This is a genomic window from Pseudochelatococcus lubricantis, from assembly GCF_011762225.1.
GTDB lineage: Bacteria > Pseudomonadota > Alphaproteobacteria > Rhizobiales > Beijerinckiaceae > Pseudochelatococcus > Pseudochelatococcus lubricantis.
The window spans coordinates 55,598-112,645 of sequence record NZ_JAASQI010000011.1; the positions used below are offsets into that span (position 1 = coordinate 55,598).

Below are 57,048 nucleotides of genomic sequence, written 5' to 3' on the forward strand. Positions count from 1 at the left end.
GCCGGCGGCGGTTGAAATCTGTTCCGAATGCGTCATGGGAATTTCCGAAAGTCCTGTAGCGGGTCAAAATCACGGATAAGCGTCAGCAAAAGCGCTGACAACAACAGCGTTGATCCTGCTTGCACACAGTTCTCATCATCTCCCCCGACGCACTCGCGCCCAGCCGCCATCTCCGGCGCACCATCATATCCCTCAGGTCCCTTTCGACAAGCAATGCGATGCCTTGTGGACATCACACGCCGCGCATCGGCGGCTCACCCGTGCTCCCGTGGAGAACCGCCGCGACAGTCTGGAATCTCTTTTAGAGAAAAAAGAACGTGAACGCCACCACACCGGCGGCGAAACAGCGCGGATGGTGCATTTTGACTTTCCCGATCCGGCGCGGCGAACAAGGTACGGCCGCATTCTGTCCGTGGCCGCTATAGCATTTCGACATTTCATTGAAACGCCGAAATGCTATAAGTTTTTGATATTACGCGCTTTCTTCACGCAAACCGGTATCCACTTTGCTTGAAAACGCTTTAACAGTGTCCAGACCAATTCTACGTTTCATTGAAACGCAAAATGATCTATCTCTTTGTTTTTACGCAGTTTCGAACGCAGAAGCGGGGCCCGCTTTTGCTGAGATTGCTTTAGCCCGCCTGATAGGCGCCGAGCATCAGGACGATGCCCGTAACCGCGACGAGCGCGCTTGCCAGCACTTCCAGCGCTGCGACGGCGCCCGCGCCGCGGCGGTTGTTCGTCCCCGCGAGCCGCACGGCGAAGCGCTTGGCATAGACGGCGAGGCAGGCGAGCGTGCCGACGGTGATGAAAGTGCCGAGCGCCATGGCAAGCGTTGCCGCAATGCCCGCCGCAAACTGCCGCTGCGACAGCGCGAACACGAGGACGATGATCGCGCCGGTGCAGGGGCGCAGCCCGGCCGAGAAGGTGACCGCCGCCATCTCGCGGAACGAGTGCAGGCGCCCGACTTCCTCTGGCGTGAGCAGGTGCGTGTGATCGCAGCATCCGGCCGTCCGGCATGACGGATGGTCGCAGGCGGCAGGCGCGGCATCGGCGTCCTGCGCCAGAAAGCGGCCGGAGACGGCGGTCTCCGCAGGCTGGAACGGCAGGTTTCCGAAGGGATCGGGTGGCGCCGGCGGCCGGAAGAACGCCAGCAGTTTTCCGGATTTGCGCCAGAGGATCACGAAGCCCACAATTGCCACGAGCCCGAAACTCGCCTGCTCGATCAGCCGGGCGGAGGCATTGATGGCGCTCGCGGTGGCATCGAGGAAAACGGCAAGTACCCCCACGATGGCGATGGCCGACAGCGCCTGCAGCAGCGACGAGGCGAAGGCGAGCGCCAGCCCGCGCCGGAGAGAACGCCGGCCGTCCGCGACCAGATAGCCTGAGATCACAGCCTTGCCGTGCCCCGGCCCGGCGGCGTGAAAGATGCCGTAGGCGAACCCCAGCGCGGCCAATGTCCACAACGCCGTGATGCCGGCGGTGGCGGAAGAGGCGCTGGCAAAAGCCCGCAATGCACCCACCATCCGCGTGTAGAACACGGACTGTATGGCGATGATCGCCCCGCCGATACCGGTGGGCGCCGGTGCGGTTTCCTGCAGGCCCGCCCCGAACGGGTGACGTGGCGCCGGAATGTCGGCAGGCGACGGCCACAGCCGGGACAGCAGCGCATACGCGCCCACCACGACAACGAGGGAGATGACGACCACGGCCGTCCGAATCAGCAGCGCATGCCAGGCGGGACGGTCCCTGGAGGAGCCGGCGGTTGCGAAGATCGTATCGCTCATGAACCTCTGTATCCTGCCGGCAACAGCCGGGAGGGGCAGAAAACCCTTGGTTTCAGGGGCAGGCGATAACAGCCCGCGTGGCGAAATCCTGCCCGAAGGTGGAGGCGGTCGTCAAGGCTTCGAAAAACGCCTCCGACAGCGCCTGCTGCTCGTTGAAATCCGTCTGCTTGGGCCGTGTGACCGTTACGGCGCAGGTGCCGGCCGAACCGACGACCGTGGCGGCATCCTGCCCCGGCGCGAAGACGAACGAGACGAAATAGGTGGGATCGTAGACCTCGACCGACAGCGCCCGGCCCGCCGCGACCGGGGGATCGACGGGCAGGGTGAAATGCAGGATCAGCGAACCGTCCACGAACTCCAGCGAGGCGTCGGTGGCGGTCTTGAAGGTGACGGGCTTGCCGTTCGCCTTGGCCTTGGTGAAGAAATCGAACTCGTACAGCCCATCGATATTGATGCGCGCAAGTTCCTCCAGTTCGCTGGCGTCGAGCTTGCCGTCGCCGTTGGTATCGAGGCCCTGCGTGGCGTATTGCGAATAGGCGGGATCGAACGTCCAGCTATGGCGGATGGCTGTCAGCTTGTCCTGCGCGAACACGAATTGCGCCCGCGCTGTCACCCACACATGCGGATGAGCCAGCGCCGCAGGCGGCTGGAATGCCGCCGCGACGGCCAAAGCGGCCACGATCCACGCGGCAGCGATACGCAGGGTGCGGTCGGCGGCGCGCCGTCGTTGGAGGTTCTCGTGCATTGCTTCCCGCCAGTCTCCCATGGTTCGGCGCAACCTGCAGGACGATGCACAGGCTATGCGGCGCTCCTGTGGCAGCCGACTCGCCATGCAGCTTATACCGTCCCGCCGTGCCTTCCCGGAAGGCATCTCCGGTGCAGGGGCCGAAAAATTGCGGCGATCCGCATGGCGAGGCTGGATTTTATGACGAGGCTGGATTTTCATATGACACAAGTCCTGTAAACGCTTCTGCGCGATCCGCACGATGCCTGATGGGCCGCCTCTGCGGCCGGAGAAAACGCCATGCACGACAAGCTCTTGCTCCCGGTTGTCCCGACCTTGCCGGCGGAGGGGCGCGCGGCCTCCCATCGCCCGATTCGCCGCGCGGTCCTCTCGGCCATGGCGCTCGCGGTGCTGGCTTGGGCGGTGCTGGCCTGGGCGGCACCGACGCGGGTTTCAGCGGCGGACCTCAAGGCCATCGCCATCCTGACGCCGGAGGCGGCGTCCGATTTCGGCTGGAACCAGCAGGGCGTGCAGGCGGCGCGTGCGGCCGGCGGCGCTGCCGGTGTCGAAGTGCTGGTGGCTGAAAATCTCGGCTACGGCGACGTGCGTCCCGTGCTGCGGGAGCTGGCCGAGGACGGCGCGGGCCTGCTGATCGCCCATGCCAGCGGCTACAATACGGCGGCGCCGGAAATCGGCGCCGAGGCGGGCGTCCCGGTGGCGATCACCGACCGGCCGGACGCGCGCGTGCCCGGGAAGGTCGCCGATTACACGGCGAGCGGCCACGAGGGGGCCTATCTGGCCGGCCGTCTCGCCGCCAAGCTCACACGCACCGGCATTCTCGGCATCGTGACCTCCGGCGAGCCGCCAGGATGGAACAGCCAGTCCGCCGCCTTCATCGAAGGCGCACGCGCGGAAAAGCCCGACATCGTCATCCGCTATTCGGTGATCGGCCCGGCCGCCTACAGCGACGCAGCCGGCGCGCGCCGGGTGACGGAAACCGTGATCGCAGCGGGCGCCGACATCATTCTGGGGCAGGGCAACGGTTCGAGCTTCGGCATGCTCGCCGCTATCGAGGCGGCGAAGGCAGTCGATGGCGGCAAGGTCTTCTTCATCGACGTGATCGGCGACAAATCCGGCATCGACAAGGGGCACCTGCTGTCCTCCGTCGTCTGGAACCTTGAGCCGGTGTTTGCCGCCATGATCGCGGATGTGAAGGCGGACCGGTTCGGTGAGAAGAACTACGGCATCCGCCTCGCCGACGGCTCCGTGTCGCTGCTGAAGACACCACACATCCCCGATGGTGTCTGGCAGCAAATCGAGGCGATCCGGCAGGAGATCGTCGACGGTAGGATCGCGATCAAGCCGGCCTTCGACGCCGCAGCGGTGCATGCGCTGGTGAACGCCTCTCCGCGGACGCCCTGAGGGTCCGGGCGACATTGCGATACGCCGGTGAGACTCACTGCCGGAAGATGGCGTGAATCGGAAGATTTTTGGGCGACGAGCCATACCGGCACCGGCTTCGCCGGAGGGCGCGACATTTTCCGCAAACCCATGCAGAAAATGTCAGAATCGATATCTGGAACATATATATTGTATTTTTCTGCTTGACAGCCGCAGCATATTATTTCTTTGAGGCATGCACAGATGATGTGCAGCGTGTGCCGAAAATATGGTCTGTTGCACACGATTCACTCGACATCAGCAGAATCCTCAGGAGCTACGATGACTCAACCCGGCCTTCTCGATCTCGCCCTCGTCCGTCTTGACGAAGCCGCTACTCACCTGCAGGTTGACCCCGACGTGATCGAGAAGCTGAAATACCCGCGCGAGACGACGAAGGTTCGTCTGATGATTCGCATGGACGACGGCTCGCGCAAATCGTTTCTCGCGTGGCGTTGCCGCTATGACGATACGCGCGGCCCGACCAAGGGTGGCATCCGCTTCCACCCCGATTCCAACGAGGACGAGGTGGAAACTCTCGCCTTCTGGATGACGTTCAAGTGCGCCGTCATGAACCTGCCTTACGGCGGAGGCAAGGGGGCGGTCAGCGTCGACCCGCGCAAGCTCTCCAAGGCCGAACTCGAACGTCTGTCCCGTGCCTACATCCAGGCATTCGCGCGCATCGTCGGACCGGACCGGGACATCCCGGCACCCGACGTCTACACCAACTCGATGATCATGGGCTGGATGGCCGACGAGTATTCGCAGATCGTCGGACAGGCTTCGCCCGCCGTCATCACCGGCAAGCCGATCGCGCTCGGTGGTTCGGTCGGGCGCGGGGATGCGACCGCGCGCGGCGGCTATTATCTGGTGCGCGATCTTGCCAGCGAACTCGGCCTCGAAGGGCGCACCCGCGTGGCCGTGCAGGGCTTCGGCAATGCCGGCCAGTATATTGCCTCGCTGCTGGCGTCGGACGGAAACACCATCGTCGCGGTATCGGATTCCGCCGGTGCGGTCTATTCCGAGGACGGCCTTGACGTCGATCTGCTGATCAAGGCGAAGGCCGACGGAAAGTCGGTCGTCTCGACCGCCGGCGTGAGAGGCCACCGGGAGATCTCCGCCAACGAACTCATCGCGGTGGATGCCGACCTTCTCGTGCCGGCGGCGCTCGAAAGCATGATCCATGAGGGCAACGCTGCGAGCATCAAGGCGAAGGTCATCCTGGAACTGGCGAACGGGCCGATCACGCCGGAGGCGGACGCGATCCTCGCCGAGAAGAGGGTCACTGTGCTGCCGGATATCCTGGCCAACGCGGGCGGCGTGACCGTGTCCTATTTCGAATGGGTGCAGAACAAGCAGGGCTATTCCTGGACGCTCGACGAAGTGCACGACCGGCTGCGCACCATCATGGTTCGCGAAGGGCGCGCCATCTGGGAGATCGCGCAGGAGAAGCGCGTCACATGGCGCACGGCGGCCTACATCCACGCGCTGTCGCGCCTTGCGGCTGCCATCGAGGCGCACGGAACGCAGCCGTTCTTCGCGAGCTGACATACGGCCCGCCAAAATATGTAACGACAGCGTCATGGATGGCCGGGGTTCTCCCGGCCATTTCCGTTTTCGGGCCGCGAAACGGTGGCGGAAGCTGCCCTTTCCGTCACCCGGAACGTTCCGGCGCCGTTCGCGTTGACGTTTAACCGTAGATGACATACGGCGAACAAGAATCCGATGTAACTGTCGCGGCGTTATCGGCTCGGGACCGGCTCCGGCGACACGGGTGCCGGCGGCGCGTTGGGGGAGGTTGTTCCTATGCGTATCGTTTTGTTGGTTGTCGCGTTGGCGGTTCCGCTGGCGGCGTGCCAGAGCACGCAGGAATCGATGTACAGCGCCGAGCGCGTATGCCTGAGCGCCGGCCTGAAGCCCGGAACGAGAAGATTCGACGATTGCGCCAATGCGGCTTACGCCGAGAATCGCCGCCAGTCGGACCAGGCGGCGACGGCGGTCGCGGTCGGAACGGCCGCCGGCGTCGTCGGCGGCACCCTTGTGGGCGCGAGCGCCGCCCGGTCCGACCGTTACTACTACGGGCGGCCGGGCTACTACGGGCGGCCGGGCTATTGGGGACCGCGCTGCAACCGCTGGGGCTGCTGGTAACCGCCGACGCAACGGGGGCGTGTGCTCACCCGATGGCGTCGCCCCACGCCGCGCGGCGCGCGATGCGGTATGCGTCGCCGTCGCGACGGCTGAAGGTCTGCTCGCCAGCGGTTCCATCAGCCCGGCATAGTACGAGCACGACCCTGCCGCTGCCGCCCTTCGGCGGCGCGAGCACGCGCGCGGCCGGCGCCGCCGACGCGAGCACGCGGGAGGCGGCCACGAAGGCGTATTTCTCGTCCTCCCATGGCACCTCCGCGCCTTTCGTCAGGCGGTGGATGCGCGAGCGCGCCACGCGGCGGGAGAAATGGCACCAGTCCGGTGCCACCACGGGGCAGGGCAGGGCATGCGGGCAGGGCGCGAGGATATGCGCGCCCGCGGCAGCGAGTTGCTCGCGCGCCGCCAGCACGCGCGCATACCCGGCCGGCGTGCCGGGTTCGACGATGACGAGCATGCCCGCCGTCAGCGCCCACAAACGTGCGATCAGCGCGGACCGTCGCGCGGGAGAGATCTCGTCGAGCACGTAACCGATGGTGACGAGGTCGCGCGGGACTGTATCCAGCGGATTGTCCGGCGCGGCGTCGGCGAGGATGTCGCCCGCGCGCCATGTCACGTCGAGCGTCAGCTCCTGCGACAGCCGTTCACCCCACTGGCGGATGGACGCGCTGCCCTCGATCAGCAGGGCATCCGCACAGGAGGGCCACAGATCGGCCGCCGCCCACAGCGCGGTGCCGGGACCGGCGCCAACGTCGAGCAGCGTTTCCGGGGCGAATTCGGGCAGCGCCAGTGCCGCCATTTCCAGCGCGGAGTGGATGGCCGCGTAGGTCGCCGGCAGGCGCGTGGCCAGGTAGGCAAGTGCCGCCCGGTCGTCACCGAGATGATAGTGGCCGTCGCGGACTTCCGCCCGGTAGCGGGCCGACAGCGCGGCCGCCGATCGGGCAAGCTCGGCGACCGGCTGGCGTTCGAGAGCGGCATCGACGGCGCGCCGCAGGGGAGGGGGCAATTCCATGGCAGGCCCTGAAGCGCCTTCGAGCAGAACAGGCGCCTTGCGCCGGGATCGTCCGGCCGGAGCCGGGCCCTTCGTTTGCCCTATTCCGCCGCATGATGCAACGGCATGACCAGCCCGGGCGCCGCCCGCAGCAGCGCCGCCGAAACGGTGGCAAGGTCCTGTGCCAGCCGGATGAAGCCGTCGTCAGGTTCAAGCGTTGTCTCGTTCATGTAAAGCGCCCTGTTGATTTCCACCTGCAGCGCGTGGCGACCGATGGCGGGTTCCCCGTAGTGCTCGGTGATGAAACCGCCGGCGTAGGGCTTGTTGCGGGCCACCCGGTACCCGTGAATCCGGAGGCATGATTCGATGAAGCCGACGAGCGCCGGGGTGCAACTCATGCCGAACCGGTCGCCCAGTACGACATCCGGCGGCGGCCCGTGTCTCGCCACGTTCGCTGGCGAGGGCATCGAGTGGCAATCGACCAGCACCACGGCGCCGAACTGCGCCACCGTGCGGTCGAGAAGGGCGCGCAGGGCGCGATGGTAGGGCTTGTAGAGTGTTTCCACGCGGCTGAGGCCCGCCTCAAGGGGTATCCGGCCGGGATAGATGTCCTGCCCGTCGCCCACGATGCGCGGAATCGTCCCAAGTCCGCCGGCTACCCGCATGGAGCGCGCGTTGGCGTGCGCCGGCAGGCTTTCCGCGAACAGGCGGGGGTCGAGCTCGTAGGGCTCGCGGTTGAGGTCGAGAAACGCGCGCGGAAAATGCGCCACCATCAGCGGCGCGCCGAGTTGCGTCACGTGGGCGAAGAGCCTGTCGACCCAGGCGTCCTCCGAACGGCGCAGGGCGAGCGGCCCGAGCCGGGAGCTTGCGAGGAAGGCTTGCGGATAGATCCGGCCCGCGTGAGGCACATTGAAAACCACCGGCGACAGGTGCCTGACAGGCTCGTAAATGGTGAAGGGCGGGCTGAAATCACTTATGCTCTGTTGCATGGCCGTCCAGTGCTCTTTTGCCACATAGTGACGTTTTTGCGCTCCTGTGTCCATCGCCGAGGCGGAATGAGGCGGTTTGGGCGTTCGCCTTCACACCAAATTTACGATCGTCGCTGCTTGATGGGACCAGCACCAGGCGGGTCATCACCCGTTCCGGGCGACTGCCAGAGCACCATCCGCCGCAACCCAGATCGCCGCAACAGGGGCGAAGAGTCTCAAGACCTGCCATGAACAAGATCCTTCTTGCAGAAGACGACAACGACATGCGCCGCTTCCTCGTCAAAGCCCTGCAGAATGCGGGCTATGACGTGGCCTCCTACGACAACGGCCTTTCCGCCTACAACAGGCTGCGGGAAGAGCCGTTCGAACTGCTGCTGACGGATATCGTGATGCCGGAAATGGACGGCATCGAACTGGCGCGGCGCGCCACGGAACTCGATCCGGACATCAAGGTGATGTTCATCACCGGCTTCGCCGCCGTGGCGCTCAATCCCGATTCCCAGGCGCCGCGGGATGCCAAGGTGCTCTCCAAGCCCTTCCATCTGCGCGAACTCGTCGGCGAGGTCGAGAAGCTCCTCGTGGCGTAAAGCCCGCGCCAGCGGCTCTCCGGCGAGCTTTCCACAGCTTTGCCGGCGAATCGTATTTCGCAGCTTGCATGGTCGTGGCAGCCGGGCTATAGCCCATGTCCATGGACGTGGCGCACCGGTTCCGCCGCCACCGCAGCGCATTCACTAGATGCGTTGTTCGTTTCATACCTTTTCGACGGATACGCTTTTTTGCTTGATCCGCTTCTGAAAATCAGTATGAAGCCATACACCTTTTCTCCGAAGCAGGTTTCTGCAAGGGGCATGGGCGCGTAGCTCAGCGGGAGAGCACTACGTTGACATCGTAGGGGTCACAGGTTCGATCCCTGTCGCGCCCACCATTCTGAATGGGAATCAACTGGTCAGGCCGGTTGGTTCCCATTTTTGCATAGTACGCCAGGTGCCATTATTCAGAATTGATATTAAATATTCTGCATGCGACGCTTATGGAACAAGCAGGCCGGGTGCGGCAGGCTGCTATCCGTATTTCGGAAGCATCGTGAAAAAGCCCGTTTCTACATCTGAAGTGCGGTAATATATCCGTACGATGCATGGCTGCTGCAACTTTTATGTGGCTATTTGAGGACGTTGGGGACTTGGCGGCCCCTGCCGGGTCCGTTATCGTCCCGTCATGCGCGCGGGCCCTGAGTCGGGCCAATTTTTGCACCGCCCTGTTTGGGCTCCCCTTGTTGGGCTCCATTTGGGCCACCCGCGCGGGAGCGAGGACCTATGCAAGCGACAACGAATAACAAGATCAACCCCGACGCCGATCTGAAGCTGCCGACATTGAAGGTTTCCGTCCGGGAAGTGTTAGGCATTGATACCGATCTCGAAGTTCCTGCTTTCGCGGAAGCGGACGAGCACGTGCCGGACCTCGATCCGGACTACCTGTTCGACCGCGAGACGACGCTCGCTATCCTCGCCGGCTTCGCGCGCAACCGCCGCGTCATGATTACCGGGTACCACGGCACCGGCAAGTCCACCCATATCGAGCAGGTTGCCGCCCGGCTCAAGTGGCCGTGCGTGCGCGTCAACCTCGACAGCCACATCAGCCGCGTCGATCTCGTGGGCAAGGACGCCATCGTGGTCAAGGACGGCCATCAGGTGACCGAGTTCCGCGACGGCATCCTGCCGTGGGCCTTGCAGAACAACGTCGCGCTGGTGTTCGACGAATATGACGCGGGTCGCCCGGACGTGATGTTCGTCATCCAGCGCGTGCTGGAAGTGTCCGGCCGGCTGACGCTGCTCGACCAGAACCGTGTGATTCGCCCCCATCCCGCATTCCGTCTGTTCGCCACGGCGAACACGATCGGCCTTGGCGACACCTCCGGCCTGTATCACGGCACGCAGCAGATCAACCAGGGCCAGATGGACCGCTGGTCGATCGTCGCCACGCTTAACTACCTGCCGCACGACAAGGAAGTCGAGATCGTTGTCGCCAAGGTGCACCATTACCGCAACACCCAGGGGCGCGACACTGTCAACCGCATGGTGCGACTCGCCGGGTTGACGCGCAACGCCTTCATCAACGGCGACCTGTCCACTGTGATGAGCCCCCGCACAGTGATCACCTGGGCGGAAAACGCGGATATCTTCGGCGACCTCGCATTCGCTTTCCGCCTCACCTTCCTCAACAAGTGCGACGAGACGGAGCGCCCGCTCGTGGCGGAGTTCTACCAGCGCTGCTTCGGCAAGGAACTGCCGGAATCCGCCGCCAACGTCGCCTTGTCGTGAGGTACCACGGATCGCGATGACCACCACCAACCGCAGGCCGGGCAACAACGTCCCGTCCAAAACGACGGAACCGATCAAGCAGGCGGTCGCTGGCGCCCTGCGCGGCATCGCGGGGGTGCGCGACCTTGAGGTGACCTTCTCCGTCGACAGGCCGGCGCTGACGGAAGAGCGCGCGCGCCTGCCGGAGCCGCCACGCAATCCGACGGAGAGCGACATCGCCGTGATGCGCGGCCATGCCGATGCAATGGCGTTGCGCCTCGCGGTGCACGACAAGAAGGTGCACCAGAAGCTCGCTCCCGAAGGGGCGGCCGCACGGGCCGTCTACGACGCCGTCGAGCAGGCGCGCGTGGAGGCGATCGGCTCCCGGCGCATGAGCGGCGTCGGCGACAACCTCTCCGCGATGCTGGAAGACCGCTATCACCGGGGTAGCTACGAGGAGATTACCGACCGCGCCGACGCCCCCGTCGAAGACGCCATCTCGCTCATGGTGCGGGAGCGGCTGACCGGGCTTCCGCCGCCGAAGGCGGCCGAAAAGATCGTTTCACTCTGGCGGGATTCGATCGAGGCCAAGGCCGGCAAGAACCTCGACCGCTTCCTGACCAATATCGGCGACCAACCCGCCTTCGCGCGCAACATCCGCGAGCTGCTCGCCGCGCTCGATATGGCGGACGACGCCAATCTCGACCCTGACGAGAGCGATGAGGGCAGCGAGGACCAGGCAGAGGGCGAGGAAGAGAACAGCGACGGCGAGGCCGAGCAACGCGCCGACACCGAACAGGCGCGCATCGACGCCATGGAGGCCGCTTCCGACGACATGGAGGAGGGCTCCACGGAGGTCGAGGACGCGCCCTCCGGCGATTTGCCCGAGGAAAGCGAATCGTCGGACGCGGAGGAGGCGGGCGCCGCGCGCAATCCGCCCCAGTCGGCGATCGATGAGGCGCGCACCATCGCCTACAAGGCCTATACGACCCGCTTCGATGAAATCGTCGCGGCGGAGGAGCTGTGCGATTCCGACGAGCTGACGCGCCTGCGCGCCTATCTCGACAAGCAGATAGCGAATGTGCAGGGTGTCGTCGCGCGCCTCGCCAACCGGCTGCAGCGGCGGCTGCTGGCGCAACAGAACCGCGCCTGGGAGTTTGATCTCGAAGAGGGCATTCTCGACCCGGCGCGCCTGCCGCGCGTCATCATCGACCCGTTTCAGCCGCTGTCGTTCAAGTTCGAGAAGGATACGGACTTCCGCGACACGGTCGTCACGCTGCTCATCGACAATTCTGGCTCGATGCGCGGGCGGCCGATCACGGTTGCGGCGACGTGCGCCGACATTCTGGCGCGCACGCTGGAGCGCTGCGCGGTGAAGGTCGAGATTCTGGGGTTCACCACCCGCGCATGGAAGGGCGGGCAGTCGCGCGAGGCGTGGCTGCAGGCGGGTAAACCGCCCGGACCTGGCCGACTCAACGACCTGCGCCATATCATCTACAAGTCGGCGGACGCACCGTGGCGGCGCGCGCGGCGCAATCTCGGCCTGATGATGCGCGAGGGGCTGCTGAAGGAGAATATCGATGGCGAGGCGCTTGATTGGGCGCACAAGCGGCTTCTCGGCCGGCCGGAGCAGCGCCGCATCCTCATGGTGATCTCGGATGGTGCGCCGGTGGATGATTCGACGCTGTCGGTCAACCCGGGCAATTATCTGGAGCGGCATCTGCGCGCCGTCATCGAGGAGATCGAGACCCGGTCTCCGGTAGAACTGATCGCCATCGGCATCGGCCATGACGTGACGCGCTATTATCGCCGCGCTGTCACCATCGTGGATGCCGAGGAGCTGGGCGGGGTGATGACAGACAAGCTGGCTGAACTCTTCGAGGAAAGCCACGGCCAGCCTCAGCGCCGCACCGGCCAACGCAGGCGCGCGGGCTGATCGGCCCGCGCACGCGGCACAGATCGTTAGAATCAAAAAGTCCGGCCGTGAAGGCCGGACTTTTCTGTTTGCGGAACTGCATGCAAATTTTCACAAGGGAGGACTATTGGCTACCCTGCCGCCCGCCCGCCGGTCACGCTTTGCGCGGCTGCTCCACCGGCAGCACGATGCGCAGCAGGGCACCGTAAGGCACCAGCATCAGCAGTGCCATGGCGACCTTGACCATGAAATCGCTCACCCCCCAAGCCACCCAGACCGGCGCGTATAGGCTGAAGCCCAAGATGCTATAGGAAGCAACGTCCGTCACGACGCCGGCAAAGGCGAGCGAGAAGAACAGCGCCGTATCGATGGCCGATCCGATAAGACCGGAGGCGAGGGGGGCCCGCCACCATGCCAACCGCCGCAGCCGGTTGAATACCGAAACATCGAGCAACTGGCCAACCAGAAAGGCGATGCCGGAAGCAGCGGCGATTCGCGGCTCCGCCAGGAACGCGGACATCACGACGGCAATGCAGAAGCCGACGGCGACGAGCCGGCGCGCAGCAGCAACGCCGAACCGGCGATTCGTCAGATCCGTGACGAGGAAGGCAACCGGATAGGTGAAGGCGCCCCAGGTCAGATAATCCTGCAGGCCCCACGGCGTGAACGGGTGCTGGACGGCGATGTTGGAGACGACGACGACAGCGGCCATGGCAGCCACTGGCCACCACAACCGCTTCATCTCCGCGCGCAGGCCGTTCATCGCCGCGCGATCAGTTGACCGGGACTTCCGCGTGCTTCTTCGCGATCTCGCGCTTCAGAGCGCGGGCATTCAGCGAAAGCTCGTCGTCGCCGGCCTTGATCAGGAACGCATCGAGGCCACCGCGGTGCTCGACAGAGCGCAGCGCCGCAGCGCTGATGCGCAGGCGCACGCTGCGTTCCAGCGTGTCGGACTGCAGCGTCACCTTCACGAGGTTGGGAAGGAACCGACGCTTGGTCTTGTGGTTCGAGTGGCTAACGAGATGGCCGACCAATACGGCCTTGCCCGTCAGTTCGCAGCGGCGTGCCATGACGCATTATCCTTGTTAAACGCTATCGAGGCACCGAGCTATCGCTGAAACAGCAAAAACCCGACGTTACCGCCGGGGACGCGGACACCTCATGTCCCATGAAAGATTTGGGGTGTATAGTGTACGAGGCAGGGCATCGTCAAGGCAGTGCGATCATTTTGTCATCGACATGACACGGAAGCGCTGCCCGTGCCCATCCGGGAGGTGGATTTTGGCGGGCTGTGTTTACACATCATTATCCATGGAAGACGATCCTGTGGTGACATTTGGGCGGATGATTCTCCCCGGCGGGGAGTGCGGCGCCGATTCGGCGGCCCAGGAGCGGCCCCATTAACAAGCGGATTCAGGCATGACGCGGCGATTCTTGAGAATGACGGCCTTGGCCGCGCGGCTTGCGGCGGCGGGCATTCTGGCTTCCCCCTGCGCGGCGTTGCCGGCGTGGGCTGCGGAGGCCGACTCCGGCGGCGCTTTCGAGAGCCGCTACGACATTACGCTGATGGGCATGCAGGTCGGCGTCGCGCAGCTCAAGGCGAGCGTGGCGGGTGATCGGTACAAGGTCGAGCTGTGGACCCGCCTGACGGGGCTTGCCGGCGTCATGACCGGCGGCAAGGGGGCGGCGAGTTCCTCCGGCACCGTCGCGGGCGCCATGGTTCGCCCGGCGAAGTTCGCGGTAACGACCGCGTCGGGCGACAGATCCGTCAGCGTGCGCATGGCGCTCGCCGACGGTGCCGTCCGCGCGCTCAAGGTGAGCCCGCCGATTCCCGAACGTAAGCAGCGCATCCCGCTGCGCGAAGGCGACATGCGCGATATCGTCGATCCCGTCAGCGCGCTGCTCATGCCCGTCGCAGGCAGTGTGGCCGCTGGCGATCCGGCTGCCTGCAACCGCACGCTGCCGCTTTTCGACGGCTCGGCCCGTTTCGACGTGCCGCTCTCCTTCGTCCGGGCGCAGAAGATCAACGGACGGGCCTATGCCGGCACCATCGCGATTTGCTCGGGCCGCTACAAGCCGATTTCGGGACACGTACCCGGCCGTCCCGATACGGATTTCATGGAAAACAACCGTGACATCGAAGTGTGGCTCGCGCCTGCGGTGGAGGGGCGGCTGTTCCTGCCTTACCGCATCTCGGTGCGCTCGCCGCTCGGCCTTGTCGTGATCGAGGCGACGCGCTTCCCCGGCGGCCTGCCCGACACGGCGCCGCAAAGAACGCCGGGCCCCGCGCTCCGCGCCAGCAACTAAAGCGCCCGGCGTTCCGACGGAATCACAGTGTGCGTTCTGAATTCTATATTTTACCGCAACTTGCATTCGATTCGATGGATCGACTTGAATGCAAGTTGCGTTGGGCGGCGCCCGATACCATTGTTGGGGCATGAAGGCGAACAAAAGTCGATTCTGTCGTTGTCTGCGATTCGAGCGCATTTCGTTCCGTTCGCGTTCAGCCGCGGCGCCATCCGCCCGGTCGGGCCGTGCTGACAGGCGAAAAGGCGACTCGGATGGAAAATCCGATGCAAGGCGAGAGGGATAACGCCGCAGACGCGATTGCGCGCGGGCGTTTGCCGTGCGAAAGTACAACTGGGGCACGGTCGCTTCGCTTGACAAGCGCTCAAGCTTGCCATGTGGTGCACGGGGTGGGCCAGCAATCGCGATCAGCGGGAAATGGCCTGCGGGCGGCTCCGTTCAGGAAGGTGGTCGTCATGCGTTGACAAGGCGCTTCGTTTTTTCCGCCCACCGGTTCAATCTCGCCGTTCAGTCGTTATGGCCCTGTCTCCCTTACCCCGCTCCCTGCCTCCGCGTGTCCGCGCCCGTGGCGTGACCGCCGTGCTTGGGCCCACGAACACCGGCAAGACCCATCTCGCCATCGAACGCCTGCTGGGGCACGAGAGCGGCATGATCGGCCTGCCGCTGAGGCTGCTCGCGCGCGAGGTCTACAACCGTGTCGTGGAACGGGCGGGGGCCGACGCCGTGGCGCTGATCACCGGCGAGGAGAAGATCAAACCCGCGAACGCCCGCTACTGGATCGCCACCATCGAGGCGATGCCGCGCGATCTGGATGTTGCCTTCGTCGCGATTGACGAAATCCAACTTGCGAGCCATTTCGACCGTGGACACGTGTTCACGGACCGGCTGCTGAACCAGCGCGGGCGGGCGGAAACGCTGGTGATCGGCGCCGCCACCATGCGCCCGCTGGTGGAGCTGCTGCTGCCCGGCGCCAACATCGTCTCCCGCCCGCGCTTGTCGAAGCTGTCCTACGCCGGGGAGAAGAAGATCACGCGCCTGCCGCGCCGCTCGGCCATCGTCGCTTTTTCAGCGGAGGAGGTCTATGCGATCGCGGAGCTGATTCGCCGCCAGCACGGCGGGGCGGCCGTGGTGCTGGGTGCGCTCTCGCCGCGCACACGCAATGCGCAGGTTGAGCTTTATCAATCCGGCGATGTGGATTACATCGTGGCGACGGATGCCATCGGCATGGGGCTTAACCTCGATGTCGATCATGTGGCCTTCGCGGCGAATCGCAAGTTCGACGGCTTCGGGTTCCGCGAACTCAACCCGGCGGAAATCGGCCAGATCGCGGGGCGTGCCGGGCGGCATCTCAAGGATGGCACCTTCGGCACCACGGGCCGCGCGGATGCATTTGACGCCGAGGTCGTGGAAGCAGTAGAGGATCACGTGTTCGATCCGGTACGCATCATCCAGTGGCGCAACCCCGATCTCGATTTTCGCTCCATTTCGCATCTGCGTTCCAGCCTTGCGGAAATTCCCGCCGAGTCCGGGCTGACGCGGGCGCCCATCGCCGAGGACGAGGCCGCTCTCGACATTCTGGCGCGCGATTTCGCGGTGCGAGACATCACGCAGGGAAAAAGCGCGGTTGAAAGACTCTGGGAGGTCTGTCAGGTTCCCGACTATCGAAAGGTCGCGCCGGCCGCGCATGCAGAACTTGTGGGCACCATCTACCAATCGCTGATGCTATCAGGCACCATCGCTGACGACTGGTTCGCCCGCCAGATCCGCCATGTCGACCGGACCGACGGGGAAATCGACACGCTGTCCGGACGCATCGCGCAGGTGCGCACCTGGACCTTCGTGGCGAACAGGCCTGACTGGCTGCGCGATCCTGCCCATTGGCAGGGCGTCACCCGTCAGGTAGAGGACAGACTATCTGACGCGTTACACGACCGGCTCGCCAGCCGTTTCGTGGACCGCCGCACCAGCGTCCTGATGCGACGCCTGAGAGAGAATACGATGCTCGAAGCCGAAGTCACCACAGCGGGCGATGTCCTGGTCGAAGGCCAACATATCGGCCGCTTGCAGGGGTTCCAGTTCGCGCCGGACGCGGAAGCCGAGGGGCAGGATGTGCGCGCCTTGCGCGCCGCCGCCCAAAAGGCGCTCGCGGGCGAGATCGAGGCACGCGCCGAGCGGCTTTCAGCGAGCCCGGACGAGACCTTCGTGCTTTCCAATGACGGCATCGTCCGCTGGAACGGCGATGCGATCGCCAGGCTGATGGAAGGCGAGAAGCTGCTGGCGCCCGGCCTGCGGCTCATCGCCGACGATTCGCTCGCCGGCGGCGCGCGCGAGAAGGTCGAGACGCGGCTCTCAACCTGGATCAAGGCGTATGTGACGAAGCTTCTCGGCGCTCTTGACCTTCTGGAAGCGGCGGAGGACATCACCGGCCTCGCGCGGGGCGTCGCCTTCCAGATTGCGGAGGCGCTTGGCGTGCTGGAGCGCGCGCGCGTCGCGCAGGACGTCAAGAGCCTCGATCAGGAAAGCCGTGCCACCCTGCGCCGCCACGGCGTGCGCTTCGGCGCCTACCATTTGTACATGCCGCAGTTGCTGAAGCCCGCGCCGCGTGCGCTCGCCGCGCAACTGTGGGCTCTGAAGAACGGTGGCCTCGACCAGCCGGGTCTCGACGATATCGCGCATCTCGCGGCCTCGGGCCGGACGTCGTTCAAGCTGTCGACGGAGGTGGCGAAGGGCCTCTATCGCGCAGCAGGCTTTCGTGTCTGCGGCGAGCGGGTGCTGCGCGTCGACATCCTCGAACGTCTTGCCGATCTCATCCGTCCCGCCATCGCCTACAAGCCGGGCGTGACGCCCGGAGAGCCGCCGGCGGGTGCCGCCGACGGCGACGGCTTCGTCGTGACGGTTGCGATGACATCGCTTGCCGGATGCGCGGGCGAGGACTTCGCGTCCATCCTGCGCTCGCTCGGCTATGTCCCCGAGAAGCGGACGGGTCCCGCCATCACGGCGGAGCTGGTGCCCGCGCCCCGTCTCATTGCCGCGCCCGCAACGGACTCGTCGGCTCCTGCCGGGCAGGACGCCGCCGAGGAGCTGGCCGCGGAAGCGCCGGTCGCAGGCGATGCCGTCCCGGATGGAACGGCTGAAGCCGCCGCCACGGACACGCCGGCAGAAGCGGCGCCCGACGTTGCAGAAACAACGGAGCTTGCTCCGGCTGAGGCCGCACCGGCGGCGGAGCCGCTGCCAGCCGCTGACGCCGAACCGGCCTTTGCTGAAACCCTTGTGACGGAGGATGCCTCCACGGCACCCGTCGCCGAGGCGCACGACGCGGAGCCGGAACAGGCGGGCGCGCCCGCAGAGGCGGAGGCATCCGCCGAGGAGGCTGCACAGGAGGCCGCAGTACCGGCCGAGATTGATATCTGGCGGCCGCACCGTCATCAGCATGGTCCGCGCCAGCAGCGTCAGCGGGAAGGGCAGGGCGAGCGGCGCGGGCGTGGTGGTGCAGGCCATCCGCGCGGCCAGCAGCGACCTCCCCAGCACGCTCCGGCGGATGCCGCGGCCGGCGAGGTCGCCGCACAGGCGCCGCAGGGCGAGGGGGATGCAGCAGCCCCGGCGCGCGAGCATGAGCGCCAGCGCCGGCTCGAACGCTTTGGTGATGCTGCCCGTGCGCGCAACAACGGCGGCCAGCCCGGCGGCACGCGCGATGACGAGAACCGGCGTTTCGGCCGCAACCGGGACGCCGCTGGCGGCCACGGCAAGGGACACGGCGCGGAGCGGCACGGGGGGGACAGGCCCGGCGGCGGCGCAGGGCAGGCCAAGTCCTGGCAGGACAGGAAGAGTTCCGGCCGCGCCGAGCGCGCCCCGGATCCCGATTCGCCCTTCGCCAAGCTCGCGGCCCTCAAGCAGGCGCTCGAAGGTCGCACCAAGGAAAAGGGTTGATCGCTCTTGCCCGATCCTGAAGCCATCAGCCGGCAGCGCCTAGACAAATGGTTGTGGCATGCACGCATGGCGCGAACGCGCACGTTGGCGGCGCGGCTTGTCGACGAGGGACATGTGCGCATCAACGGCCGGCGTGTGACGGATCCGGCCAAGGGCGTGCGTGCGGGCGATGTGCTGACATTGGCTCTCGCCCACGCGACGCTCGTCGTCAGCGTGTGCGCCTTCGCCGAACGGCGCGGCGGAGCGCCGGAAGCGCGGCAATTGTACGAGCTGCTGAGCGGTCCTGAAGCCGCTGGCCCGGATGAGCATATGCAAAATTCAGAGACCTCCGGCGACAATACGTCGCTTGCACCGGAGGACGATTGCCGCTAGAGCAGTGCTCTCACATTGGAAAGAATCCAGATATAGCGGCCGGTGGGGATGCATGCCCATCATGTCCGTTATTTCGGGTTCTTGAAAACGCGATTTGCCCGATAGACGTTATACGATAATCTGTCGGGATGCCGGGAAGGCCGCCAGCGCAGAGTGCCCGGCCGCAGGAGAGGTGGATGCCATACGTCGTCACCGATAATTGCATTCGGTGCAAGTATACGGATTGTGTCGAGGTTTGCCCGGTGGATTGCTTCTACGAGGGCGAGAACATGCTTGTCATCCATCCGGACGAGTGTATCGACTGCGGGGTGTGCGAACCGGAGTGTCCTGCCGAGGCCATCAGTCCCGATACCGAGCCCGGCCTTGAGAAGTGGCTGAAAATCAACGCCGACTACGCCAAGATGTGGCCGAACATCACTCAGAAGCGCGATGCGCTGCCGGAGGCGACGGAGTTCGACGGCGTGGCCGGCAAGTTCGAGCAATATTTCTCGCCGGAGCCGGGCGAAGGCGATTGACGGACATCAGGCATGTCCTGCCCGCCCGTCGGGACAGCTACAGGTGGAAATCGCATCCGCCACTCTGCCGCGATTTGCATTCAGCTCGATGGATCGAAGGTGAATGCCAACTGCCGCAGGCTGAAAAACGGGTCTCATTTTCCAGTTGAGGTTTCTACGGCCTCAGGCCATCAGATTATCATATTTCTGCCATGCCTTTGGTGCATGGGGATATCGTGTTTGCCCGAGTTCAAGTCCGATTCAGTCTGGCGGCGCATTGTCGCCGCGCTTTCTGATGGCCGATTGCGGCCCGCACCCCCGGCATTGGCCGGCGGGTGGGTTAACTCTTTTGATTTTTGCCGATTTTTGTGTTAGGTTAGCCTTTATTGGTCGATCTGGTGCAGAGATACGCTGCCCGTACCCGGCAGAGGTTCAGCATTCAACGTACTGATGTGACGACGCACAACAGCTCGTCGCCGCTATGTCATGGCGTGACCATGCGGCTACGGCGGTTTGGGCTCGGCTGTTATCCGATGGCGCGTTGCCGCCGATGGGATTTTTTTGTCCGGGTGGCCCCCGGAGCGTCAGTATATCGCCTCCCTTGCGGAGGCGAGAAGGAGGCAATCACAATTATGAACAACGCCAAAAAGACTGCCCATCGCCTGGGCTTCAGGACCGGTGAGTCGATTGTCTATCCTGCCCACGGTGTCGGAGAGATCATCGCCATCGAGGAGCAGGTCGTTGCGGGTTGTACGCTCGAACTGTTTGTCATCTCGTTCGAGAAGGACAAAATGACCCTGCGCGTCCCCACCGCGAAGGCGGCGAGCGTCGGCATGCGCAAGATTGCCGAAAATACGCTTGTGGACAAGGCGTTGGAAACTCTTACCGGCCGCGCCCGGGTGAAGCGCACCATGTGGTCGCGTCGCGCGCAGGAATACGAGGCGAAGATCAACTCCGGCGATCTGATTGCGATTGCGGAGGTCGTTCGTGATCTGCACCGTTCCGATTCGCAGCCTGAGCAGTCTTACAGCGAGCGCCAGCTCTATGAAGCCGCCATCGACCGGATGGTGCGCGAGATCGCTGCCGTGAACGGCGGCACCGACACCGAGGCCATGCGCATCGTGGAGAACGCGCTGGCGCAAGCGCCCCGCCGCCCTGCCAAGAAAGCCGCCAACGAGGCACAAGCCGCGGCCGACGAACTGGAAGACGAGGCCGCCTGAACCGGCCCCAGCACGGCGCATTCTTCCTCCATCCAAACGACAAGACGACGGGCCGCCATACCCCCTCATACCGTAAGGCTAAGTGCCTTTCCGGCATGTGGTGCGTGGCGGCCCGTCGTCTTGTGGTCTATGGGTACTGCTGCATAAAACTGGGAAATGCGCGCCGTTCTCCTGATAAATTCCGTGCACGAACAAAGAGACGCGGCACGACAGCGTTTCCCGTTTAACGAATTTTGCCTTACTCCGAGATCACCTTGTAGCGTTCGCCCGGAACCAGGGCCTCATCCGGCCGCAGTCCGTTCAGCACACGGAAGCGTTCGAGCGGCTGGCTGACGCCGATCATGCGCTGGGCCAACGTTTCCGGAGTATCGCCGGCGGCGGCCGCGACAATGCGGATACGCAACGGTTTGATGGCACGTATCTCCGCTGGCGTCATCCGGCGCAGGCTGCCCAGTGCGGTCTGGAAATCCTGCTCGACGGCGGTGTCGCGCTGGCGCGTCGCCACAACGAGGCGGAAAACCGTGTTGTCGATACGGATCGCGCCGAGATAGAACACCCATTCCTTCCCCCGCGCGACGCCGGTTGCGGCCGGAAGGCCATTGATCGTCGTCAGTGTCGTGCTTTCGGTCGAAACGCCGTCGATCCAGCCGGACGACAGGAAAGCGTCAAGCTGCTCGGAAGGCGGCAGTTCCACCGCATCGAGGCGCAGGGCGAGTTCGCCGTTGCGCGCTACGCCCATCAGTGCCTGGAAAGAATTGTCGAGCGCGAAGCCCTCCGGGGCGGTGAAGGTGATGCCGAGGCGCGGGTGGCGGAAGACACGGCCGCGCACATCGCCGTTCTGCGGGTCTTCGCCCCACCTTATGCCATCGATGGCTTCGAGGTAGGCCCGCCGGCCCTTGTCCCCCATGCCGGGTGCCGAAACCTCGCGGGCGCTGCGCAAGGCAAGCGCGATACGTTGCGGCGTGCTCGGGTGCGTTGCCATGAAGCTGGCGGTCGCGGACGACTGCGCACTGCCGCTTCTGCCGAGGCGGACGTTGCGGTCCAGCGCCTCAAGGAAGCGGGCGGAGCCGTAGGGATCGTAACCCGCGCGCGCGCTGGTGCGGATACCGATTCGGTCGGCCTCCAGCTCCTGCTCGCGCGAGAAGCCGGCGATGGTGCCCTGCGCGCTGGCGCGAAACGCCTCGTCGCGGGTAGGATCTTTCAGGACCTGCACGTTGACGCGGCTGATGAGGTCCGTCTGCTTCTCAAGTTCGTCGCGTGCCGTGGCGTGGCTGGCCGTCACATGGGCCATCTCGTGGGCCATCACGCCCGCAAGTTCCGAGGCATCGTTGGCGAGCGCCAGAAGGCCGCGCGTGACGTAGATATTGCCGGTCGGCAGGGCGAAGGCATTGACCATCGGCGAGTCGAGGATTGTGACGCGGTAATGCTGGTCCGGCCGTTCGGTGGCTGGCACGAGGCGGGAGGCGAGTTCATCAAGCATGCGCTGCGCCGCCGGCGCCTGATAGGCGCCGCCGAATGCAGCGAGCAGCCGCTGGTGCTCGCGCTCTGCCCGCTGGTTTACGCCGGTGATGCGCGGCGCCGCCGGCGGCACGGCGGCGACTGCCGGCGGCTCGACCACAGGCGAGACTGCGCAGGATGCCAGAGCCATGCCGGTGAGCATGATGGCCGCAAGCTGCGGCAAGGAGCGTTGTAACGAAATTCCCTGCACGACGATCAGTCCGTATCCGAATAGGCGAGGCTTCGCGTCACTGATACCCTGATCGTGGGCGCCCGGCCAGCCGGCGATTCGACGCCTTCCCGTAGCAGGATTTCACCCCTCACCGCAACGCGCCTGCCGTCGAGGGCGGCGGCGGTCAGCCCCTGCTTCGCGAAGTCCTCCCAGTCCTTTCGGGCGATAGAGACCGAAAAGTCCCTCCGCCAGTTCGACCCGAAGTTCAGGAATGTCATGGTGCTGCGCTCTCCGACCGAAACGACCCGTCCCTCGACAATAACGTACTGGCCGGCAAATCGTTGCAACAGAGGAATGTTGCGGGCGTCGAGCGGCAGCGCAGCAGTTCCGCCCCATGCGCCGATTCCCGCGCGGCGCGCTTCCTTTTCCAGCGAAAGCAGCCGGTCCGCACAGGCCGCGGTGACGACGATATTCCGCTTGTCGCCCGCCTTCGCAGCGATTTCTTGCGGATAGAGCAACGCCGCACCCTGCGCGACGAGGTGCTCCACGAGCGTCGTGACATCTCCGCCAGCCCGAATCGCAAGATGGCCGCGATACCGACCCCAGCGGTCGGCATGTCGACTGATGGCGGCAAGCCGGATTTCCCCCCGGCCGAGAACCTTTCGGATAGCGGCAACGGCAGCGGCTTCGTCGACAAGGGCGATGCCGGAGGGGAGGACGATCCGCCCGTCGGAAAGCACAGGCTCCCCCCGCTCCGTCACCCCCTGAACGCGCAGGGCATCGTCCGGCGGTGCAACCTCCAGGCAAGCCGGAAACGCCCCGGTCGCCCCCGTCGCGGCCAGCATAAAAACGATCCCTGCAACGAACGCACGTCTCCGGCGGGCGGGGTGTCCTGAAAGGCGGGTTTCTGTGAACAGGTAGGAAAAAGGCCAAAAGAACCGCTGCAAAATCATCACGCCTATGATAGGAGAAACAACCCATTGTTGTGAAGTGCCACTTTGGTGCATTCCTGGCAAGACGAACGCCACCATCCAGATAACAGAAGGAAGGTGCGCAACGAGGCTCCCGCATGGCACAAAATGTGATGCGTGGGGCAGGGGAGATAGTGTATCGCGTATGATGGGTCCCGGTAGCTCAGCAGGATAGAGCAACGGTTTCCTAAACCGTAGGTCAGGGGTTCGAATCCCTTCCGGGACACCAATAAGCGCGTTGAAGCCCGAATAATTCGGGTACATTTATACCCGATTTCGGCGGTTCGGCGCGGAAAGTCCCAACGAGATCCTGAGGGATCGTTCGATGGCTGTTCTAATTTCTTGCGTAAGTCCTCACGCTCAACATCCTTGATGGCATCCTTGGACCGGGTCGGGGCCAGCACATGCTTGACATAGGCCGGGAATGCGGCGCCGTCGTAGACGAAGGGCGCGGTCATGCCCGTCTATTGGCGGAGCATGTCTGCCAGGGCATCACGCATCGGCATGCTGGATATCCCGAAGACGCCGCGATACGGAAAATGCAGGTCGATGATAACGAACATCGCGGTTGAAACGCAGAGGACGCCAATCGCAAGAACCGTCAGGCTCAGTGCGCGCTGTTGCACCTGAAGCCCGAAGCTGAGGAAAACCAGCGCGAGCCAGAAACTGATAACGACGGTGAATAGCCTTCCTGACGGGGCATACGTGTCGTCGATGACGGACCAGCGCCCCGCCAGAACCGTTCCATATTCCGCCCGGCATCTTGCAACGATGTTCTGCGCAGCGCCGTCTGTGGGAACGAAAGAATCGATTGCCAGACCAATGTGAGTCATCAGTTTCGTCAGCGTCGCGTCCTCTCCACGTAACATCATGTGCTGTGGATCGAGGCCGGTTTCGATCCCTGGTCCCTCCTCATCGGGCCAGGTGCTGACAATGACGGCGGCGGTGTATTGGCGCAGCTGCAGCCGCGTCGCGTCCATTTGCGGAGAGAAATTTCGCAGACATTCATCAAGGCTTGCCAGTTGCGTAGCGTAAGCCGCTCTATTGCGGTTGGCGGCGTCAAATGCGGCTTTAGACGTGGAAAGGTGAAGGCTCAGGATGAGTGCGGCAAAAGACACGATCAGACCGGTCACCAAGCGCACAGCATCCATGTTATCTTTCGAAAAGTGGCCCTCGTTGAGATGGCGCCGTAGCGCCAGCCCGCCATAGGCGCTCAAGCTGAAAAGCAGCAGAAAGCTCAACCCGTAGACGAATTCCATTTGAGAAAACCGCGATTTGGCCGCTGCCTATACTGACGCACGACAGATTGCCTGAGGCGTAGGCAAAGGGCAATGACACATGAGGGGAGCTGATTTCCTCCGGGATGAGAGCGTTCTGAACAATGTCTCTGAGCGATAGCGCCGCTACCTGCTCATCCGCATCGTCGAGGCCGTGAAAGCAGGGAAACCATCGTCCTCCAGCGTCTCGGCCGGAGGTGTGGTCATGATATGCAAGCGCGGGGAGATACTTGCGCCGCAGTGGTGATTGACTCTCGTCTAACAGCCTGTTCAATCATTGATACAAATAATGGAGGGGGCTGAAATGGCGCAACTCAGTGGGGTACAGGTCCTGTTCGAGGATCAATTCTCAATCGACGGCACGCTCAACTTTGCAGACTGGAAAATCAATAGGTGGTCTCAAACCAACAATTCGTCCTGGCTGGGCCAAACGCAGATCCGCCAGAGCTTGCCTGTCGCCGAAGGTGGCGTGGCACGAATCCGCCTGGACACCTGGCTCGACGGAAGCGGGTTCAGCGGCTCTGAGGCAATCACGAATAAGGCATGGGACTTGAGTGGTGGCGGCGTCGCTTTTGAGGGCCGGTTCAGGTTCGAAAGCTCCCAGGCGGGCATGATCGCGGGGTTCTTCGCTTACCAGGCCTTTGAGTATGCCCAAGGTAAAGAGGATCATGACGAGCTGGATTTCGAGATCCTGACCTCTCAGCTTGCCAAGATCTCTACCAACGTTTTTCTGGAGAGAACTGGTCATGATTACCCTCAATCCATCCCAATAACTGGCAGCTTCGCCGATTGGCACGTCTACCGCATAGAGTGGCTCCCCGACCGGGTCCGCTGGCTCGTGGATGGCCAAGAAATTCGCGTCGACATGGAACATGTCCCAACGCAGCCGCAGAATCTCCACATGAACCTATGGGGAGTGCCCGCCGACTGGGGGCCCGGCAGGGGTGACCCTAATGGGCCGAGTATTGGAAATGCAGGTTTTGTGCCCGCAGGAAGTGCGGCCGAGAACAAAACCTACTACTTCGATGTCGATTATGTGAAGGTGGAGCAGCTATCGACATATTTTGCCAACGAAGCCGGTGGCCCTGTGCTTGGCGCGGATAGCAACGACGTCATCTATGGCGGCATAGGAAACGATATTATATCCGGATTCGCCGGGGCCGACATCATTCAGCTTGGCGGAGGCGCCGATATTGTGTGCGATTCTTTAGCCAGTCTGCACGGCGATTCTATCTCCGGTTTTGGCATCGACGATTTACTGGACATTGATCAGGCCATCGATCGGAAGGCTGTCTCTGTCGACACGACGGAGATCGGGGTGGAAGTTTCAGTCGCCGACACGCGCTTCCGGCTCGTTGGCGACTTCTCTCAAGGCAACTTCATGACCGTGGCCCGCAATGATGGAACAGGCGCAAAAACACTGTTGAGCTTCGTACATTTTCTGCCTGACCTTCAGGAAGCGCAGGCGGTCGACCCCATCGCGATCAATGGCATCGCCAACGAGCCCTATCTCGTGGGCGACGGAGCGACGTCCTTCGCGGCGGAAATCAAGTCTGCCACTTCGAGCTTTCACAATACCCTGGGTGTCTATACGGTTGACGCAGACGGAACGATCGGGAGCGTCCGCATTCTGTTTGCCGATACGCTGAACGTCGGCAGCGAGGCGCGGACCGTCGATCTCGATACGCCGGCAGACGGTGCGCGGTTGGCCTTCTTCCTGGTTCAGGACGGCTTCGGCGTGTATGGACAACTACCTGACGATCTCTCCCTCATTACGTCAGCGGACGCCGTCGACGGCGGGGCACTCGTGCTGCGCAGCGCGACGCTGGGTAACCTTGTGACGGCGCCAGTCTTCCACTCCATCGCGGCGTTTAACCCGAATGGGGCGCCCCAGGTGCTGTCGGGCGTTGACGATGACGGCCTGCAACTATTGATTGGATTTGAGGACCTGCCGACTGATACGGGCGACAACGACTTTCAAGATGTCATCCTGGCTATCTCGGTTTCTCCGCGAGACGACTGGTGGGCGGCTTGACGAAACTGAAGACGAGTTTGCTCAAGTCCGTGCCGCCCGTGTCGGGGCCTGGATGACAAACGGGGCGGGTGCATGGCGCATCTGCCCTTTTTGCCAAATGGAATAACGATATGTTTTTCAGGAGGATAGGGGATGTAGTTGCGCGGGCTCTCCGGACGGGGATTTGGCGTCAACACGTCGCAGGGTCTCCGATCATCCCTTGCCGGGGTTCCACGATACAGTCTCATCAGCAAAATGTTCGCTCAATCGCAGGCATCGTCGTCGAGCTACGGCGGGTCGGTTGAACTATATACGAGGCTTGCGAGCGCTACGAGGGAGCGCGGCAAGAGCCAGGAAGACGGGCTCGGTCTTACCAGCCGTGTGTTGTTCGTTCGGCGGCTGGGCGGCATGAAAACTGGGCGGGGCACGGGGGAGCCTTCCCGCTCTCCGCCGGCCAGCACCCATGAGCGGGACTGAACACACGGCGCTTTCTTCATCATGCGGCTATTATCCGGATTACACGACAGGTGATGTCAGATTGGCCATCTTTATCGGATAGTCGCGGATCGTATCTTGTCCCGCCAGGCTGCTGCATGTTGCGGCAGCCTGATATCGGGTGACGGGCCGCTGGGCGATGAGCGCTGGCGTCTGTCGCCGTTTCAGCGGAATGGATGGGACAATGGCGGCGGGCGTCGAACAGGGCATCAATCCGCCATCCACGGGTGATGGCGGCGCGTACGGACTGCCAGCCGCCGCCCGGCAGATGATGGATGGACTTCAGGACGGCATCGCCCTCGGGATTCGCGGCATTGCCGACTTCGGCGGTCTGTTCGCTCCTTGGGCCGAAAAAATCGGCGCGGAAGGATATGGCTGGCTGCAGATTGCGGGGCTTGCGCTCGCGATTGGTCTTGTCGGGGCAATCGCCGGTTTCGCTGTTTACCGGTTCGCGGCTTTTCTCCTGCAGCCGCAGCGGCGCCGGTTTGCCGATTCCTTGCCCGGCAGGTTCAGGCGCGCCGGCGTCCAGCTTGCAATCGACCTTTCGGGGTTCGTCGCCTTCGCGGTGGTCACGGGTGTCCTGGCTGGCAGCGTGATACCGCAGGGTACGCTGGCGCACGATAGCGTGCAAGCGCTTCTCAATGTTGCGATAACGGCTTTGGCCTACGCGATATTCGCGCGGCTGCTGTTCGCGCCGGGCGATGCCGCCGCCCGCCTCATTCCGATCCCCAACGCAGGCTGGCATTGGAGGATGGTTGCGGCCTACGGCGCCATCGGCGGTGTGGTAGGGCAGATGGTTCGCCTCGCGCATGTGAGCGGTGCGGACGCCATCGCCATCGAAGGCTGGTTCCTTGCAGGCGCAACTGTCCTGACGCTGCTGAAGCTATGGTGGTTCATCGCTGGTGCCCGCGACATCGAGGCGGCATTCGCCGGCAGCGAACCCGGCCTGTTCAGGCGTGCGGCTGCGGCCCTTCTGCCTTATTTCTATGTCGTGACCGCGCTGGTCATCTGGGCTGTCGGCTGCCTTGCGGCCGGGAAGCCGCAAAGCACGAGCTGGAACTTCGCCGCCGGCACGACCCAGGTCACCCTGCTGCTGCTTCCCATACTGGCGCTCGGCGCGCACGCTCTTATGTCGGCAGCCGCGGCGGCACGGTTCCGGCGCCGGCAGCCCGGTGCGCTGGAGCAGGCGGCGACGGCCGCCGGCCATACCCTCGTGACGGGGGGTATCTGGCTCATCGGCGTTTATCTGATCGTCGAACTCTGGAAGCCGATCATGGCCGATGGCGCTGCCTTCGCCGCGCTGCGGCTGGTCTCGGGCGCCATGCGGCTGCTCGCGGCCGTCGTCTTCTGCTGGACGGCGTGGAGTTTTCTGAAAACCTGGTTCGAGGCTATTGCGCCCGCGCAGCGCGCGAACCTGCCCGGTGCGGATCAGGATGAAGGCCCCGGCGCCCCGGCCAGCCGCCTGCATACGGTGTTGCCGCTGGTGCGCAATGTTGTCTTCATCGCGGTTCTCGCCATATCAATTCTTGTCGTTCTCTCGTCCCTTGGTGTGAATACAGCGCCGCTACTGGCGGGGTTCGGCGTCTTCGGACTGGCTGTTTCATTCGGATCGCAAACCCTGATCAGGGATATCGTCTCCGGCATGTTCTTCCTTGCTGACGACGCCTTTCGCGTTGGTGAATACGTCGACACCGGAAAGCTGAAGGGAACCGTCGAGAAGATATCGCTGCGCTCCGTCCAGCTGCGGCACCAGAACGGCCCCCTGCACACCATTCCTTTCGGGCAGATGCAGGCGATCACCAACTACAGCCGCGACTGGAGCACCATCAAGTTCGAACTGCACTTCGACCGCGACGCGGATCCGGAGCAGATCCGCAAGACCGTCAAGAAGGTGGGCCTTGCGATGCTGGAAGACGAGGAAATCGGCAAGGAATTCCTCGTGCCGCTGAAGATGCAGGGCATCCGCGACGTGACGGACAACTCGCTCGTCGTGCGCCTGAAATTCACCGCGAAGCCCGGCAATCCAAGCTTCATCCAGCGTGAGGCGATGAAGCGCCTGTTGGCGGCGTTCCGCGAGACCGGTATCGCGCTTGCCTCCAATGCCGTCACCGTTCGCGGCGGCGAGGCCACTGCCGCTGCGGCCGCAGCTGTCCGGTTCCCATCCGGAAGAAGCAGCCCATCCGAAGCCCCCGCCGCCCACGCGAACGGATAACAGTTTCCTTGGATAGGGGGCTCGCACAGCATTTAAACTTCATCGAAAGTACTGATCTACAGTACCCTGATACTCTTTATAAAAGCATAGTCTTGAAATCGTTTGTGCGTGCGGAGGCCGAAAAGTAGTTCCGCAACTTTGCATCTGTTGATATCGGGCGATGTGCTGCTCAGCTTGCGTCGTCTGTCATGGTTGTGTCGAACCATTTCCCTCCCAGAACTGCATCCTCGGCCGTGAGGGCGTGGCCACCCTCGATACTGTGGGAATCGAGGTCGGCGCCGTTACGCCGGAACCACTCTTCCAGTGGCGATGCGAGCTGATCGTAAGGATCGTTGCCGCCGCGTATCATCAGCACCTTCGCTTCCGTCAGGTCCGCGTCCGGCAGGGGCGCGAGGACCGGCATCGCGCGCAGGAGGATGGCGCGCCGGATAACACCTGGATGCAGGGCCATGACCGCCGCGGCGAAATTCGCGCCGTTGGAAAGCCCGAGAAAGACCATACGCGCCGGATCGAGGCCGTAGCCGGCGATCGCTCCGTCGACAAAGGCAGCGAAGGCTTTAGCTTCCGAGCGGATGTCGGCCTGGTCGAACGTGGTTGCGGTGGTGCGGCGGAACCAGCGCGCGATGCCTTCCTCGTGGGAGCGCCCGCGTACGCCGAGCAGCGTAGCACGTGGCGCGATGCGGTGCGCCAGCGGCATCAGGTCCGCCTCGTTGCCGCCGGAGCCGTGCAGCAGCACGACGGTGTTGCCGTCGGGATCGTCGGGGGTATGAAAGCGGTGCACGAAGGGCAGGTCGCGGCGGGGAGGGCGGGGTTCTCCCGGCAGGGCGAACTGCGGCAGGATCACTTTCAGGGCGTCCGCACGATGTTGGTCTGATTCCGGGATGAACAGGATTCCGCCGAGCCTGTCGGCTGCCTCGTCGATGGCAAAGCCGGGCCCGTCGGTCGCCAGTTCGAAGAGCGTGCCGCCGGGTTCCCGCACGTAGAGCGAGATGAAATATTTGCGGTCGTGGAAGGTTGTCGGCGATGAGTTGAGACCGGCCAATTCACTCTCGGCCTTTCGTACCGCCTCGACGGTTTCGGCGCGGAAGGCGACGTGATCGGCCGTGCCGGTTCCGGGTGCGCCCGGCACATAGCCGGAGGCGTCTCTGATATCGACGGCGTCGGTATCGGATCGCAGTCGGGTGATCGCTCCCGCTCGCGCCTCCTGCCGGTAGCCGAAGCGGCTGACGAAAGCCGCTGTCTCCTCCGGCGTATCAGTCAGGATCGTGACCGCGCGCAGCCGGGTGATGGCGGCGGGATCGCCGTTTTCGTGGTTTGCGGGGGAAACGTCTGCGCCGACGAGCTTGACGATGATACCGTCGGGGTCTCTCAGCCGCAGGACAGGCTCGCCGAATTCGCGTGACGGCCCCTCGACGGGGACGCCTCGCGCCAGTGCCCGCGTCAACCATTCCCCGATGCCGGATGGCGGCACGGCAAAGGCGATCTCGGAAACCTGACCGTTGCCGACACGGCCCTGCGCGCCGTCCTCCCAGACGAGGAAGGTGACCAGCGAGCCGGGTGACCCCGTCCGGTCGCCGTAGAAGAGATGGAGTTGCTCGCTATCCTCGAAGCCGCCCGTGCGCTTGACGAGGTGCAGGCCCAGAAAGCCGGCGTAGAAATCGACGTTGGCCTGCACACGCCGGGTGATCAGCGTCACGTGGTGAATGCCGGTGGAAAACGTGTCGGTCATGCGCTGGCCATCCTCTTTCGTCCCTTCTCCCATATGCCGCTACGAATTGTGCTTCAATCCCCGATCCGGCCGCGCAGGTACGCGGATTATGGCGTATCCCCGTCATGCATCTGAAGCAAGCCAGGGACAGGCTGCACGTCACGTATGCGTGTGCGCTCCGTCTCCCTCACGGCCAGTCCGCGAAGGAGGCGCCGCCGATGTGTGCCGTGCCGCCCGCGTCGCGAACCCTTGCGCGGAAGGTCGAGGGCGCCATCCGGCTTTTTCTCTTGAAGAAATGGCTGAACTCGGTTGCGTCGCCGAAACCGAGCGAATGGGCGATCTCCTGAATCGTCTCGCCCGACCTTTCCAGCCGGATCGCCGCCTCGCGCATCATCCGCTGATGGACGAGCTGCAGCGGCGAACGTTGCAGGCTGCGCCGGCAGATGCTGTGCAGGCGGTCATATGTGACCCCCAGAAGAGCCGCATAGTCGGCCACGGACATCCGTGAGCGGAAATGCAGTTCCACCAGCCGCCTGAAGCCCTGAAGCAGGTGCAGTTCGCTGCTGCGTCCGAGCGTGGCGGGATCGAAGCTGCCTTCCCGCCAGAAGGAAATCAGCAACAGCCGCAGACAGGCCACGACGGCCATCTGCGATCCGCGCGTTTCACGGTGCATCTCGCGATGGATCTGTTCGGCGAGATGCACGAGATCGGGAATGAAGCGGCCGTCCTCTCCCTGTGCCACGACAAGGCGCGCGCTCACCGTTTGCAGGAGACCGGATTCCGCCTTTGCCCCGACTGCCTCTGTCAGCACCGGGGGGGCGGCACCCAGCAGCCAGCCGCCCGCACCCGCGCCAAGCCTGACGGCCATGGCGGGCGCCGGGGGCAGAATCATCGCGACGGGGCCTTCGAGACGATGTCCGCTGTCGTCGGCTTCGATCGTGACGTCGCCGGTTTCCACCAGCAGGAAATGGGTGAACTCCTCATACATCCCGCGTGACGGGCGCAGGATGACGCTGCGCAGGGCGGGGCGAAGCGGCTCGGCCCGAACCAGACTTGCGAGCGTCTGGACATCGCGGGGCAGGGTTTCGTTGGGCATGAAAAGAACCAGAAAAGCACAAGACATGCCCATAAAATGACATTTCAATCGCCGCTGCAAGGCTTAACCTTTTAAGTGTTCCGAAGAGGGACCGGAACGGACGCCAAATGAAGACAAGCGCCGGTGAACGGTCCGCCGCCCTGTGCGGCGCGATCACACGCCGGCCGCGGATCCCGGAAAGGGATCCTGGGGAGGTAAACCATGGCCGCAGTCGCGCCGGAGGGCGTGCGCCGCGCTTCCGCGATCGCCCCTGTTCGCGGGCCGGCGGGCGAGTTCGAAAGAATCGATCCCGCATCGGGAACCGTTGCCTCGCGCGCGCCGTCCTGCCGCGCGCGGGAGGCGGTAGCTGCCGCCAATGCCGCGGCGAGGGCTTTCGCGAGCTGGTCCGCGACGCCTCCGCAGGAAAGGCGCCGCATCCTGATGCGCGCGGCGGCGCTGATCGAGACCCGCGCGGCCGAGATCGGGGAGACGATGCGGGCCGAGATCGGCGCGACCGACCTGTGGCTGCGCTTCAATATCGAAGTGGGGCGGCAGCATCTGGAAGAGGCGGCCGCCATGGTGACGTCGGTAACGGGCACCGCCACACAAGGGCCGGACGGGCTGTCCTTCGCCTTCCGGGAGCCGGTGGGCGTGTGTCTCGCCATGGCGCCGTGGAATGCGCCCTTCGTGCTCGGATTGCGGTCCGTCGCCACGGCATTGGCCTGCGGCAACACGGTCGTGCTGAAGGCGTCCGAAATATGCCCCGCGACACATCTGCTGATCGGAGCCGTCTTCGCGGGGGCGGGTCTGCCCGACGGCGTCCTGAACGTCGTCACGCACGCGCCGGAGCACGCTGCCGAGGTCGTGGGCGCGCTGATTTCGCATGACGCCGTGCGCCGGGTGAACTTCACGGGATCGACGCGGGTCGGCCGCATCGTGGCGGAGACGGCGTCCCGGCATCTGAAGCGGTGCCTGCTTGAGCTTGGCGGGAAAACACCTTTCGTGGTGCTGGAGGACGCCGATCTCGATGCTGCTGCGGACGCCGCGGCTTTCGGAGCGTTTTTCAATCAGGGGCAGCTCTGCATATCCACCGACCGGGTGGTCGTGCTGGAGCCGGTGGCCGATGCCTTCGTGGAGAAGCTGGCCGCGCGCGCGGCGCGGCTCAGGGCGGGGGACCCACGCACGGGCGCCTGGCCGTTGGGGCCTGTCGTCAGCACCGCTGTCGCGCGCAGGCTCGCGGAGCTGGTGCAGGACGCCGTGGCGAAGGGCGCGCGGCTGCGCGCCGGTGGTCCCGCCGACAACACCTTCATGGATGCGACGGTGGTCGATCATCTCGCGCCCGGCATGGCGCTCTACACGGAAGAATGTTTCGGGCCCGTGGCTGGCATCTGCCGTGTCGCGACCGAAGACGAGGCCGTCAGCATCGCCAACGATACCCAATATGGGCTTTCGGCGGCCGTCTTCAGCCGGGATGTCGGCCGGGCGCTCGCCGTTTCGCGACGGATCGAGAGCGGCATCTGCCACATCAATGCGCCCAGCGTTTCCGACCGACCGGACGTGCCCTTCGGCGGGTTAAAGGACAGCGGCTATGGCCGCTTCGGCGGGCCGGCGGCGCTCGATGAATTTACCGAACTGCGCTGGGTGACCGTCGCGGCGGGCGGGCGGGAATACCCGTTCCTGCAGCAGGACCCGTGAGGCGGCGGTCCCGTCCTCACCTCCCGGCCGGCGCCGGACCAACTGCTTCTTGAAGGAGAATGTCATGTCAACTGAATTGCTGATCAATGGCCAGGCCGTCGCCGCCACCGGAAATCGCACCTTCAGCCGGCTCGATCCGGTGACCGGCGAGGTGGCGACTGTGGCCGCCGCCGCCAGCGTCGCCGATGCGCTTGCCGCTGTCGCCGCCGCGCAGGCCGCCTTCCCGGCATGGTCGCGCACGAGCCCGCAGGACCGGCGCGCGCTGCTGAACAGGGCGGCCGACATCATGGACGCCAGGGCGTCCGATTTCATCGCCGCCGCCGTGGCCGAGACCGGCGCGACCGCGCCGTGGATCGGCTTCAATGTGGCGCTGGCCGCCAACATCCTGCGTGAGGCCGCGAGCATCGTGACGCAGGTCGGGGGTGAGATCATCCCCTCGAACAAGCCCGGCACCCTTGCCACGGCTGTGGCGAGGCCCAAGGGCGTCTGCCTCGGCATCGCGCCGTGGAACGCGCCGGTAATCCTTGCCACACGCGCCGTCGCCACGCCCGTGGCGGTCGGCAATACGGTCGTGCTCAAGTCGTCCGAACTCTGCCCGGAAACCCAACGCCTGATCGGGCAGTGTTTCCTCGACGCGGGCTTCCCGCCGGGCGTGCTCAACGTCGTCTCGAACGCGCCCGAGGATGCCGCCGAAGTGGTGGAAGCACTGATCGGCGCGCCGGAAGTCAGGCATGTGAACTTCACCGGGTCTACCCGCGTGGGCCGCATCGTCGGCCGTCTCGCCGGCGAAAACCTGAAGCCGGCGCTGCTGGAACTGGGCGGCAAGGCGCCGCTGGTCGTGCTGGCCGATGCCGATATCGATGGCGCCGTGAACGCGGCGGTCTTCGGCTGCTTCATGAATCAGGGCCAGATCTGCATGTCGACCGAGCGGGTCATCGTGGACGAGAGCATCGCCGACGCCTTCGCCGAAAAGTTCGCCGCCCGTGCGGCCGCGCTGCCGGCGGGCAACCCGCGCGGGCACGTGGTTCTGGGCGGCCTTGCAACGCCCGGCGCCGGTGAGAAGATGGATGCCCTGATCGCCGACGCGGTGGCGAAGGGCGGCAAGGTGCTGGCCGGCGGCACGCGGGATGGCGCGGTGGTGGCCGCGACGGTGATCGATCACGTCACCCCCGGGATGCGGATTTATGCCGAGGAGAGTTTCGGCCCGGTCAAGCCCATCATCCGCGTAAAGGGCGACGACGAGGCCGTGCGTGTGGCCAACGACACCGAATACGGCCTCTCGGCCGCCGTGTTCAGCCGCGATATCGGGCGCGCGCTCGCGGTGGCGGACCGCATCGAAAGCGGCATCCTCCACATCAACGGTCCCACGGTCGCGGACGAACCGCAGATGCCCTTCGGCGGCGTGAAGGCCTCGGGCTACGGGCGCTTCGGCGGCAAGGCTGGAATCGCCGAATTCACGGACCTGCGCTGGCTCACGATCGAGGATCCGAACCAGCATTACCCGTTCTGACGGGCTTCTCGCATAAATCATAAGGGAGGGATAACCCATGCTTTCGAGGCGCATCTTTCTGCAGGGTGCCGCCGGCGCCCTGACTGTGCTCTCGACCGGCGCGGTCGCGGGGATCGCGCGGGCCGCGACCGTCGATGTCGTGACGATCGACAGCGTCGAGACGCCGCTTGCCACCGCCGCAGAGGCTTCTCTGGCCGGGCATCGTCACGTCCGTCTCTCGGGCACGCAGCTCGAACGCTACAATACGTTGAAAGCGCTGTTCGGCTCCGCGTCCGGATTGCATGTGCGCGCCCATCTCGACCATGCGGCGCAGGTGCTGCTCGACACCGCGCTGAACGAAACCGGCCGGGCGATCATCGCGCCCGTCCGGCGCGGTGCGTCCATCGGCTTCGTCGTGAAGGCTGCGTAAGGGGAGGGGAACTGTGTCGCTTCTCGATAAATCACTCAGGATCGCCGCTGTCGCGGCCCTCGCGCTCATGGCGTCCGGCCTGGCCGCCACGGCGCGGGACACCGTCACCGAGCGTCTCGACGACAGGCGCATGTTCGGCTCGGGGCGGGAGGCTTTCACCAAGACCTGCGCGCGCTGCCACACCGGCCTCGACAGCGCGGTGGGGCCCAACCTTTTCCAGAAGGAATACGACCCCGAAGTCTTGAAGTACTTCGCGCGCCACGGTTTCGGGCCGATGCCCGCCTTTACCGAATCCATGATCGACAACGCCACGCTCGACGAACTGGCAGCCTATGTCGCCAGGCAGGGCAAAGGAGAATCCCGATGACCACCGCACGCGAAGTGGCGCACATTCCCGATGGCGTGACGAAGGAGGCCTTTCTGGCAGCGCTCGCCAGATTTGAGGCAATCGTCGGCGCGCACAACGTCCTGACCGGGGAGGAGCGGCTCACTCCTTACTACAAGACGATGATGCCGGCGGATGACACGGACTATGCGACGTCGGCCGTGCTGCAGCCGACCAGCACCGAGCAGGTTCAGGCAATCGTCAAGGTCTGCAACGAATTCGGCGTGCCCGTCTGGCCGACGTCGACCGGCCGCAACTTCGGCTACGGCACCTATGCCCAGGGCACCGCGAAGGGGCATCGGCACCAGGTCGTCATCGATTTCCGGCATATGAACAGGATTCTGGAAGTCGACGCGGAACTCGGCACGGCCCTGCTGGAGCCGGGCGTCACCTATCAGCAACTCGTCGACTATCTCGAAGCGAACGACATCCCGCTGTGGGTCTCCTGTCCTGCGCCGTCGGCAATTGCATCGCCGGTCGGGAACACGCTCGACCGCGGTGTGGGCTACACGCCGTACGGCGAGCATTTCATGATGCAATGCGGCATGGAGGTCGTTCTGGCGAATGGCGACGTCCTGCGCACGGCCATGGGCGGCGTCGAGGGCAGTAATTCGTGGCAGGTGTTCAAATGGGGCTTCGGCCCGTATCTCGATGGCATCTTCACCCAGTCGAACTTCGGGATCGTGACGAAGATGGGCCTCTGGCTCATGCCGAAACCGCCAGCGTACAAGCCGTTCTACATCCGGTTTCCCGACGACGAGGACATAACGGCGATCGTGGACATGATGCGCCCGCTGCGCATGGCGAACATCATCCCCAACGCGGTCGTGTTCGCCCACGCCCTCTGGGAGGCGCCGGCCGTCATTCCGCGCTCCAAGTACTATGACGGCAAGGGCGCCATGCCCAAGGACGCCATCGAGCGGATGAAGACGGAGGAAGGCTTCGGCGCCTGGAACGTTTACGCGGCCCTCTACGGCACCCCGGAGCAGGTCGAGGTGAACTGGAAGATCGTGACGGACGCGGTGAAGCGGCTCGGCAAGGGCGAGATCTTCACCGAGGCGGAGCTGGGCGGCAAGGAGCCCTTCAACTACCGCGCGGCGCTCATGCGCGGCGGCATGAACCTGCAGGAGTTCGGCCTCTACCGCTGGCGCGGCGGCGGCGGGTCGATGTGGTTCGCACCGGTGACTGTCGCCAAAGGCTCGGAAACCCTCACGCAGACGAAGCTGGCCACGGAAATCCTGAACAAGTGGGGCTTCGACTACTGCGGCGAATACATCGTCGGCATGCGCGACATGCATCATGTCATCGATCTCCTTTTCGACAAGACCGACGAGGAGGACACGAAGAACGCGCACGCCTGCATGTCCGAACTCATCGAGGAGTTCCGCAAGCGCGGCTATGCCGTCTACCGGACCAACAATGCGTTCATGGATCAGGTGGCCGACTGCTACGGCCCGGTGCAGCGCCGCATCAACCAGACGCTCAAGCGCGCGCTCGACCCGAACGGCATCATCGCCCCCGGCAAGTCCGGCATCGGCGCCTGACAGCCCCGGACGGCCAGCGGCGGAACGGGCCAGCCCCTTCCGCCGCGTCATGCTCCTCATGAATGAGAATCCGAAAGCAGTCGTCATGAAAAGATACGTCGCCGCGCTGGCAGCGCTTGCCGGGATGTCGGCCACGCCGGCATGCCGGCGTCAGGAAGCCGGATGAGGTCGCCAACCTCATCGAATATCTCAAGAATCCCGCGGCGGCGGAATAGGCGGAGACAGGGCTGGCGCTATCTCCGGCGATGACGCGGCCGATGCCTCGACAAGCCTGGCGCGTTCCTCCAGCCTGAAGCGGCGCGGCGTCACGCCCACCTCTCGCTGGAACATGCGCGAGAAGTAGGCGGGGTCGGTGAAGCCAAGGCCATAGGCGATGTTCTGCACGGAAGTGGGGGTGACGACGAGGTCGCGCCTTGCGGTATCGATGAGCTTGCGGATCAGCAATTGCTGCGTCGTCAGCCCCGCCGCCGCCTGTGCGATCCGGTTGAGGTGGGTCGGCGATATATTGAGTGCGTCTGCGTAGAAGGAGACGGGCCGGTGTTCGCGGAAATGCCGGTCGATCAGTTCCAGCAGTTGCTCCAGCCGCGCATCCCGCTGTGCGGCGGCCCGCCCGTCCGCATCGTCCGCCCCGGCGGCGCGCGCCACGAGCATCAATGCCGAGACGAAATAGGCTTCCAGAAGCCGCGTCTTGTTGGGTTTGCGGCCTGAGAACTCGTCCATGATGCGCGCCACCGTGGCGCCGATGTAGGCGAGGTTGGAAGGGTCGGCCCCGCGCAGGGCGACGAGCTGCGGCTGGCGCAGCCAGCGCGAAAGCGGCCCGTTCCGGGAGCTGGCGAGCAACGGCACTTCCGGAACGAGCACCGTGACGATGTGGCCGACGATGTCGTTCGAAAAGGCGAAGCCGTGGCTGAAGCCGGGCGGTACGACGATGGCGGCGGGTGTCTCGAAGGCGTGCTGGACGCCGTCGAAATTCGCGCTGCCCGTACCGCTCTCGATGTGCAGAAGCTGGAAGAAGCTGTCGTGCCGGTGCAGGCCGATCTCGAACCGATGCAGGCTGCTGCGGGAAAACAGCGTCTCGCAATGCAGCCAGAAATCCGGCCTGTCGTCCGGTCTCTCTCCATAGAGTTCATAGGTCGGGACTTCCCTGCGCATCGGAAACGTACCTCCGGCATGTTCCGTAAATGCAATTTCTTGCACGGAAAATCCATTGAAAGAAGCAAAGTTGACCACAGAATAAGGCGAATTTTCACAAGACAGGATTCATAGGGAGGTACGATGCGTACTCAGGTCGTCATCATCGGTTCGGGTCCCTCGGGCCTGCTGCTCGGCCAGCTTCTGACCAAGGCTGGCATCGACAACATCATTCTGGACCGGGTCAGCCCGGACTATATTCTGGGGCGCGTGCGCGCCGGCGTGCTCGAAGAGGGCATGGTGCGCCTGCTGGACGAGGCGGGCGCGTCGGAGCGGCTGCACCGCGAGGGCCTGCCCCATGAAGGCATTTCGCTGGCGTTCGACGGCCGGGACCACCGCATCGATCTGACGAAGCTCACGGGCGGCAAGCGCGTCGTGGTCTACGGCCAGACGGAAGTGACCCAGGATTTGCTCGACGAGCGCCGGAAAAGCGGCGCTGGAGGTTTTTACGAGGCGGCCAACGTCACGCCGCATGCTTTCGACACCGACAGCCCCTACGTGACCTTCGAGAAGGACGGCGTCACCCATCGCATCGACTGCGACTTCATCGCCGGTTGCGACGGCTATCACGGCGTCAGCCGCAAGTCCGTGCCGGAAAACGCGATCCGGACATTCGAGAAGGTCTATCCGTTCGGCTGGCTCGGTGTGCTCATCGACCGGCCGCCGGTCGACCACGAACTGATCTACGCCAACCACGAACGCGGCTTCGCGCTCTGTTCCATGCGTTCGCTCACGCGCAGCCGCTACTACATTCAGTGCGCGCTCGACGAGAAGATCGAGGACTGGAGCGACGCGCGCTTCTTCGACGAGCTTCGCCTCCGCCTGCCTGCCCCCCACGCCGAGGCGCTGGTCACGGGCGAATCCTTCGAGAAGTCCATCGCGCCGCTGCGCTCCTTCGTGGCCGAGCCGATGCGCTTCGGCCGCCTGTTCCTGGTGGGCGACGCCGCGCACATCGTGCCGCCGACGGGGGCGAAGGGTCTCAATCTCGCGGCCAGCGACGTCCACTACCTCCACGAGGGCCTGCGGGAATTCTACGCCGAGCGGTCGTTGGCGGGCATCGACGCCTATTCCGCGCGGGCGCTGGCGCGGGTGTGGAAGGCGGAGCGCTTCTCGTGGTCCATGACCACGCTGCTGCATCGCTTCCCCGACACAGGGTCCTTCGACCGGAAGATGCAGGAGGCCGATCTGGACTATCTCGTCCATTCGCTGGCGGCTTCCACTGCGCTGGCCGAAAACTACGTCGGGCTGCCGTTCTGAACTGCGGATCAGGCGCCCGCCGCGGTCTCGCGGATGGTCTGCATCAGGATCTGCAGGCCCGCCGAGGGAACCGTGTCGGTGCGCATGGTCAGCCCCACGGGTCCGGTGGTTTCGCCGGTATCGATGGGCAGCGGCACCAGCCGGCCTTCCGCGATATCGCGCGCGACGACGCCTTCCGATATGATCCATACCGCGTCGCTCTCCTGCACGAAGGCGCGGCCGAACGCATCGGATACCGTCTCGATCTGCACGGGCGGCGGGGCGATCCCGTTGACGATCAGCAGGCGCTCGACAAAGGGCCGGATGATCGAGTTGCCCGTCGGCATCAGCACGGGATAGTCGCCGAGGCTGGCGTAGAGCGAGGGGCCGTGGTTCAGCAGCGGATGGCCGGCCCGCACCAGCAGCACCACCTTTTCCGAGTAGAGATGCTCGAAGGAAAAGCCGGTCATCTTCTCCGGCGCCGCGAGGCGGCCGACCACCAGGTCGAGATCGCCGACGCGAAGCTGCTCCAGCAGCACGGCGTTTTCGCCGGTGACGATCTTGACGCGGCTGCGGGTTTCCTCGGCCAGAAACAGGCTCATGGCGCGCGGCATGACGCGGCTCGACACCGTGGGCAGGGCGCCGATGCGGATGGGCGTGCCGGTGCCCTGCCGTTCCTGCGAGACGGAATCGAGGCCCTGCCGCAACGCCGTCAAAGCCGAACCCGCATGTCGCAGGAAAACCTCGCCATAGCGCGTGATGCCGATGCCGCGCCCCTCGCGCTCAAGCACCGGCACGCCCAGAATCTCTTCCAGCTCGCGGATGGTCTTGGTCACGGCAGGCTGGCTGACATGCAGCAGCTCCGCCGCCTTTACCACGCTTTTCTGTCGCGCCACTTCCACAAACGTGTGCAGATGACGAAACTTGATACGATTGCCGATCACGCTTTTCATAACCCATGAATTATATGATGGCGAATAAATATCATTTTACTTAACTATATGAAAGCGCCAACTTTGGAGCGGGAGGAAAGTCCGGTGCAATTCGCTCTGATCGACGACATCGCCGTCCATTACGATTTCCGCCCTGCCGGGGCGGGCGCCTCGGACGCGGGTCCGGTGATCGTATTCATCAACTCGCTCGGAACCGATCTGCGGATCTGGGACGAGGTCAAGACTCGCCTGGGCAGCGACCGCGCCGTGCTGACCTACGACAAGCGCGGCCACGGTCTTTCCGGTATCGGGGCGACACCCTACACGATCGAGCGGCTGGCGCACGATCTGATCGGGCTGCTGGAGAAACTGTCGATCGCGCGTGCGGTCCTGTGCGGCCTGTCGGTCGGCGGGCTCGTGGCGCAGGGCGTCCATGCCCTGCGGCCCGATCTGGTGGCGGGGCTCGTGCTGTCCAACACGGCCCACAAGATCGGCACGGCGGAGATGTGGAACGCGCGCATGGAGGCCATCGGGAAGGACGGCCTCGCCAGCATTCTGGACACGACCATGCCGCGCTGGTTCACGCCCGCCTTCCGCGTGCCGGACAACGCCGCTTACGCCGGCTACCGGGCCATGTTCGCGCGCCAGCCGCTCGATGGCTACATCGCGACTTGCGCGGCGCTGCGCGAGGCCGACTACACCGCCGCGGCGCGGGCGATCACCGTGCCGACGCTCTGCATCGTCGGCGATCAGGACGGCTCGACGCCGCCCGATCTGGTGCGGGAACTGGCGGGGCTCATTCACGGCGCCCGTTTCGAGGTGATCGCCGGTGCCGGTCATATTCCCAACGTGGAGCAGCCCGCGGCCTATACGGACCTGCTCCGCCAGTTCTTGCAGCAAATTCCGCCTCACATTCCGCAGGGAGACTGAACCCATGGCTCAATCCGCCGGGCGATCCGACCGCTACAGTCTGGGCATGGAAGTGCGACGCTCCGTTCTGGGCGATGCGCATGTGGATCGGGCATCCTCGGCCGCGAACGATTTCGACGCGCCGTTTCAGGAACTGATCACCGAGACCGCATGGGGCACGCTGTGGGCGCGCCCGAACCTGACCCGGCGCGAGCGCTCCATCGTCACCATCGCGCTGCTGGCCGCGCTCGGCCAGGACGAGGAGCTGGCGATGCACATCCGCGCCACGGTCAACACCGGCGCGACGCGAGACGACATCCGCGAAGCGCTGCTGCACGTGGCCATCTATGCCGGCGTGCCGGCATCCAACCATGCCTTCAAGATCGCCAAGAAGACTTATGAAGAAATGACGACTTGCGAAGAGATCAAGGCAACCGGAACAGGGGAGGGAGCCTGAACCATGAGGAATACGATACCGGAAGCGGGTCCGTTGTTCGTCCGCGATCGTGCCATGCAGCCGCCGGCCTATACGCCGTGGTACAAGACGTCGGTCCTGCGCGCGCCCACGCGCGCGCTGCTCTCGCTTGAGGGAACGCGGAGCGAGATCACCGGGCCTGTCTTCGGCCACAACATGCTGCATGAACTCGACAACGACCTGATCCACAACTACGCCAAGCCCGGCGAGTCGGCCATCGGCCCGCGCATCCTGGTGCACGGGCGGGTGCTCGACGAGAGCAACCGCCCGTTGCCGGGCGTGCTCGTCGAGTTCTGGCAGGCGAACGCCGGCGGCCGCTACCGCCACAAGAAGGATACCTATCTCGCCGCGATCGACCCGAATTTCGGCGGCGTCGGCCGCGCGATCACCGACGACGACGGCTATTACTGGTTCAAGACCGTCCAGCCCGGCCCCTATCCGTGGCCGAACGGCGTCAACGACTGGCGGCCGGCGCACATCCATTTCTCGATTTTTGGCAAGTCCTTCGCCCAGCGCCTCATCACGCAGATGTATTTCGAGGGCGATCCGCTGATCTGGCGCTGCCCGATCGTGCAGACCATCCCGGACAAGGCGGCCATAGAGCGTCTCGTCGCGCCGCTGGACATGAACGCCACCTTGCCGATGGACATGCGCGCCTACAAGTTCGACATCGTGCTGCGCGGCCGCCGCTCCACCATGTTCGAGAATCGTCGGGAGGGAAATTGAATGGTCCAGCCGCTCGGTTATCTGAAGGAAAGCCCGTCGCAGACGGCGGGTCCCTATGTCCACATCGGCCTCACGCCGAACTTCGTCGGCATCCATGGCATCTACGCGGAAGACCTGGGCGTGGGCGCGCTGGTCAACGAGAAGACGCGCGGCGAGCGCATCGTCATCCGTGGCCGCGTCATCGATGGCAGCGGCACGCCGCTGAAGGACGCGCTCGTCGAGATATGGCAGGCCGACGCCGCCGGCCTCTACAACAGCCCGCTGGAGACGCGCGGCAAGGCGGACGAGAATTTTTCCGGTTGGGGACGCTCGCCCGCGCATTTCGAGACGGGCGAGTTCGTCTTCGAGACCGTCAAGCCGGGCCGGGTGCCGTTCCAGGACGGTCGCCTGATGGCGCCGCACGTGACCTTGTGGATCGTTGCGCGCGGCATCAACATCGGCCTGCACACGCGCATGTATTTCTCCGACGAGGCCGACGCCAACGCGGAGGACCCGGTGCTGGCGCGCATCGAACACAAGGTGCGCATCCCCACCCTGATCGGCCAGCGCGACGGCGATGCCTATCAGTTCGACATTCACCTGCAGGGTGAAAGAGAAACCGTCTTTTTCGATATGTGAGCCGATGCCGGGCATTTTTGACCATCCCTTCCTGTCGGGCCTGTTCGGTGACAGGGAAGCCGCAACGCTTTTCGAAGCTTCCGCCGACATTCGCGCCATGCTGCGTTTCGAGGCGGCGCTTGCCGTCGCGCAGGCAAAGCTCGGCCTCATTCCCGCCGTGGCGGCAAGCCACATCGCGACCGTTGCGGAGACGTTCGCGCCCGACATCGCGGCGCTGGCGGCGGGCACGGCCCGCGACGGCGTCGTCATCCCGGAGCTGGTGCGCCAGTTGCGGGAGGCCGTCGGCAACGAACATGCGCGGGAGGTGCATCTCGGCGCGACGAGCCAGGATGTCATCGACACCAGCCTCGTGCTCCGGCTGAAAGAGTTCTGCCGGCTGCTCGACACGCGCCTCGCGGGGCTGATCGCTGCCTACGAGGGGCTCGACCGCGCCTTTGGCGCCCGGCCCCTCACGGGCTACACGCGGATGCAGGCCGCCATCCCCATCAGCGTGTCGGACCGCATCCGGGCGTGGCGCGAACCGCTGACGCGCCATCGCGGGCGGTTGGCCAGTCTGAGCTTTCCCGTGCAATTCGGCGGTGCCGCGGGCACGCTCGACAGGTTCGCGGAGCAGGGGCCGCCGCTGCGCGCCGCGCTGGCGGGGGCGCTCGGCCTCGACGACGCGCCGCAGTGGCAGAGCCAGCGCGACTACGTGGCCGAGTACGGCCATGTCTTCGCGCTCGTCTCGGGCAGCTTGGGCAAATTCGGGCAGGATGTCGCGCTCATGGCGCAGGTGGGCGGCGAGATCGCGCTCGCCGGCGGCGGCGGCTCCTCGGCCATGCCGCACAAGCAGAACCCCGTCGGCGCGGAGGTGCTGGTGTCCCTTGCCCGTTTCAACGCGGTTCAGGCGTCGGCCCTGCAGCATGCGATGGTGCACGAGCAGGAGCGCTCCGGTGCCGCCTGGACGCTCGAATGGATGATCCTGCCGCAGATGGCGATGGCGGCGGCAGCGTCGCTGAACAGGGCGCAGGACCTCGCAGGCGCGATCCGGCGGCTGGGAGAGGCGGCCGCTCCATAACCGGTTGATTATCGGTCCGCACGATCAATTCATTTTACATTACGGAGCGGACTGGCAAGGTGGTACAGAACAGAAGACGCGGCGGGGTGCCGTCGGGCGGCAAAGGCCGTCCGGCTGCGTCCGGAACCGGGTTTCGCTTCGGGAGGAAAACATGAGGAAATTCGCAATCGCTGCGGCGGCTGCAATCGCGTTCGGCGCCACCGCTGCCGAGGCCGACGTCGTCAAGGTCGGGGTGATCGGTCCGTTCTCCGGCCCCTTCGCCATTCAGGGCAAGAACTTCAAGGCCGGCATAGACGCCTATATCGCGGAGCACGGCAACAAGATCGGCGACAACACGGTCGAGATCGTTTACCGCGACGTGCCGCAGGCCGATCCGGCCCAATCCAAGGCGCTGGCGCAGGAACTCGTCGTCAAGGAAAAGGTGCAATATCTGGCGGGCTTCTATTTCACGCCGGACGCCATGGCCGTGACGCCGCTGCTGAAGCAGGCCAATGTGCCCATGGTGGTGATGAACGCGGCCACTTCTTCCATCGTCGCCAAGAGCCCTTATGTCGTGCGTGTGTCCTTCACGACGTGGCAGACCTCGACTCCGATCGCGCAGGTCGCCCTCGATCTCGGGGTGAAGAAGGTCATTACCGTGGTGAGCGACTACGGCCCGGGTGTCGACGCGGAAAATGCCTTCAAGGCTGCGTTCACCAAGGCGGGCGGTGAGGTGGTGCAGGCCATCCGCATGCCGCTCAGCACCAACGATTTCAGCCCGATCATGCAGCGCGTGAAGGATTCCGGTGCCCAGGGCGTGTTCGCCTTCCTGCCTTCCGGCCCCACCACGCTTGGCTTCATGAAGGCTTACGCGGACAACGGCCTCGGCAAGGCCGGCGTGCGGCTCTTCGCGCCGGGCGACCTGACGCAGGAATCCGACCTGCCGGCGCTGGGAGAGGCGGCGGCGGGCGCGCTCACCACGTTCCACTATGCGCTGTCGCACGACTCCGACGAGAACCGCCGGTTCGTGGAAAACGCGAGGAAGGCCATCGGCAACCCGGCCGAGCTTTCCTTCCCCTCCGTCGGCGCCTATGACGGCATGCACGTCATCTACAGGATGATCGAGGCCACGGGCGGCCGGCAGGATGCGGAAAAGGCTGTCGAAGCCGTGAAGGGCCTCTCCTGGGAAAGCCCGCGCGGACCCGTTTCCATCGATCCCGAAAGCCGCCACATCACGCAGAACATCTACCTGCGCGAGGTGGCCCGGGCCGAGGACGGCAGCTACTACAACAAGGAGATCCGGACGTTCGAGAAGCAGGGCGATCCCGGCCTCGCGGCGCAATGAGGAAGGGGCGCGCGGCGCTCCCTCATGACTGGACCTGACTGATGCAGACCGTGCTGAGTATCGCCGTCGACGCCCTTGCCTACGGCATGGTGCTGTTCGTCATTTCCATCGGCCTGTCCGTGACGATGGGGCTGATGCGCGTCATCAACCTCGCGCACGGCGCCTTCGCCATGGTGGGCGGCTATTGCGCCTCCTATGTCGCGCATGCGGGCTTCGGCTACGGCATCGCCATCGTGGCGGCAATGGTGGCGACCGCCATTATCGCCCTGCCGCTGGAACGGCTGCTCTACCGCCGCATCTACGGCGCATCCGAGTTGACGCAGGTGCTGATGACCATCGGCATCACCTTCTGCGTCATCGGGCTGGTCAACTACATTTTCGGGCCGACGCTGAAGACGGTGCCGCTGCCGGAGGCGCTGCGCGGCTCCGTCGATCTCGGCTTCCGCTCGGTGGCGAAGTATCGCCTGTTCGCCATCCTGTGCGGCCTCATCGTCGCGGGCGGGCTGTGGTACCTGATCGAGCGCACGGCCTTCGGCGTCCGCCTGCGCGCCACCGTGGACAATGCCAACATGGCGGCTTCACTCGGCGTGCGCACGCAGATCGTCTATGCGGCGAGCTTCGCCCTTGCCGTCGCGCTCGCCGCCTTCGGCGGGGTGGTGGGGTCGGAGCTGCTGCCGCTCGAACCCTATTACGCGCTGCGCTATATGGTGACATTTCTGGTCGTGGTATCGGTCGGCGGTCCCGGCTCCATTCCCGGCGCGCTGCTCGCCTGCCTGCTGCTCGGCGCGATCGATACCATCGGGCGCTACCTCGCGCCCGAATACGGCGAGTTCTTCTTCTATCTCGCCGTCATCGTCATCGTGACCCTGTTTCCCCGCGGCCTTGCGGGAAGGTTGAAGAAACAATGACCGCGATTTCGCAGCCCGCCGGGCAATCCTTCAACCGGACGCTTTCCGGGCTCGTCGGCCTCGCCGCGATCGTCGGCTGCGGCGTTGCCGGCTACTTCCTGTTCCCCGACAATCTGGCGCTGCTGACGCGCATCGTCGCCGTCGCGCTGCTGGTGTTGTCGCTCGATCTGGTGACGGGCTACTGCGGCATCGCGACACTCGGCCATGCCGCCCTGTTCGGTGCGGGCGCCTACGGCGCCGGCATCGCCGCCGCGCATTTCGGCGTCGTGAGCCCGCTGGCGATGACGGGGATCGGGCTTGCGGCGGGTGCCGTCGCCGGCCTCATTTCCGGCGTCGTGCTGCTGCGCGCGCACGGCCTCGCGCAGCTCGTGCTGTCCATCGCCGTCGTGCATCTCTTCCACGAGGCGGCGAACAAGGCCTCCGGATGGACGGGCGGCAGCGACGGCCTCAGCGGCATTTCCCCCGATCCGCTGCTCGGCCTCTTCGAGTTCGACCTGTGGGGCCGCACGGTCTATGTCTATGCCGTCGTCCTCCTCGTGATCGTCTTCGTCCTGCTGCGCTTCGTCGTCCATTCCCCCTTCGGCATGCTGTGCCGCGGCATCCGGGAGGACAAGGTCCGTGTCCACGCCATGGGCGCGTCGGTGCACGGCGCACAACTGCGCATGTTCGTGATCTCCGGCGCGGTCGCGGGTGTCGGCGGCGCGCTCAACGCCATCTCGACACAGGTGGTCGGCCTCGACAGCCTGTCCTTCACGCTGTCGGCGGAGGCGCTCGTCATGCTGGTGCTGGGCGGTGTGGGTTCGCTCTACGGGGCGCTGATCGGCACCGTAGCCTTCATGTGGTTCGAGGACGTGGTCTCGGCCGCCAACCCGTTCCACTGGCTCACCATGGTCGGCGTGCTGCTCATCGCGGTGGTGCTGTTCGCGCCGCGCGGCCTCTACGGCTCGGCCGCGGCCTTGCTGACGCGCGGGAGCGGCCGGCGATGAGCACCGTCTTCGAAGTCACCCGGCTGCGCAAGAACTTCGGCGGCCTCACCGTCACCGACGACGTCTCTCTGTCGATGGCGACGAGCGACCGCTTGGCGCTGATCGGCCCCAATGGCGCGGGCAAGACGACATTCGTCAACCTTGTCACAGGCAATCTCGCGCCCACCTCCGGCACCGTGACGCTCGCGGGTGCGGACATCACGCGCCTCAACGCCATGCAACGTGTGCGGCGGGGGCTGGTGCGCTCGTTTCAGGTCACGCGCCTTTTTCAGGAGATGACGCCGGAGGAGCACGTGGCACTCGCTGTCCTGCAGCGCGAGGGCAGGACCGGCCGCCTGTTCGGCGATTTCAGGCGCATGCCGCGCGTCATGGAGGAGGTGCGCGACATCCTCGGCACGCTCGGCCTCGACGGGCTGGCGACCCGCAAGGTGAGCGAGATCGCCTATGGCCAGCAGCGCCTTCTGGAAATCGCTCTCGCACTTGCCCTGCGGCCGCGAGTGCTTCTGCTCGACGAACCGGCGGCGGGCGTGCCGCAGAGCGACACGGGGCGCATCGAGCGGGCGCTGGAGATGCTGCCGCCCGATCTCGCCGTGCTGATGATCGAGCACGACATGGAGCTGGTCTTCCGCTTCGCCCGCCGCGTCATCGTGCTCGCGGCCGGAAAGGTGATCTTCGACGGTCTGCCTGACGACGTCGTGAAGGACGCGCGCGTGCGCGAGGCCTATCTCGGGAGTTACGCGCAATGACGACCGCTGTCTCGCTCGACGTTCGCAACCTCAGCGCCGGCTACGGCCCGACGCGGGTGATAGAGGATGTCTCGTTCAGCGTTGCGCCCGGTTCCCGGCTCGCGGTGCTGGGCCGCAACGGCGTGGGCAAGACGAGCCTGTTCGCCACCATTGCCGGGCATACGCGGCGCTACGGCGGCGAGATCAGGCTGGGCGGCACTGACATCGCGCCGCTCGCTCCCGCCGCCCGCGCGCTTGCCGGGCTCGGCTACGTGCCGCAGACGCGCGACGTCTTCTCGACGCTCACGGTGGAGGAGAACCTGTCCGTCGGCCTGAAGAAGCGCCCGAAGGATGCGATCGAGGAAGCCTACAAGCTGTTTCCGCGCCTCAAGGAGCGGCGCCGCAACCTCGGCTCGCAGCTCTCGGGCGGCGAGCAGCAGATGCTCTCGACCGCGCGCACCATCCTCGGCCAGCCGACCGTGCTGCTGCTGGACGAGCCGCTGGAAGGGCTGGCGCCGGTGATCTGCGAGGAGCTGACGGCGGTGTTCTCCGCGCTGGCGCAGCAGGGCGGCATGACGATCCTGCTCGTCGAACAGCGTATCCAGAGCGCGCTCGACTTCGCCGACGACGTCATCATTCTGGAGCGCGGCCGCATCGCGTGGTCCGGCGCCAGCGCCGCGCTCGCCGGCGACAGGAAGACGGTGGAGCATTTCCTGGGCGTCGGCGGCCTGCACTGAATGAACGGACGGCCGTCTACTCGGCGCCCTTCCAGACGCGGGCGAGGAGTTCGCACAGCGTGCGCCTTTCGCCGGCCGTCAGCGTGTGGAAGAGCTTTTCCTCCCGCTCCACCACCCGCGCCCGCCAGCCGGGCAGCAGGCTCTTCGCCTCCGCGCTGAGGCTCAGCCGCTGGATGCGCTGGTCGTTGGGATCCGAGTGCCGTTCGATCAGGCCGCGCTCGTCGAACTCCGCGAGGATCGAGACGATGTTCGCGCGCTGCAGGCCGAGAATCCGGCATATCTCGGCGGACGTCGTTCCCGGCTGCTCATCGATGGCGCAGAGCACCGAAAACGGAATCGGCCGCAGGCCCTCGGCCCGGAAACAGCGGACGAAGTCGTTCATGTCGGCGACCGAAGCGCGGCGAAGATGATAGCCGACAAGGTCCTCAAGCCGGCTTTCCCCGGCGACGTCCGGCTCAATGGCCTTCTGGATCATGGGCATCCGACTCTTCTCATCAAATTCGTCTGTCCTGATTTCATTATATCTCTTGCCAAACGCGATAATGCTATGCGATATAGCGATTAATGGTTATGCTTCATAGCAACATGACCGGCGATGCCGGCGCGGCCATGAAACCGGGAGGAAAAAATGAATACCACAGTTTCCTTGCGAGTCGCGGGGTCTGGGCGTGGCATGCCGCATCCGCGCCGGATCAATGTCGAGACCGTGGCGGGCCGCTGCCCGGGCTGAGCTACCATTCCACCCGACCGCCGTTCCGGCTCTTCGCGACAGCTCGCGCGGACTGTCTCCGCGCATCGGCGCCGCACGGCCCCATCCCTCATCGGAGACCACCATGACTGATCCTGTCATCCACGACATCGACAACGGCATCGCCTGGGTACGGTTCAACCGTCCCGAAAAGCGCAACTGCATGAACCCCGCCCTGAACCGGCAGATGATGGATGTCCTCCGGGAGCTGGAGTTCCGCGAGGATGTCGGCGTCCTTGTGCTCTCGGGCGAGGGCACCGCCTGGTCGGCGGGCATGGACCTCAAGGAATATTTCCGCGAGACCGAGGTCCAGGGGCTTGGCGCGGTGCGCAAGGCGCAGTCCGAGTCCTACGGCTGGTGGCGCAAGCTGCGCTGGTATCAGAAGCCGACGATCGCGATGGTTAACGGCTGGTGCTTCGGCGGCGGCTACGGTCCGCTCTTCGCCTGCGACCTCGCCTTCGCGGCGGACGAGGCGCAGTTCGGCCTCTCCGAGATTAACTGGGGCATCCTGCCCGGTGGCGGGGCGACGAAGGTCGTGGCGGATCTCCTGTCCATGCGCGACGCCATGTATCATGCGCTGACGGGCGAGATGATCGACGGCCGCAAGGCGGCGGAATGGAAGCTCGTCAACGAAAGCGTGCCGCTGGCGCAGCTCAGGGACCGGGTGACGGAAGTGGCGCGTGTGCTGCTCCAGAAGAATCCGGTGGCGCTGAAGGCGACCAAGGATGCCGTCCGCCGCGTCCAGGAAATGACCTACGACAACGCCGAGGATTATCTGGTGCGGGCGCAGGAGGCGGCGAACTTCTACGACGACGGGGGCCGCAAGGAAGGCATCCGCCAGTTCATCGATGAAAAGACCTACAAGCCGGGCCTCGGCGCCTACGACAAGACCCGGGCCTGACCGGGGCGGCGTCCATGGGAGGAGAATCCGATGCAGCACTGGCAGACACCCGATCTCATCGCGCTCCACGCCGGGCTGCGGCCTGATCGTCTGGCCTGCGTGGACCTGGCGACGGGCAGGCGCTGGTCCTACGCAGAACTCGACCGCGCCGTCCGGCAGATGGCCGGCGTGCTCGCCGGGCGCCTCGGCATCCGGCGTGGCGGGCGTGTCGCGGTTCTCGCCCGCAACAGCGCGGACCAGCTCATCCTGCAGCAGGCCGTCATGCGGCTTGGGGCGATCCTCGCGCCCCTGAACTGGCGGCTGGCCCGGCAGGAGCTGGCGCCGATCCTCGCCGATTGCGCGCCGTCCCTGCTCGTCACGGACGGCATCGCCCAGGCCGACCCGCCGGCGGGATGCGTGGCGATGACGATGGCGGACCTCATCGCATTGCGCGATGCGGGCGAGCCGGCACGGCCCGTGGCCCTGCCGGCCGCGACTGACCCCTGCGTGATCCTCTACACGTCCGGCACATCCGGCGTGCCGAAGGGGGTGGTGCTGACCGGGCAGACGATGTTCTTCACGGCGATCAACTTCGGCGTGCTCGCGGATGTGAGCGGCGATTCAGTCTTTCTGCTCGAATCGCCGATGTTCCATGTCATCGGCCTCGTGACCAGCATCTGGCCGCCGTTGAAGCACGGCGCGACCATTCTCGTCTCGAACGGCTTCGACCCCCTCGCCACCAACGACCGGCTGGCAGACCCCGCGCTCGGCATCACCCATTATTTTTGCGTGCCGCAAATGGCGGATGCGCTCCGGCAGGCGGCGAACTTCGCGCCCGCGCAATGGTCGCTGAAGGCACTCTTCACCGGCGGCGCGCCCAACCCCCGCGCCAACATCCTGTGGTGGCTGAACCGCGGCATCCGCATGGTCGACGGCTTCGGCATGACCGAGGCGGGCACCATCCTCGGCATGTCGCTGGAACCGGAACTGATCGCCGCCAAGGCGGGCTCGGTCGGCCTGCCGGGGCCCGGCACAGCGGTGCGCATCGTCGACGACGAGGGCCGCGAGGCGCCTGACGGCGAGCCGGGCGAGATCCTCGTCGCCGGACCCAACGTCACGCCCGGCTACTGGAACCGCCCGGAGGAGCGCGAGCGCGCCTTCACTCCGGACGGCTGGCTGCGGACCGGAGATGTGGGCTGCCGGGACGCGGACGGCTTCGTCACTATCGTCGACCGGCGCAAGGACATGTTCATCTCGGGCGGCGAGAACGTTTATCCCGTGGAAGTGGAAACGGTGCTGCTCGACCACCCCGCCGTGGCGGAGGCGGCCGTGATCGGCATTCCCGACAAGCGGTGGGGCGAGGTGGGGCGCGCCTATGTCGTGCTGAAGAGCGACGTGGATGCGCTGCCCGAGGCCGCCGATCTCGCCGCGCACTGCGAGGGGCGGCTCGCCCGTTACAAGATCCCCAAGGAGTTCCGCTTCGTCGAGGCGTTGCCGCGCACGGGATCGGGCAAGCTGCAGAAGAGCGCGCTGAAGCAGCAGGCGCTGGCGGAATTACCCCTTTCCCCCGCGCCCGGGGCTGCGGAAACGGCGCCGCGCTGACCGAGGGCAGGCTTGTGCCCTGCCGGTTCGGGCAACATTATCGCTATTGTCCATAACAATATTTTCCGCTATAGTTCATAGCATTCAGGCTGGCCGGACGTGTTCCGTGCCGGCGGCTGCACGGCGCCCGATGCCGCGCGGAAAGCGAATAAGGGGCCGGCAACAAAGGGCTCCGAGAGGGAGGATAGGATGCAGTCAGTTCCGCAGTCTTCTGCGGGAAGGCGAGCTATTGTGCTCGTTTTCCTGGGCGCCGTCATCGAGGGGTTCGACCTTCAGGCGGCTGGCGTCGCGGCGCCGAAACTCGGCCCGGTGTTCGGCCTGACGCCTGAGCAGATGGGCGTGTTCTTCTCGTCGGCGACGTTCGGCCTCATCTTCGGCGCGCTGCTCGGCGGCGTCATCGCCGACCGCTGGGGGCGCCGCGCCGGGCTGGCGACCGCGCTGCTGCTGTTCGGCGTGTTCTCGATCGCGACGGCCTGGGCCACGGGCTTTCAGTCGCTCGTCGTCATGCGCTTCCTGACGGGCGTCGGCCTCGGCGGCGCGCTGCCGAACCTCGTCAGCATCGCCGCCGAGGCTGCCGAGCCCGGGCGCCGCGGCCGCGCGGTGGCACTCATGTATGCGGGCGTGCCGTTGGGCGGCGCGGTGGTCAGCGTCGTGGCCATGCTCGGGCTGCACGACGACTGGCGTTCGATCTTCGTCGTCGGCGGCGTCCTGCCGCTGCTTCTGGTCGTGCCGCTGATGACCCTGCTGCCGCCGCTCACGGTCGACAAGACGGCGCAGAAGAACGGGGAGCGGACAAGCATCCGCAGCGCGCTTTTCCGCCCGGAGACGCTCGCGCCGACGTTGCTGCTGTGGGCCGCCTTCTTCTTCGGGCTGCTCGTCGTTTATCTGCTTCTCAACTGGTTGCCGCAGCTTCTGGTCGGCAGCGGGCTCAGCCGCGGCCAGGCCTCCTTCGTGCAGATACTGTTCAACGTCGGCGGCGCCATCGGCAGCCTCATCGCCGGCCGGCTTCTCGACGGCGAGCGGCCCTCGCTCGCGGTCGGCAGTTGCTTCGCCTTCCTGATCGTCTCGCTCCTCGCCATGTCTGCGGTGTCGGGCAACTTCGCCAGCACGCTGGTAGCCGGGGCGGTGGTCGGCGGCGCGGTGCTCTGCGCCCAGGCCCTGCTGTATGGCATTGCACCTCAGTGCTATCCTGCCGAGGTGCGGGGCACGGGCGTCGGCATCTCGGTGGCGGTCGGCCGCCTGGGGTCGATCGCCGGTCCGCTCTATGCCGGGGCGCTCCTCGCGCGCGGCATGAGCCCGGAGCAGGTGCTCTACGCCATCCTGCCCATCGCCGCGATTTGCGGCCTTGCCACCGTGATGCTGGTGTCGCGGCGCCACCGCCTCGCCGTCCCCGCCGCGTGAGCCCGCGCTCCCCGCCCGCCGGGGAGCGCTTCACCGAAAAACCGGGAGAACAGCCATGGTCGACCTCGACACCATCCGCGCCATCGACTTCCACACCCATGCGGAGGAGCCCTGCGGCTGTCACGCCGACGACGGCTATGACGCCTTGCAGGCCGCCATGGCGCGGCATTTCCGTGCCTCCTGGGCGCATCCGCCGACGATCCCGGAAACGGCGGCACACTACCGGGAACAGAAGATCGCGGCCGTGATCTTCCCGGTGGATGCCGAGCGGGAAACGGGATACCGCCGCTATGCCAACGAGGAGGTCGCGGAGGCGGCGGCCGGGCATGCCGACGTCCTCATCCCCTTCGCCTCCATCGACCCCGCCCGGGGCGTGGCCGGCGCGCGCGAGGCCCGGCGGCTGATGCGGGAGTTCGGCATCAGGGGTTTCAAGTTCCACCCCACCATGCAGGGCTTCTTCCCGAACGACCGCATGGCCTATCCGCTCTACGAGGCCATCGCGGCGGAGGGCGGCATCGCCCTGTTCCACACCGGCCAGACCGGCGTCGGCTCCGGCATGCGAGGGGGCAACGGCATGCGCCTGAAGTACTCCAACCCCATGCATCTCGACGACGTGGCGGTGGATTTTCCCGACATGAAGATCGTCCTCGCCCATCCCTCCTTTCCCTGGCAGGAGGAAGCGCTCGCCGTGGCGCGCCACAAGCCGAACGTCTGGATAGACCTTTCCGGCTGGCTGCCGCGCTATTTCCCGCAGATCCTCGTGCACTATGCCAATACGCTGCTGAAGGACCGGGTGCTGTTCGGTTCGGACTGGCCGATGATCGCGCCCGAGCGTTGGCTCGACGAGTTCGCGCAACTGCCCATCCGCGACGACGTCCGCCCGCGCATCCTCAAGGACAACGCAGCCAGGCTGCTCGGTCTCGTACAAGAAACCGCATCGGCGAAGGAAACCGCATGATCCCCTTCAGAGCCCCCGTCGACGACATTCTCGCCGCCTTCCGGGCTGCCGGCGCCGCGCATCTGCCCGGCTGGGACGATGGCCTCGCCGCCGAAGTCGTCGGCCATTTCGCCCGCTTCGCCGAGACCGCGATCGCGCCTCTCGACGGTCCCGGAGACCGCGAGGGCTGCCGGATGGAAGGCGGGCGGGTGCGGATGCCGGCCGGCTTCGTCGCGGCCTATGCGGATTATGCGGCGCAGGGCTGGCCCGGCCTCGGCCTGCCGGAGGCATCCGGTGGGCAGGGCCTGCCCGCGCCGATCCTCGGCGCCGTGACGGAGGTATTCGCCGGCGCCTGCCATTCGCTGCAGATGGTCTGCGGCCTCGTGCCCGGCGCGGCGCGCACGATCCTGCGCTTCGGCACGCCGGAACAACAGGCGCTGTGGCTGCCGCGCCTCGCCTCCGGCGAGTGGCTGGCAACCATGGCGCTGACGGAAGCGGGGGCGGGCTCCGACCTATCGGGCATCCGCACGCGCGCATTCCCGGTGGATGGCGGCTGGCGGATCGAGGGCGAGAAGATCTTCATTTCCGGCGGCGATCAGGACATGACGGACCGCATCCTCCACCTCGTGCTCGCGCGGACCGGGCTGCCGGAGGAGGGCACCCGCGGCCTGGGCCTGTTCCTCGTGCCGTCCCATGACGAAGCGGGCGGGCGGGCGCCGGTGCGCGTTCTCCGCATCGAGGAGAAACTCGGCCTGCACGCCTCGCCCACCTGCCAGATGGCGTTCGACGCCGCGCCGGCCACGCTGCTGGGCGAGCCGGGCGGCGGCCTCGCGGCCATGTTCACCATGATGAACCATGCCCGTCTCGACGTGGCGCTGCAGGGCATCGCCCATGCGGCGCGGGCGCACGACATCGCCGCCACCTATGCCGCCGGTCGCCGGCAGGGCGGGCGCGCCATCGCCGACCACGCGGATGTGCGGCGCAAGCTGACGACCATGCGGGAAGCGGCGCGCGACGCGCGGCAACTCGTCCACACGGCGCTCGTCGCGCTGGAGAGCGGCGAGAATCCGGACCTCGTCGACTTCCTCACCCCTGTCTGCAAGGTGATGGGGACCGAGGCCGGCATTCGCGCCGCCGACATGGCGATTCAGGTGCTCGGCGGTTACGGCTATCTGCGCGAATACCGGGTAGAGCAGATCTGGCGCGACGCGCGCATTACCGCGATCTACGAAGGCACGAACGGCATCCATGCGCTGACGCTGGCTACCCGGCTGTTGCGCGGCCGGGGCAGCCGTGCGGCGGAGGCCTTCGATGGCTGGGCCGCGCAGCGGGCATCCGCCGGTGAACTCGCGCAATGGCGGGAGGTGCGGGACCGTGTCCTCGCTGCTGAGGCGCCGGAGGAATTGGCGGAAGACTTCATGCACGCCACGATCCGCCTCGCGGCCGCCGCCGTTGCGGGGTTCTCGCGAGGGACGGGCACGTAAAGCCTGCGACGCCCGCTTCAGCAGTTTGCATTCAAGTCGATCCGTCGAATTGAGTGCAAGTTGCGGTAAAATATAGAATTCAGAACGCACGGTCTCATTCCGTCAGAACGTTTGGCGCTCCAGCATTTGCTTGCGGAAGAGAAAGCTTCTTTTTTCAAAGCTCTAACGGCCGCCGTGCGATATGAGCGAACGCCCGGGCCCTGCTAGGCCCGGGCGTTCGCTTCGTGCTGTCGGGCGGGGGGACGGGCCGCCTATCGGAACCCGGGCCGGCCGTTCCGCAGACCTGGCAGGCGGGCAAAACGGCGCCGGAGGATGCGGACGGCGGGAATGAACAGCGCCGTCAGCACGATCGTCAGGCAGATCAGGCTGACCGGGCGTGAGAAGAACACCGCGGGATCACCCCGGCCAAGCTGCATCGCGCGCCGGAGATTTTCCTCCATCATCGGGCCGAGAATGAAGCCCATCAGAAACGGCGCGGCCTCGAAGCCTGTGATGGCCATGCCGAAGCCGAAGAGTCCGATGGCAAGAACGACGTAGACATCGAACGTGTTCAGCGTGGAGCTGTAGACGCCCACGGCGATGAGGCAGATGATCGACGGAAAC

The 57,048-nt window shown here is 65.3% G+C and carries 52 protein-coding genes and 2 tRNA genes (2 of these 54 only partly in view); 37 read left to right on the forward strand and 17 right to left on the reverse strand.

Annotated elements, in window-relative coordinates; genetic code table 11:
* Positions 1-36 carry the start of a serine O-acetyltransferase gene (gene cysE, locus FHS82_RS18615; RefSeq protein ID WP_166955736.1) on the reverse strand. It extends 801 nt beyond the left edge of the window, so only the first 36 of its 837 coding nucleotides appear in the window; its start codon is at positions 34-36; its stop codon lies off the left edge, out of view.
* Positions 37-109: 73 nt separating this feature from the next.
* On the opposite strand from cysE, the gene FHS82_RS18620 reads away from it, so the two are divergent.
* The gene (locus tag FHS82_RS18620; RefSeq protein ID WP_166955738.1) at positions 110-514 is read left to right on the forward strand and encodes a hypothetical protein; all 405 of its coding nucleotides are present in this window, start codon (positions 110-112) and stop codon (positions 512-514) included.
* 118 nt (positions 515-632) lie between these two features.
* Here FHS82_RS18620 and FHS82_RS18625 read toward each other — a convergent pair whose 3' ends face one another.
* Both FHS82_RS18625 and FHS82_RS18630 read right to left on the reverse strand, forming a co-directional pair.
* A complete protein-coding gene (locus FHS82_RS18625) occupies positions 633-1,787 on the reverse strand; it encodes a nickel/cobalt transporter (protein ID WP_166955740.1) in 1,155 nt (384 codons plus the stop codon).
* A gap of 52 nt (positions 1,788-1,839) precedes the next feature.
* On the reverse strand, positions 1,840-2,532 hold the full coding sequence (locus FHS82_RS18630; protein ID WP_166955742.1) for a DUF1007 family protein: 693 nt from the start codon (positions 2,530-2,532) through the stop codon (positions 1,840-1,842).
* A 279-nt stretch (positions 2,533-2,811) separates the two neighbouring features.
* On the opposite strand from FHS82_RS18630, the gene FHS82_RS18635 reads away from it, so the two are divergent.
* The 3 genes from FHS82_RS18635 to FHS82_RS18645 all read left to right on the forward strand — a co-directional run bounded on the left by FHS82_RS18635 (position 2,812) and on the right by FHS82_RS18645 (position 6,099).
* The gene (locus tag FHS82_RS18635; protein ID WP_246225436.1) at positions 2,812-3,933 is read left to right on the forward strand and encodes a putative B6 ABC transporter substrate-binding protein; all 1,122 of its coding nucleotides are present in this window, start codon (positions 2,812-2,814) and stop codon (positions 3,931-3,933) included.
* Positions 3,934-4,233: 300 nt separating this feature from the next.
* Entirely contained in the window at positions 4,234-5,499 is a 1,266-nt protein-coding gene (locus tag FHS82_RS18640; protein ID WP_166955744.1) for a Glu/Leu/Phe/Val family dehydrogenase, read from the forward strand.
* A gap of 258 nt (positions 5,500-5,757) precedes the next feature.
* The gene (locus FHS82_RS18645; RefSeq protein ID WP_208394340.1) at positions 5,758-6,099 is read left to right on the forward strand and encodes a hypothetical protein; all 342 of its coding nucleotides are present in this window, start codon (positions 5,758-5,760) and stop codon (positions 6,097-6,099) included.
* 25 nt (positions 6,100-6,124) lie between these two features.
* On the opposite strand, the gene FHS82_RS18650 is transcribed toward FHS82_RS18645, so the two are convergent.
* On the reverse strand, positions 6,125-7,105 hold the full coding sequence (locus FHS82_RS18650; protein ID WP_166955746.1) for a small ribosomal subunit Rsm22 family protein: 981 nt from the start codon (positions 7,103-7,105) through the stop codon (positions 6,125-6,127).
* Between the two features lie 80 nt (positions 7,106-7,185).
* The gene (locus tag FHS82_RS18655; RefSeq protein WP_166955748.1) at positions 7,186-8,073 is read right to left on the reverse strand and encodes an N-formylglutamate amidohydrolase; all 888 of its coding nucleotides are present in this window, start codon (positions 8,071-8,073) and stop codon (positions 7,186-7,188) included.
* 227 nt (positions 8,074-8,300) lie between these two features.
* On the opposite strand from FHS82_RS18655, the gene cpdR reads away from it, so the two are divergent.
* From cpdR to cobT, 4 genes are all read left to right on the forward strand, one after another.
* Positions 8,301-8,660 (forward strand): cell cycle two-component system response regulator CpdR, encoded by a 360-nt coding sequence (gene cpdR, locus FHS82_RS18660; RefSeq protein WP_166955752.1) that lies wholly within the window; start codon positions 8,301-8,303, stop codon positions 8,658-8,660.
* 263 nt (positions 8,661-8,923) lie between these two features.
* Positions 8,924-8,998 (forward strand) — tRNA-Val (locus tag FHS82_RS18665).
* A 388-nt stretch (positions 8,999-9,386) separates the two neighbouring features.
* Positions 9,387-10,391 carry a cobaltochelatase subunit CobS gene (gene cobS, locus FHS82_RS18670; RefSeq protein ID WP_166955762.1) on the forward strand — a complete coding sequence of 335 codons (1,005 nt, stop codon included), beginning with the start codon at positions 9,387-9,389 and terminating at the stop codon, positions 10,389-10,391.
* Positions 10,392-10,407: 16 nt separating this feature from the next.
* Positions 10,408-12,306: a cobaltochelatase subunit CobT gene (gene cobT, locus FHS82_RS18675; RefSeq protein WP_166955769.1), complete on the forward strand. Its 1,899-nt coding sequence runs from the start codon at positions 10,408-10,410 to the stop codon at positions 12,304-12,306.
* Positions 12,307-12,439: 133 nt separating this feature from the next.
* On the opposite strand, the gene FHS82_RS18680 is transcribed toward cobT, so the two are convergent.
* Both FHS82_RS18680 and rpmB read right to left on the reverse strand, forming a co-directional pair.
* Positions 12,440-13,048: a queuosine precursor transporter gene (locus tag FHS82_RS18680; RefSeq protein ID WP_246225437.1), complete on the reverse strand. Its 609-nt coding sequence runs from the start codon at positions 13,046-13,048 to the stop codon at positions 12,440-12,442.
* A 10-nt stretch (positions 13,049-13,058) separates the two neighbouring features.
* Positions 13,059-13,355: a 50S ribosomal protein L28 gene (rpmB, locus tag FHS82_RS18685; RefSeq protein WP_166955770.1), complete on the reverse strand. Its 297-nt coding sequence runs from the start codon at positions 13,353-13,355 to the stop codon at positions 13,059-13,061.
* A 370-nt stretch (positions 13,356-13,725) separates the two neighbouring features.
* Here rpmB and FHS82_RS18690 point away from each other — a divergent pair, with 370 nt between their 5' ends.
* The 5 genes from FHS82_RS18690 to FHS82_RS18710 all read left to right on the forward strand — a co-directional run bounded on the left by FHS82_RS18690 (position 13,726) and on the right by FHS82_RS18710 (position 20,605).
* Positions 13,726-14,592 carry a DUF3108 domain-containing protein gene (locus FHS82_RS18690; RefSeq protein ID WP_166955772.1) on the forward strand — a complete coding sequence of 289 codons (867 nt, stop codon included), beginning with the start codon at positions 13,726-13,728 and terminating at the stop codon, positions 14,590-14,592.
* A gap of 516 nt (positions 14,593-15,108) precedes the next feature.
* Positions 15,109-18,519: a helicase-related protein gene (locus FHS82_RS18695; protein ID WP_166955773.1), complete on the forward strand. Its 3,411-nt coding sequence runs from the start codon at positions 15,109-15,111 to the stop codon at positions 18,517-18,519.
* 24 nt (positions 18,520-18,543) lie between these two features.
* Entirely contained in the window at positions 18,544-18,891 is a 348-nt protein-coding gene (locus tag FHS82_RS18700) for an RNA-binding S4 domain-containing protein (RefSeq protein ID WP_377594410.1), read from the forward strand.
* 176 nt (positions 18,892-19,067) lie between these two features.
* A complete protein-coding gene (gene fdxA, locus FHS82_RS18705) occupies positions 19,068-19,406 on the forward strand; it encodes a ferredoxin FdxA (RefSeq protein WP_166955776.1) in 339 nt (112 codons plus the stop codon).
* 611 nt (positions 19,407-20,017) lie between these two features.
* Positions 20,018-20,605 (forward strand): CarD family transcriptional regulator, encoded by a 588-nt coding sequence (locus FHS82_RS18710; protein ID WP_166955778.1) that lies wholly within the window; start codon positions 20,018-20,020, stop codon positions 20,603-20,605.
* Positions 20,606-20,843: 238 nt separating this feature from the next.
* On the opposite strand, the gene FHS82_RS18715 is transcribed toward FHS82_RS18710, so the two are convergent.
* Positions 20,844-22,313, reverse strand: coding sequence for a M48 family metalloprotease (locus FHS82_RS18715; RefSeq protein WP_343042626.1), 1,470 nt, complete (start codon positions 22,311-22,313; stop codon positions 20,844-20,846).
* 5 nt (positions 22,314-22,318) lie between these two features.
* Positions 22,319-23,119, reverse strand: a complete 801-nt coding sequence (locus FHS82_RS18720; RefSeq protein WP_166955780.1) for a hypothetical protein — start codon at positions 23,117-23,119, stop codon at positions 22,319-22,321.
* Positions 23,120-23,397: 278 nt separating this feature from the next.
* Between FHS82_RS18720 and FHS82_RS18725 the strand changes: the two genes are divergently transcribed.
* Positions 23,398-23,474 (forward strand) — tRNA-Arg (locus FHS82_RS18725).
* Between the two features lie 235 nt (positions 23,475-23,709).
* Here FHS82_RS18725 and FHS82_RS18730 read toward each other — a convergent pair.
* Positions 23,710-24,504, reverse strand: a complete 795-nt coding sequence (locus FHS82_RS18730) for a bestrophin-like domain (protein ID WP_166955781.1) — start codon at positions 24,502-24,504, stop codon at positions 23,710-23,712.
* Positions 24,505-24,826: 322 nt separating this feature from the next.
* Between FHS82_RS18730 and FHS82_RS18735 the strand changes: the two genes are divergently transcribed.
* Positions 24,827-26,557 carry a family 16 glycosylhydrolase gene (locus FHS82_RS18735; protein WP_166955783.1) on the forward strand — a complete coding sequence of 577 codons (1,731 nt, stop codon included), beginning with the start codon at positions 24,827-24,829 and terminating at the stop codon, positions 26,555-26,557.
* A 475-nt stretch (positions 26,558-27,032) separates the two neighbouring features.
* Here FHS82_RS18735 and FHS82_RS18740 read toward each other — a convergent pair whose 3' ends face one another.
* Positions 27,033-27,662, reverse strand: a complete 630-nt coding sequence (locus FHS82_RS18740; RefSeq protein ID WP_166955785.1) for a hypothetical protein — start codon at positions 27,660-27,662, stop codon at positions 27,033-27,035.
* Between the two features lie 27 nt (positions 27,663-27,689).
* Here FHS82_RS18740 and FHS82_RS18745 point away from each other — a divergent pair, with 27 nt between their 5' ends.
* Positions 27,690-29,243, forward strand: a complete 1,554-nt coding sequence (locus tag FHS82_RS18745; protein ID WP_208394342.1) for a mechanosensitive ion channel family protein — start codon at positions 27,690-27,692, stop codon at positions 29,241-29,243.
* A 169-nt stretch (positions 29,244-29,412) separates the two neighbouring features.
* Here the strand turns inward: FHS82_RS18745 and FHS82_RS18750 are convergent, their stop codons facing one another.
* Both FHS82_RS18750 and FHS82_RS18755 read right to left on the reverse strand, forming a co-directional pair.
* A complete protein-coding gene (locus tag FHS82_RS18750; RefSeq protein WP_166955787.1) occupies positions 29,413-30,972 on the reverse strand; it encodes a VOC family protein in 1,560 nt (519 codons plus the stop codon).
* Between the two features lie 166 nt (positions 30,973-31,138).
* A complete protein-coding gene (locus FHS82_RS18755) occupies positions 31,139-32,047 on the reverse strand; it encodes a helix-turn-helix transcriptional regulator (protein ID WP_166955788.1) in 909 nt (302 codons plus the stop codon).
* A gap of 201 nt (positions 32,048-32,248) precedes the next feature.
* On the opposite strand from FHS82_RS18755, the gene FHS82_RS18760 reads away from it, so the two are divergent.
* The 5 genes from FHS82_RS18760 (at position 32,249) to FHS82_RS18780 (ending at position 37,569) form a co-directional block, all read left to right on the forward strand.
* Positions 32,249-33,721, forward strand: coding sequence for an aldehyde dehydrogenase family protein (locus FHS82_RS18760; protein WP_166955789.1), 1,473 nt, complete (start codon positions 32,249-32,251; stop codon positions 33,719-33,721).
* Positions 33,722-33,785: 64 nt separating this feature from the next.
* Entirely contained in the window at positions 33,786-35,231 is a 1,446-nt protein-coding gene (locus tag FHS82_RS18765; protein ID WP_166955790.1) for an aldehyde dehydrogenase, read from the forward strand.
* Between the two features lie 37 nt (positions 35,232-35,268).
* Positions 35,269-35,640, forward strand: a complete 372-nt coding sequence (locus FHS82_RS18770) for a hypothetical protein (RefSeq protein WP_166955791.1) — start codon at positions 35,269-35,271, stop codon at positions 35,638-35,640.
* Positions 35,641-35,653: 13 nt separating this feature from the next.
* A complete protein-coding gene (locus tag FHS82_RS18775; RefSeq protein WP_166955792.1) occupies positions 35,654-36,007 on the forward strand; it encodes a c-type cytochrome in 354 nt (117 codons plus the stop codon).
* Entirely contained in the window at positions 36,004-37,569 is a 1,566-nt protein-coding gene (locus FHS82_RS18780) for an FAD-binding oxidoreductase (RefSeq protein WP_166955793.1), read from the forward strand. The genes FHS82_RS18775 and FHS82_RS18780 overlap by 4 nt, the downstream gene beginning before the upstream one ends.
* Before the next feature lie 189 nt (positions 37,570-37,758).
* On the opposite strand, the gene FHS82_RS18785 is transcribed toward FHS82_RS18780, so the two are convergent.
* Positions 37,759-38,721 (reverse strand): helix-turn-helix domain-containing protein, encoded by a 963-nt coding sequence (locus tag FHS82_RS18785; RefSeq protein WP_166955794.1) that lies wholly within the window; start codon positions 38,719-38,721, stop codon positions 37,759-37,761.
* Between the two features lie 123 nt (positions 38,722-38,844).
* On the opposite strand from FHS82_RS18785, the gene pobA reads away from it, so the two are divergent.
* Positions 38,845-40,017, forward strand: a complete 1,173-nt coding sequence (pobA, locus tag FHS82_RS18790) for a 4-hydroxybenzoate 3-monooxygenase (RefSeq protein ID WP_166955796.1) — start codon at positions 38,845-38,847, stop codon at positions 40,015-40,017.
* An 8-nt stretch (positions 40,018-40,025) separates the two neighbouring features.
* On the opposite strand, the gene pcaQ is transcribed toward pobA, so the two are convergent.
* A complete protein-coding gene (gene pcaQ / locus FHS82_RS18795) occupies positions 40,026-40,940 on the reverse strand; it encodes a pca operon transcription factor PcaQ (RefSeq protein ID WP_166955798.1) in 915 nt (304 codons plus the stop codon).
* Between the two features lie 93 nt (positions 40,941-41,033).
* Here pcaQ and pcaD point away from each other — a divergent pair, with 93 nt between their 5' ends.
* The 10 genes from pcaD (at position 41,034) to FHS82_RS18845 (ending at position 49,393) form a co-directional block, all read left to right on the forward strand.
* Positions 41,034-41,858 (forward strand): 3-oxoadipate enol-lactonase, encoded by an 825-nt coding sequence (gene pcaD, locus FHS82_RS18800; RefSeq protein ID WP_166955802.1) that lies wholly within the window; start codon positions 41,034-41,036, stop codon positions 41,856-41,858.
* Between the two features lie 4 nt (positions 41,859-41,862).
* The gene (gene pcaC, locus FHS82_RS18805; protein ID WP_166955805.1) at positions 41,863-42,294 is read left to right on the forward strand and encodes a 4-carboxymuconolactone decarboxylase; all 432 of its coding nucleotides are present in this window, start codon (positions 41,863-41,865) and stop codon (positions 42,292-42,294) included.
* 3 nt (positions 42,295-42,297) lie between these two features.
* A complete protein-coding gene (pcaH, locus tag FHS82_RS18810; protein WP_166955808.1) occupies positions 42,298-43,038 on the forward strand; it encodes a protocatechuate 3,4-dioxygenase subunit beta in 741 nt (246 codons plus the stop codon).
* Positions 43,039-43,656, forward strand: a complete 618-nt coding sequence (gene pcaG / locus FHS82_RS18815; protein WP_166955820.1) for a protocatechuate 3,4-dioxygenase subunit alpha — start codon at positions 43,039-43,041, stop codon at positions 43,654-43,656. It abuts the gene before it with no gap.
* Between the two features lie 4 nt (positions 43,657-43,660).
* Positions 43,661-44,713 carry a 3-carboxy-cis,cis-muconate cycloisomerase gene (locus FHS82_RS18820; protein WP_166955824.1) on the forward strand — a complete coding sequence of 351 codons (1,053 nt, stop codon included), beginning with the start codon at positions 43,661-43,663 and terminating at the stop codon, positions 44,711-44,713.
* Positions 44,714-44,864: 151 nt separating this feature from the next.
* Positions 44,865-46,037: an ABC transporter substrate-binding protein gene (locus tag FHS82_RS18825; protein ID WP_166955827.1), complete on the forward strand. Its 1,173-nt coding sequence runs from the start codon at positions 44,865-44,867 to the stop codon at positions 46,035-46,037.
* 41 nt (positions 46,038-46,078) lie between these two features.
* A complete protein-coding gene (locus FHS82_RS18830) occupies positions 46,079-46,945 on the forward strand; it encodes a branched-chain amino acid ABC transporter permease (RefSeq protein ID WP_166955829.1) in 867 nt (288 codons plus the stop codon).
* Entirely contained in the window at positions 46,942-47,931 is a 990-nt protein-coding gene (locus FHS82_RS18835; protein ID WP_166955831.1) for a branched-chain amino acid ABC transporter permease, read from the forward strand. Before FHS82_RS18830 ends, FHS82_RS18835 begins: the two co-directional genes overlap by 4 nt.
* The gene (locus FHS82_RS18840; protein WP_166955833.1) at positions 47,928-48,677 is read left to right on the forward strand and encodes an ABC transporter ATP-binding protein; all 750 of its coding nucleotides are present in this window, start codon (positions 47,928-47,930) and stop codon (positions 48,675-48,677) included. Before FHS82_RS18835 ends, FHS82_RS18840 begins: the two co-directional genes overlap by 4 nt.
* On the forward strand, positions 48,674-49,393 hold the full coding sequence (locus tag FHS82_RS18845) for an ABC transporter ATP-binding protein (RefSeq protein ID WP_166955835.1): 720 nt from the start codon (positions 48,674-48,676) through the stop codon (positions 49,391-49,393). Before FHS82_RS18840 ends, FHS82_RS18845 begins: the two co-directional genes overlap by 4 nt.
* 16 nt (positions 49,394-49,409) lie before the next feature.
* On the opposite strand, the gene FHS82_RS18850 is transcribed toward FHS82_RS18845, so the two are convergent.
* Positions 49,410-49,874, reverse strand: a complete 465-nt coding sequence (locus tag FHS82_RS18850) for a MarR family winged helix-turn-helix transcriptional regulator (RefSeq protein WP_208394348.1) — start codon at positions 49,872-49,874, stop codon at positions 49,410-49,412.
* A 352-nt stretch (positions 49,875-50,226) separates the two neighbouring features.
* On the opposite strand from FHS82_RS18850, the gene FHS82_RS18855 reads away from it, so the two are divergent.
* The 5 genes from FHS82_RS18855 (at position 50,227) to FHS82_RS18875 (ending at position 56,445) form a co-directional block, all read left to right on the forward strand.
* Positions 50,227-51,042, forward strand: coding sequence for a p-hydroxycinnamoyl CoA hydratase/lyase (locus tag FHS82_RS18855; protein ID WP_166955839.1), 816 nt, complete (start codon positions 50,227-50,229; stop codon positions 51,040-51,042).
* A 30-nt stretch (positions 51,043-51,072) separates the two neighbouring features.
* A complete protein-coding gene (locus FHS82_RS18860; protein ID WP_166955841.1) occupies positions 51,073-52,623 on the forward strand; it encodes an AMP-binding protein in 1,551 nt (516 codons plus the stop codon).
* Between the two features lie 189 nt (positions 52,624-52,812).
* A complete protein-coding gene (mhpT, locus tag FHS82_RS18865; RefSeq protein ID WP_166955843.1) occupies positions 52,813-54,024 on the forward strand; it encodes a 3-(3-hydroxy-phenyl)propionate transporter MhpT in 1,212 nt (403 codons plus the stop codon).
* A gap of 55 nt (positions 54,025-54,079) precedes the next feature.
* A complete protein-coding gene (locus FHS82_RS18870; protein ID WP_166955845.1) occupies positions 54,080-54,982 on the forward strand; it encodes an amidohydrolase family protein in 903 nt (300 codons plus the stop codon).
* Complete coding sequence (locus tag FHS82_RS18875) at positions 54,979-56,445, forward strand: acyl-CoA dehydrogenase family protein (RefSeq protein ID WP_166955847.1); 1,467 nt, start codon at positions 54,979-54,981, stop codon at positions 56,443-56,445. The genes FHS82_RS18870 and FHS82_RS18875 overlap by 4 nt, the downstream gene beginning before the upstream one ends.
* Positions 56,446-56,696: 251 nt before the next feature.
* Here the strand turns inward: FHS82_RS18875 and FHS82_RS18880 are convergent, their stop codons facing one another.
* Positions 56,697-57,048: the 3' end of a tripartite tricarboxylate transporter permease gene (locus FHS82_RS18880; RefSeq protein ID WP_166955849.1), read on the reverse strand. 1,175 nt of this gene lie beyond the right edge of the window; only the last 352 of its 1,527 coding nucleotides appear in the window; its start codon lies beyond the right edge, outside the window; it ends in the stop codon at positions 56,697-56,699.

Coding starts and splice junctions, on each gene's coding strand:
- FHS82_RS18625 (WP_166955740.1), bottom strand. CDS start 1,787: ATGAGCGATACGATCTTCGCAACCGCCGGCTCCTCCAGGGACCGTCCC.
- FHS82_RS18630 (WP_166955742.1), bottom strand. CDS start 2,532: ATGCACGAGAACCTCCAACGACGGCGCGCCGCCGACCGCACCCTGCGT.
- FHS82_RS18635 (WP_246225436.1), top strand. CDS start 2,812: ATGCACGACAAGCTCTTGCTCCCGGTTGTCCCGACCTTGCCGGCGGAG.
- FHS82_RS18640 (WP_166955744.1), top strand. CDS start 4,234: ATGACTCAACCCGGCCTTCTCGATCTCGCCCTCGTCCGTCTTGACGAA.
- FHS82_RS18645 (WP_208394340.1), top strand. CDS start 5,758: ATGCGTATCGTTTTGTTGGTTGTCGCGTTGGCGGTTCCGCTGGCGGCG.
- FHS82_RS18650 (WP_166955746.1), bottom strand. CDS start 7,105: ATGGAATTGCCCCCTCCCCTGCGGCGCGCCGTCGATGCCGCTCTCGAA.
- FHS82_RS18655 (WP_166955748.1), bottom strand. CDS start 8,073: ATGCAACAGAGCATAAGTGATTTCAGCCCGCCCTTCACCATTTACGAG.
- cpdR (WP_166955752.1), top strand. CDS start 8,301: ATGAACAAGATCCTTCTTGCAGAAGACGACAACGACATGCGCCGCTTC.
- cobS (WP_166955762.1), top strand. CDS start 9,387: ATGCAAGCGACAACGAATAACAAGATCAACCCCGACGCCGATCTGAAG.
- cobT (WP_166955769.1), top strand. CDS start 10,408: ATGACCACCACCAACCGCAGGCCGGGCAACAACGTCCCGTCCAAAACG.
- FHS82_RS18680 (WP_246225437.1), bottom strand. CDS start 13,048: ATGAACGGCCTGCGCGCGGAGATGAAGCGGTTGTGGTGGCCAGTGGCT.
- rpmB (WP_166955770.1), bottom strand. CDS start 13,355: ATGGCACGCCGCTGCGAACTGACGGGCAAGGCCGTATTGGTCGGCCAT.
- FHS82_RS18690 (WP_166955772.1), top strand. CDS start 13,726: ATGACGGCCTTGGCCGCGCGGCTTGCGGCGGCGGGCATTCTGGCTTCC.
- FHS82_RS18695 (WP_166955773.1), top strand. CDS start 15,109: ATGGCCCTGTCTCCCTTACCCCGCTCCCTGCCTCCGCGTGTCCGCGCC.
- fdxA (WP_166955776.1), top strand. CDS start 19,068: ATGCCATACGTCGTCACCGATAATTGCATTCGGTGCAAGTATACGGAT.
- FHS82_RS18710 (WP_166955778.1), top strand. CDS start 20,018: ATGAACAACGCCAAAAAGACTGCCCATCGCCTGGGCTTCAGGACCGGT.
- FHS82_RS18720 (WP_166955780.1), bottom strand. CDS start 23,119: ATGCTGGCCGCGACGGGGGCGACCGGGGCGTTTCCGGCTTGCCTGGAG.
- FHS82_RS18730 (WP_166955781.1), bottom strand. CDS start 24,504: ATGGAATTCGTCTACGGGTTGAGCTTTCTGCTGCTTTTCAGCTTGAGC.
- FHS82_RS18735 (WP_166955783.1), top strand. CDS start 24,827: ATGGCGCAACTCAGTGGGGTACAGGTCCTGTTCGAGGATCAATTCTCA.
- FHS82_RS18750 (WP_166955787.1), bottom strand. CDS start 30,972: ATGACCGACACGTTTTCCACCGGCATTCACCACGTGACGCTGATCACC.
- FHS82_RS18755 (WP_166955788.1), bottom strand. CDS start 32,047: ATGCCCAACGAAACCCTGCCCCGCGATGTCCAGACGCTCGCAAGTCTG.
- FHS82_RS18760 (WP_166955789.1), top strand. CDS start 32,249: ATGGCCGCAGTCGCGCCGGAGGGCGTGCGCCGCGCTTCCGCGATCGCC.
- FHS82_RS18765 (WP_166955790.1), top strand. CDS start 33,786: ATGTCAACTGAATTGCTGATCAATGGCCAGGCCGTCGCCGCCACCGGA.
- FHS82_RS18770 (WP_166955791.1), top strand. CDS start 35,269: ATGCTTTCGAGGCGCATCTTTCTGCAGGGTGCCGCCGGCGCCCTGACT.
- FHS82_RS18780 (WP_166955793.1), top strand. CDS start 36,004: ATGACCACCGCACGCGAAGTGGCGCACATTCCCGATGGCGTGACGAAG.
- FHS82_RS18785 (WP_166955794.1), bottom strand. CDS start 38,721: ATGCGCAGGGAAGTCCCGACCTATGAACTCTATGGAGAGAGACCGGAC.
- pobA (WP_166955796.1), top strand. CDS start 38,845: ATGCGTACTCAGGTCGTCATCATCGGTTCGGGTCCCTCGGGCCTGCTG.
- pcaC (WP_166955805.1), top strand. CDS start 41,863: ATGGCTCAATCCGCCGGGCGATCCGACCGCTACAGTCTGGGCATGGAA.
- pcaH (WP_166955808.1), top strand. CDS start 42,298: ATGAGGAATACGATACCGGAAGCGGGTCCGTTGTTCGTCCGCGATCGT.
- pcaG (WP_166955820.1), top strand. CDS start 43,039: ATGGTCCAGCCGCTCGGTTATCTGAAGGAAAGCCCGTCGCAGACGGCG.
- FHS82_RS18820 (WP_166955824.1), top strand. CDS start 43,661: ATGCCGGGCATTTTTGACCATCCCTTCCTGTCGGGCCTGTTCGGTGAC.
- FHS82_RS18825 (WP_166955827.1), top strand. CDS start 44,865: ATGAGGAAATTCGCAATCGCTGCGGCGGCTGCAATCGCGTTCGGCGCC.
- FHS82_RS18830 (WP_166955829.1), top strand. CDS start 46,079: ATGCAGACCGTGCTGAGTATCGCCGTCGACGCCCTTGCCTACGGCATG.
- FHS82_RS18835 (WP_166955831.1), top strand. CDS start 46,942: ATGACCGCGATTTCGCAGCCCGCCGGGCAATCCTTCAACCGGACGCTT.
- FHS82_RS18840 (WP_166955833.1), top strand. CDS start 47,928: ATGAGCACCGTCTTCGAAGTCACCCGGCTGCGCAAGAACTTCGGCGGC.
- FHS82_RS18845 (WP_166955835.1), top strand. CDS start 48,674: ATGACGACCGCTGTCTCGCTCGACGTTCGCAACCTCAGCGCCGGCTAC.
- FHS82_RS18850 (WP_208394348.1), bottom strand. CDS start 49,874: ATGCCCATGATCCAGAAGGCCATTGAGCCGGACGTCGCCGGGGAAAGC.
- FHS82_RS18855 (WP_166955839.1), top strand. CDS start 50,227: ATGACTGATCCTGTCATCCACGACATCGACAACGGCATCGCCTGGGTA.
- FHS82_RS18860 (WP_166955841.1), top strand. CDS start 51,073: ATGCAGCACTGGCAGACACCCGATCTCATCGCGCTCCACGCCGGGCTG.
- mhpT (WP_166955843.1), top strand. CDS start 52,813: ATGCAGTCAGTTCCGCAGTCTTCTGCGGGAAGGCGAGCTATTGTGCTC.
- FHS82_RS18870 (WP_166955845.1), top strand. CDS start 54,080: ATGGTCGACCTCGACACCATCCGCGCCATCGACTTCCACACCCATGCG.
- FHS82_RS18875 (WP_166955847.1), top strand. CDS start 54,979: ATGATCCCCTTCAGAGCCCCCGTCGACGACATTCTCGCCGCCTTCCGG.